Genomic DNA, 56831 nt, shown 5'->3' with positions numbered 1-56831 from the left:
CGTGATCACCACGTTCACCGTGCTCAACCTGTTCATCGCGGTCGCGGTCAGCGCGATGGAGGACCAGGTCACCAGGGAGCAGGCCCGGCACGAACGCCAGGAAGCCACCGCCAACGCCGCCATCCTGGACGAGCTGCGCGCCCTGCGCCTGGAGGTGCGCTCCCTGCGCGAACGACACCAGGAGCCGGTCCAGTGAGTCCGATCCGGTGAGTCCGGTCTGGGCAGTCCGGTCCGGGCAGTCCGGTCCGGTGAGTCCGGTCTGGGCAGTCCGGTCCGGGCGGTCCGGCCCCGGCTCGCGGGGAGGTGGCTCGGGTGGCCTACAGGTCGAGGACCAGGCGCGGCGAGCACGACCGCGACACGCAGATCATCATCACGTCCGCCGTGGCCTTCTCCTCGTCGGTGAGCACCGAGTCGCGGTGGTCGGGGCGGCCGGACAGCACGGTGGTCTCACAGGTGCCGCAGGTGCCTTCCCGGCAGGAGGACAGCACCGGGACCCCGGCCTGCTCGACGACCGCGAGGATGGAGTGCTCGGCCGGCACGGTCAGCACCCTGCCGGCCCGGGCGAGTTCGACCTCGAAGCTCTCCCGAGGGCCCTCGGCCGCCGTCGCCCGGGGTGAGAACCGTTCCACGTGCAGGGCGCCGGCGGGCCAGGCGGCGCAGTGCCGTTCCACGGCCAGCAGCAGGGATTCGGGGCCGCAGCAGTAGACCGCGGTGTCGGTGGCGTCCCGGCCCGGGTGGGCGAGCAGGCTGGACAGGTCGAGCGGGCCGTGTTCGTCCTGCGGGTGGATGCTGACGCGCTCGGGGTAGCTGGCCAGCAGCTCCTCGCGGAACGCCATGCTGGTCCTGGTCCGGCCACCGTAGGCCAGGTGCCACTCCCGGCCGGACGCGGCGACCGAGCGCACCATCGGCAGGATCGGGGTGATGCCGACGCCGCCCGCGAGGAACAGGTAGCGCTCGGCCCGGACCAGCGGGAAGTGGTTGCGGGGGCCGCGGATCCGGACCTGGTGCCCCTCGGTGAGCGTGTCGTGCACGTACCGCGAGCCGCCGCGCCCCGCTGCCTCGCGCAGCACCGCGACCCGCAAGGCGGACAGGTCGTGCGGGTCCCCGCACAGCGAGTACTGGCGGACAAGGCCGTTGGGGAGCACCAGATCCAGGTGCGCGCCCGGCTGCCAGGCGGGCAGCGGCCGCCCGTCCGGGTGGCGCAGGGTCAGCCGCACCACGCCCTCGGCGACAACCTCCTTGCGGGCCACCACGAGGTCGAGTTCGGGCTCGGTGTGGGACGCGGTCGTCATGCGGTCCGCACCCCCCGCTCCGGCGTTCCGGTTGCCCCGCTGTCCGATGTGGACTGTGGCGCGACGTGTCCGTCCGGATGGGACAGCAGCCACTCCCAGAGCTGGACCGGGTCCTCGAACTCGCGCTCGGCCGAGCAGTGGCAGACGGCGCGGAGCCGGTCGGTGCCCAACACCCAGTGGACCCGGTACACCCGGTCACCGGGATGCACCGACCGGTTGGCGGGAGCCGGGTTCACGACGCCACCCCGGGCGTCCGCGACGCGTCGAGCTGGCGCCGGAGCAGCCGGCGCGCGGCCAGTCCCCCGGTGTCGATGTTGATGGACAGCTCCTGGTAGCCCTCGGGCTCACCTGCGATGACCCGCTCCAGCACGTTGAGGGCGGCCACGTCCTGCAGCACGACCGTGCGGTTGTTCTCGGCGAGGAAGGCGGACACGTCCTGGTCGTCGAGGGCGAAGTCCCGGGCCACCGCCCAGAAGTCGTGCGTGGAGTGCTCGGTCTCCGGGGTGATCGCGTAGACCACTTCGACGTGGAACGCGTCCGGGTCGCTGCCGTCCGCGTTGGGCACCGACCCGACCGGCGCGATGCGACTGTGCAGTTTGTACAGACACGGTGGCGTGTACTCGATGTCCTGCCAGCGGGAGATGCGGCCGTGCAGGCCGGTGGATTTGGCGTAGAAGGGCGGGCACTCGGCGTCGGCCATGTGCCGCGAGACGTGGACGACGCCGGCCTCGTCGTCGACCTCGGTGGTGATCGGGGTGGCGGCGACCTCGGGCGTGCCGATGTAACCGCCGTGCAGGTAGGTCTCGTGGGACAGGTCGAGCAGGTTGTCGACGAGCAGCGAGAACCGCGCGGCCAGCGGCTCCATCCCGGCGACCGTGGTGTAGTCCGGCGAGTCCAGGTAGGGCGCTCGGGGTATGCGCGCGGCATCGGCCCGCGCGGGGTCGCCGATGAACACCCACACCAGCGAGTCCTGCTCCACCAGCGGGTACCGCCGCAGCCGGGCGGTGCGCGGGATCCGGGTCTGCCCCGGCACGGCCGTGCAGCCGCCGTCGGCGCCGTAGGTGAACCCGTGGTAGCCGCAGATCACCTGGTCGTCCACGAGCCGGGACGGCGCCTGCGACAGTGGGAACCGCCGATGCACGCACCGGTCGGACATGGCCGTGACCTGTCCGGACCGGGTGCGCCAGAACAGGATCGGCTCGGCGCAGATGGTGCGGGAGAACAACTCCGGACCGATCTCGGAGCTGTAGGCGGCGACGTACCACTGGTCGCGGGGGAAGCCGGTCATGGTGCTCGTCCCTCCGGTGTCGGTTCTGTCGTGCCGGTTCTGTGGGTGCCGGTTCTTGGTGCCGGTTCTTGGTGCCGGTTCTGCCGGTGTCAGTTCTGTGGGTGCCGGTTCTGTGGGTGCCGGACAGCAGCGGGTCGGACAGCCGCGGGTCGGAGGGGCGCGGACCACGCGCCGGCGCCGAGCGGCGGCCGTCGGTCTTGATCGCGCCGGGCGCGCGCCCGGACTCCGTTGTCGGCTGCGGTGTGCTGGTGGACTGCGACTCACAGCGTGCCGGGCGGCGGGCGGAGCGTGAACACGGCTTCCGAAAAATGGAAGGCGTTCCCGCCCCGCGTCACCCGTTTGCCACCCGGTTGTCCACAGCCGCGCGCGGTTGTCCACAGCCTGTCTTCGCGTGCTGTTCCGCGCTTGGGCGGGGGGATAGGCTGGACGCGGGGTCGCCCCCCTGGGAGGGCGGGGGCTGCCTTCCGAGCCGGCAAACCAACCAAAGCCCCAGGTCAGCGCGTGGTGGGTCGGTCAGGTGGGGCGCCAAGTGCCCGGGAGATCGCGCGGGCGCTGGTCCGCACCAGCGGGGCCAGGGCGTGCGGCGCGGCGCTGCCGTGGTGGACCACCAGCGACACCGCGGCGACCACCTGGCCGTGCCGGTCCCGCACCGGGGCGCCGACCGACAGCGCGTCCAGCGTCACCTGCCGGTCGCTGATGGAAAAGCCCGTGGAGCGCACGGCGGCGAGCAGGTGCCGCAACCGGGCGGGGTCGGTCACGGTCCGGCTGGTGTACCGGTCGATCGGCCCGCCCAGCACGTCCTCCTGCACCTCGGCCGGGGCGTGCGCGAGCAGCACCAGGCCAACGCCGGTCGCGGTGAGCGCGAACCGCCCGCCGACCCTGGTCAGCACGGGCACGGCCGAAGGGCCGGCGACCCGCTCGATGAAGACGAGTTCACTGCCCTCCCGCACGGCCAGCTGCGCGTTCTCGCCGGTGATCTGCGCCAGGTCCTCCAGGAACGGCAGTGCTCGTTCCCGCAGCCCCTGGCCGCGGGGCGCGAGCGCGCCCAACTCCCACAGCCGCAGCCCAACGCGGTAGCGCCCGTCCGCACCGCGCTCAACCGCACCCCACGCGCACAGCTCGGTCACCAGCCGGTGCGCGGTGGCCAGCGGCAGGCCGGTGTGGCGGGCGAGTTCACTGAGGGTCAGTTCCGGTCGCCGCGCGCTGAACGCGTCCAGCAGCCGCAGGGCACGGCGGACGACCGGCCCGGTCCGGCCGGTGTGTCGCCCTCGTCCGGTCACGCTCACTCGTTCCCCGATCGGCTGGCCGCGGTGGACGCGCTGGCACGTCCCCGTTCTATGGTGCCCGACAACGAGCCCGGGACGATGCCTCACGCGGAGGGAATGCGCATGCCATCACTGGCCGAGGACCTGCTGTTGCTGCTGCTGGACGACGAGTCCGGGCGGAGCGTGGTCAACGGCACCAGCCGCGACCAGGCGGTCGCCGGCGCGGTGCTTCTCGACCTGGTGCGCCTCGGCCGGATCTCGTCCACAGCGGACGATCCGGGCAAGGGCCGGCTGGTGGTCGAGGACGCCAGTCCGACCGGCGACCCGGTGTTCGACACCGCACTGTCCACACTGGCCGGTAAGCCGGTGCGCACCGACGCGGCCGTGCAGCGGCTCAGCCGCGGCTGCGTCCGGGTGGTGCTGGACCGGTTGGTGGCGCGGGGACTGGTGCGCCAGGAACGGACCAGGGTGCTCGGCCTGTTCCCGGTGACGAGCTGGCCGGCGGCGGACGCGACGCACGAAGCCGAGCTGCGGCAACGGCTCGACGCGGTCCTGCTGCGCGACGCCGAGCCGGACGAGCGCACCGGCTGCCTGATCGCCCTGCTGCACGCGGCCACCGCCGTCACCAAGGTCGTGCCCGGGGACAGGGCGCGGGTGCGGGCCCGCGCCAAGGAGATCGCCCAGGGCAACTGGGCCGCCGCCGCGGTGAAGAAGGCGATCGACAGCGTGACCGCGGTGGTGGTCACGGTGGTCACCACCGCGACCTGACCGAGCCGGCCCGCCGCTCCGCCTGGGCCGGCCAGTACCGCGGCCACGTCGGGACGAGGCGGGCGCGGTTCGACGGCACCACGCGGTGACCGCGCACCGGTGAGGACCAGCGGCGCGGTCACCGCCACGGGTGCGGCGGCGTGGAGTCGCGCGGTGCTCGGACCGATCAGACCAGCGGCCACAGCACGGCGGTGAGGGCGAAGCCCGCCACACCCATCACCGTGGTCAGCAGCGTCCAGGTGCGCAGTGCCGCGCCCACCTCAAGGCCGACCAGCTTGGTGAACATCCAGTAGCCGGCGTCGTTGATGTGCGACACGGCGAGCGCGCCCGCCCCCATGGCCAGCGAGATCAGCGCGAGGTGCGGCGCGGACAGCGACGCGTCGGCCAGCAGCGGCGTGATCAGGCCGGCGGCGGTCACCAGTGCCACGGTGGCCGAGCCCTGGGCGGCACGCAGCAGCAGGGTCATCAGGAACGCCAGCACCAGCACGGGCAGCCCGGTGGACCGCAGCAGTTCGGCCACTGCCGTACCGATCCCGGTCTTGACCAGCACGTTGCCGAACACCCCGCCGGCGCCGGCGACCAGGATCACCGCCGCGACCGGCGGCAGGGCCGAGCCGAGCACCTCGGCCACGTGCGACCGGGACCAGCCGCGCCGGAAACCCAGCAGCCAGGCGCACAGCGCCAACGCGATGAGCAGCGCCACCAGGGGCGCGCCCAGCACGGTCAGCACGGCCCTTGGCACCGATCCCGCCGGCAGCACCAGATCACCGACGGTGCCGGCCAGGATCAGCACGATCGGGGTGAGGATCAGCGCCACGACCATGCCGAACGACGGCGCGCGCGGCACGCTCCGCGCGGCGGTCACAGTGCCGCCCGACGGAGTGCCGTCCGCCCCAGTGCCGTCCGACCCAATGCCGTCCGACCCGGCGGAGTGGACCTCGGCGGGCGCCTCGGGCGTCGTCGGGTACTCGCGCCGCGTCATCCGCTTGGCCACCAGGTAGCCGAACAGCACCACCACCGCGGTGAGCGGGATGCCGAGCAACAGGATCCAGCCCAGGTTCGAGCCGATCTGCGCGGCGGCGGCCACCGCGCCGGGGTGCGGCGGCAGGAACGCGTGCACGGTGAGCATGGCCGCGCCCATGGGCAGCGCGTAGGCCAGCAGTGGTTTGCGCGCGGTCCGGGCCACCCCGTGCACCAGCGGCATCAGGATGATCAGGCCCACCTCGAAGAACACCGGGATGCCGAGGATGAACCCGGCCACGGTCAGCGCCAGCGCGGTGCGGCGCTCACCGAAGCGGTCCATCAGGGAGCGGGCCAGCGACTCCGCCCCACCGGACAGCTCGATGACCCGGCCGATCATGGCGCCCAGCGCGATGATGATCGAGATGTGGCCGAGGGTGTTGCCCATGCCGGTCTCGATGGTCTTGACCAGGTCCGCGGCTGGCACTCCGGCGGCCAGCGCCACACCGATGCTGACCACCAGCAGGGCCACGAACGCCTGCACCCTGAACCTGAGCACGAGCAGCAGGAGCAGTGCGACGCCGCCCCCGGCGATGCCGAGCAGCGCCCCGGTGCTCACTGCCCGCTCCCCTGGGGTGAGAGCAGGGTGACGATGCTGGAGTCGTCGGCCGCGCCCAGCCCGGCCCGCTCACCGAGCAGGTAGAGCTGGTGCGCTGCCGCGGCGAGCGGCACCGGGATGTGGGCGTCCTTGGCGATGCCGGACACGATGCCCATGTCCTTGACGAAGATGTCCAGCCGGGAGCGCACCTCGGCTCCCCCGTCGTAGGCCTGGAGCATGCGCGGTCCCCGGTCGGCGAGCATGAACGAGCCGGCCGCGCCCTTGGCCAGCGCGTCGATCACCACGGCCGGGTCGAGCCCGAGCCCCCTGGCCAGCGCGACCGCCTCGGCCGCCGCCGCGATGTGCACGCCGGCCAGCAGCTGGTTGATGGCCTTGAGGGCCTGGCCGTCGCCCGGGTTGGGGCCGACCACGGTGAGCGTGCTGGCCAGCTGGTCGAGCAGTGGCCGGCTCGCCGCGAGGTCGGTCTCGCCCGCACCCACCACGATCAGCAGGTCGCCGGTGCCGGCGCGGGCGGGGCCGCCGCTGACCGGGGCGTCGACCAGCCCGATGCCGCGCTCGGCCAGCCGGTTCGCGGTCGCCCTTGCCGCGTCCGGGCCGACCGTGCTGGTGAGCACCACGATCCCGCCCGGTCGCAGGGTTTCCGCCACACCGTCCACATCGAACAGTGCGGCGTCCACCTGGCGCTGGTCGCGCACGGCGAGCACCACGATGTCGGCGTCGGCCGCGGCCGCTGCCGGGGTGGCGGCCGGGACCGCCGCGGCGACCTCGGCCTGCCGCGCGGTGTCGATGTCGAACACGGTGACCGGGAACGCCTCGGCGAGGCGGCGGGCCATGGGCAGGCCCATGGCGCCGAGCCCGATCACGGCGACGCGGGTTTTCTGGGCAGCGTCAAGCGAATCAGTCATGGGTGTGCGTCCTCAGTGGAGGGTTGGTTGCGGTGGGGTCGGCGGGTCGCTCAGCCGGCGGGGGTGGTCCTGGGCGCGAGCAGTTCGATCAGCCGGGTCGCGGCGTCGGTCACGGCCGCGCGGGCCGCGGCCAGCACGGCCACCACGTCGGAGCCGGCCGAGGCGGCGGGCAGGGCGTCGGCGGTGGCCCGCAGGTAGGCCCGGCGCAGTTCGGCGTTGACGTTGACCTTGGCCACGCCCCGGTCGACGGCGCCGCGCAGTTGCGCCGCGGGCACACCGCTGGCGCCGTGCAGCACCAGCGGGACGTCAACGCGGTCGCGGATGGCCGCCAGCCGGTCGAGGTCCAGCCGGACCGGGTGGGCGGAGAAGCCGTGCACGTTGCCGACCGCGACCGCGAGCGCGTCAACCCCGGTCTCGGCGACGAACTCGGCGGCCTGCCCGGGGTCGGTCAGCAGGCCGGCGGTTGCGTCGGTGGACACGTCCTCGTCACCGGCGATCGCGCCGAGTTCGCCCTCGACCCACACCCCGCTGGCGTGGGCGGTCCGCACTGCCGCGCGGGTCAGCGCCACGTTGTCGGCGAAGTCCAGGTGGGAGCCGTCGACCATCACCGAGGTGTAGCCGGCCGCGACGCACGCGGCGATCTCGCCGAGGTCCCGGCTGTGGTCGAGGTGCACGCCGATGGGCGCGCTCGACCGGCGTGCCGCCGCCACCGCCAGCTCGGCCAGCGCGTCGCGGCCGGCGTGCCGGAACGCGCTGGCGCCGGCCTGCAGCAGCACCGGGCGGCCGGTCAGCTCGGCCGCCGCGACCACGGCCTGCACGGTCTCCAGGTTGTAGGCGACGAACCCGGGCAGCGCGCCGCCGTCGCGGACCGACGCGGCCAGGACTTCCGCTCCGTGCAGCAACATCACCGGCTCCGCAGGGTCGTCACGACGCGGGCCAGCGAGTCGTCGTCGCCGACGTTGCCGGCGAACACCACGTACGGGGTGCCGGTGAACGGGCCGGCCACCGGCTCCCACAGCGACACGATCCCCGGCAGCAGGGTGCCCCTGGCGATCGCGCGCCGGATGCCGAGGCTGTCGGTGGCGATGTCGCTGGAGGTGATGCCGCCCTTGGCGACCACCCAGGCCGGCCGGGTGTCGCGCACGGTCGCGGCCACGGCCGCCACCAGCGCCGAGGACACCGCGCGGGCGATGGACAGGCTGGCGTCCGGGTCGTCGCCGGTGACCAGGGTGCGGCTGGTGCGCAGCACCACGTCGGTGTCGGCCATGGCCGCGGCGGCGGCGCGGGCCAGCTCGGCGATGTGCCCGGCGCGCGCGGCCGGGTCGAGCAGGGTGGGCACGTCCAGTTCGAACTCGGCGATGCCGCCGAGTTCGCGCAGACCGGCCAGCTGCCTGGTGGTGAGGCCGACGTGGGAGCCGACCGCCACCAGGCCGTGCCGGCCGGCCCGCTCGGGGTCGCCGATGCCGCGCAGCCGCTCCGGGGTCAGCGGCGGCTGCTCGGCCTGGCCGCTGCGGGCCCGCACGAACGACGGCCCCACCCGGTAGACCAGGCGGGTGCCGGCGGCCTCGGCGCGCACCAGGGCGAGCGCGAGCACCCGCAGGTCGGTGTCGTCGACCGCGTCCACCACCGCGGGCCGGCCGCCGCGCAGCGTGCCGAGCAGCTCGGCCACGTGTTCGGGGCCGCCGGTGCGCAGGTCGGCGAGGGTGATGGCGAGCACCTGCGCGGCGGGCACCCGGCCGGCGGTCTTCTCCGCCACCCAGGCGCGCAGGTCGGAGTTGCGGTAGCCGAAGGTGGCGTCCTCGGCGAACTCGCTGCTGGCCACCGGGATCATGCCGGCGGGCGTGCGCATCCAGTGCACCGAGCCGACGGTGAGCCGGCCGGCCTGCAGGTAGGCGGGTGAGATCACCACGCCGTCGACGGGCCGGCCGTGCCTGGCCTCCTCCTCGGCCAGCACGTCGGTCTCCAGCGGGTAGTGCCCGCGCAGGGTGGAGTCGCTGCGGCTGGCCAGCACGTAGCTGACGCCCTCGGCCGCCGCCGCCTCGGCCAGCGCGCCGGCCACCTCCCGGTTGCGCGCCGCCGCGTCCACACTGGACAGACTGCGGGTGTTGGTGAGCACGAAGAAGGCGTTGGCCGGCTGGCGCAGGGCCCAGCGCAGGTCGTCGACGCGCCAGGTGGTCAGCACCGGGATGTCGGCGACCGTCTGGGTGCCGGTCGGGTCGTCGTCGAGGACGACCAGGCACGGGCCGCCCGCGGTGGCCGAGGCGACCTGGTCGGCGCTGACCTGGCGCGGCGCGGGCAGGCCGGCGAGCAGGTCGTCGACGGCCACCGGCCCGGGCGGCTCGTGGCGCGCGCCGGGCGCGGGGTGGGCGGGCGGGGTTGTCCGGGACATGCTTCGGATTTCCTTCTGGGGTCAGGACTCGCGGTGCCGGGGGTCGATCACGTGGGTGCGCAGGTCGTCGGCGGTCTGGCACATGTGCTCGTCCATGGCCTTGCGGGCCAGCACGGGATCGCCGGCCTCCAGGGCGCGCAGGATCTGGGCGTGGTGCTCGATGGCGTTGGCGCGGATCGCCGGCACGGCGGACGTCTCCCGCCTGCCCTCGTGCAGCAGCCGGCCGAACGGCTCGAACATCAGCGGGATGAAGGCGTTGCCGCTGGCCTGCATGACGATGTCGTGGAAGGCGATGTCCGCCTCGACGAACAGGTCGACGTCCCCGGTGGCCGCGCTGTCCCGCATGTCCTGCAACAGGCCGTGCAGCTGGGTGAGGTCGTCCTCGGTGCGCCGCAGGGCCGCCAGTTCGATCGCGCCGATCTCGATCAGCCGGCGTGCCTCGATCAGCCGCTCGGAGACCATGCCGGTGGAGCGGGGAGCCGCGGCTGCCGCGCGGATCAGCGGGTCGAGCGCGGTCCACTGCGACGGCGGGTTGACGAAGGTGCCCCGGCCGCGCTGGATCCGCACCACGTTCTGCGCCCGCAGCGCCTTGACCGCCTCGCGCACGGTCAGCCGGCTCACCGACGCCTGCTCGGCCAGTTCGCCCTCGGGGGGCAGCGCCGAGCCCGGCGGATAGGTGCCGTCGATGATGGCGGTGAGCAGGTGCTCGGCCAGTTGGTCGGACAGCGACATTGCTGCAAGCCTCTCTCGCGACATCTGACATCTGACGTCTGATGTGGCGAGCAGCCTAAATAGGCCGAACGGCCGCGTCAAGACCTCCCCGATCGGCCCATGACCAGCCCGCCCCGGACCGCGCGCGGCTGCTGTGCCACGGCGGTCGCGGGCGCGGGTTTCCGAGGGCGACGGGCGGGGCACGGCGGTGACCGGATCGCCCCGCCGCGTGGTGCGACCGGCGTCAGCGACCGAGGGAACGCAGGTAGGCGGCGAGCTTCTCGGCGGCGTCGATGTTGCGGGGCCCGCTCACGGCCTCGCCGTAGTCCAGCACGTGGAACCGGTCGTCGCGCACGGCCGGGGTCGCCGCCAGGGGCGGGAACGACTTCAGGAACGCGATCTTGTCCTGGACCGGTTGGTCGCCGTAGTCGACGACCACGATGACCTCGGGCTGGGCCTGGACCACCGACTCCCAGCCGACCGCGGTCCACCGGGCGTCGACGTTCTCCACGACGTTGCGGCCACCGGCGAGGGAGATGATGGCGTTCGGCGCGGCCTGCGCGCCGGAGGTGAACGGCTGGTCGGTGCCGGAGTCGTAGAGGAACACCCGTGCCGGTTGCCCACCCGGCCGGTTCCGCTCCAGTGTGGACACCCGCTCGCGCAGCCCGTTGACGAGTCGGTCGGCGCGGTCGGTCACGTGGAAGATCTCGCCGAGCTGGCGCAGGTCGGTGTAGAGCGCCTCCAGCGGTGGGACGCGCACCGGGTGGTCGCCGTAGTTGAAGCAGCTCTCGGTGTGCTGGTAGCTGCGGATGCCCACGCTGTCGAGCTTCTTCGGCGTGATGCCCCTGGCCTCGCTGAAGCCGGAGTTCCACCCGGCCAGCACCCAGTCGGCCTTGGCCGCCACCACGGTTTCGAAGCTGAGCACGTCGGTGGACAGGGTCTCCACCGAGCGGTAGTCCGCCAGGTACGGCGACCGCTCCACCGCGGGCGCGGCGGTGCGCGGCATGACGATGCCACGCATCCGGTCGGCCAGCCCGAGCGCGAACATCTTCTCGGTGCTGCTCATGTCGTAGGCGACCGCCTGTGTCGGTGGCGGGTAGGTGATCCGCTCGCCGCAGTTCTCGATGGTCACGGGTGCGGGTTCGCGCGCCGATCGCGGTGCCACCTCGGCACCGCAGCCGGCGAGCAGGCAGCCGGCGAGCAGGACGGGAATGACCGGGAAACGCCGGGTCACGGGTTGTTCTCTCCTGTCAGCGTGTAGAGCAGTTGCGGGACTCCGGTGTGCGGATGGGTCACCACGGTGGGGCGGACGCCGAACACCCGCTGGACGAGTTCGGGAGTGAGCACGTCGGCGGGCGGTCCGATGGCGACGAGGGTTCCGCCGCACAGCACGGCGAGCCGGTCGCAGGTGGCGGCGGCGAGGTTCAGGTCGTGCAGGGCGACCAGCGCGGTCAGTCCGCAGTGGCGCACGAAGGACAGCAGTTCCAGCTGGTGGCGCACGTCGAGGTGGTTGGTCGGCTCGTCGAGGACGAGCACCCGGGGCTGCTGCGCGAGCGCGCGGGCGATGAGCACGCGTTGCCGCTCGCCGCCGGACAGCGACAGGACGCCTCGGTCGGCCAGGTGCGTGATGTCGGTGCGCCGCATGGCCTCCTGGCACAGCAGCCGATCGTGCTCGCTGAGCGCACCACCGCCCTGGTGGTGCGGGAACCGCCCCAGCGCGACCACTTCGGCGACGGTGAAGTCCAACTCGGTGTGGTTGTCCTGGGCGACCGCGGCGACCGAGCGCGCACTGTCGCGAAGGGACAGTGCGGTCAGGTCGGTTCCGTCGAGCAGCACCGCCCCGGTGGTCGGCCGCAGCGCGCGGTAGACACAGCGCAACGCGGTGGACTTGCCGCTGCCGTTGGGGCCGACCAGGCCCAGCACCTCACCGCTTTCCACGGTCAGGCTGAGTTCGCGGACCAGGGTGGCGCCGGTGACCTCCACCGAGACGCCGTCGAGGGCGAGCGCCATTCAGCGGCCCCCGAACAGGTAGGCGCGGCGGCGCAGCAGCGTGACGAACACGGGCACGCCGATCAGCGCGGTGATCACGCCCAGCGGCAGCTCTCGCGGGGCGAACAGGCTGCGCGCGGCCAGGTCGACCCACACCAGGAAGATCGCGCCGGCCAGTGGGGCGATCGTGAGCACGCCGCGGTGGCCCGCGCCGGCCAGGATGCGCACCAGGTGGGGGATGACCAGGCCGACGAAGCCGACCGCGCCGCTGACCGCGACCAGTGCGCCGGTGACCACGGCGGTGAGCAGGAACAGCGTTCGGCGCAGTGCCTCGGCGTCCACACCGAGGCTCGCGGCGGTCTCGTCGCCCATGGCGAGCACGTCCAGCGACCAGCTCGACCGCACCAGCACCACCACGGCCACGACCACCGCGGCCCCCGCGATCGGCAGGGCACCCCACGTGGCGCTGCCGAGGCTGCCCAGCAGCCAGAACAGCACCGACCGCGCTGCCTCGCCGAACGGGGCGAAGAACACGATGACGCTCATCAGCGCCTGGAACCCGTGGGCCAGTGCGACACCGACGAGCACCAGCCGCAGCGGAGCGACCCCGGTGCGGTTGCGGGCGACCAGGTACACCAGTGCCGAGGCAGCGAGCGCGCCCAGGAACGCGGCGGCGGAGAGCGCGTACACGCCGAGCCCGGCGAACAGCCCGAAGGACACGACCGCGCTCGCCCCCACCGAGGCGCCGGAGGAGACCCCGAGGATGAACGGGTCGGCCAGTGCGTTGCGCACCATCGCCTGCACGGCCACCCCGATGGCGGACAGGCCCGCGCCGACCACCGCCGCCAGCAGCACCCGAGGGGCGCGGACCTGCCAGATGACCGAGTAGCTGCTGACCTCGTCCGCGCCGATGGTGCCGCCGGTGAGGGCGGCGCCGAGGTAGCGCAGGGTGTCTGGCAGTGGGACCACCGTCGGCCCGAGCGCGACCCCGGCCACCACTGACACCACCAGCGTGAGCGACAGGGCCAGCACGGGCAGGGCCAGCCCGGTGCGGGTGGGCCGGGCAGGCGGGTGGTCCGCCGTCGTCTTGGTCAGGGTCACGCGCATGCCTCCGCAGTGGACTTTCACCCCAGTGAGCGACGGAGGCACCCCGGTGGTCGCGCTCCATCAGCGACCACCAGCCTACAAATGACAATCATTATCGTCTAGCCCGAACGTGGTAACCCGAACGAACCACCCCGCCCAGATTAACGACAACGGTTTTCATTACAGTGACGAGCGTGCCCAGGACCCCGCTCCGAGGGAGCAGCCCTCCCGTGACCGCACCGGCAGAGCCCAGCGCCGCCGGGTCCGCCGCTCGCCACCCATCCCTCCTGCGCGACGCGTCCTTCCTGCGCCTGTGGTCAGGCACCACCGCGTCCGGACTGGCGACCTGGGCACTGCCCTTCGTCCTCGGGCTCGCGGCGCTCGACCACGCGTTGACCCCCGCCGGACTCGGACTGGTGCTGGCCGCGCGGACCGCGGGTTTCCTCGCCGCGGTCCCGGTCAGCGGCGTGCTGGCCGACCGGTACTCCCGCCGAGGGGTCGTCCTGTGGTCCGGTCTGGCCGCGGCGCTCGCCGCGCCGGTGATCGCCCTGGGGCTGGGCTGGTCCGTGCCGCTCATGGCGCTTGCCTCGGCCGTGGCCGGCGCCGGGCAGGGCGCGTGCCGGCCGGCGTTCCAGGCGCTCACCGCCGAGGTCGTCGACCAGGCCCGGCGTCAGCGCGCCAACGCCGCCACGACCCTGGCGGTGCGGGTCACCACACTGGTCGGCCCCGCGCTGACCGCACTGCTGGCCACCGTCCTGGACACGGCGGCGCTGCTGCTCGGCATCGGCCTGCTCTGGCTGGTCGCCGCGCTGCTGCCGCCCTCGGGGACAGCCGGTGTGCTGCCACCGGACACCCCGAGGCGGCGCACCGCCCTTCGCACCGACTTCGCCGAGGGCGTGCGCGAGGCGCGCCGGCACCCGTGGTTCCTCGCCGGCCTCGGCGCGCTGACCGCGGTGATCGCCACCGGCTACTCCGCGACCGGCGTGGCACTGCCCCTGGTCAGCCGGGACCGCTACGGCAGCGAGGCCGTCCTGGCGAGCGCGACCACCTGCTACGTCGCCGGCGCGCTCGCCGGGGCGCTGCTCGTCGCGCGGTGGCGCCCCCGCGCCCAGGGCTGGACAGCGCTTGCCGGGCTGGCCTGTTACGGCTTCGCCCCGCTCAGCCTCCTCCTGCCGGTGCACCCCGTGGCGGTGGCCGTCGCCTACGTGCTCGCCGGCATCGGGATCGAGTTGTTCAACGTGCCCTGGTTCACCGCCACCCAGCGCGAAATCGCCCCGGACAAGCTGGCCCGGGTGTCCTCATTGGACTTCCTGCTGTCCTACGGGCTGGCACCGGCGGGCCTGGCGCTCATCACGCCGGCCATGAACGCCTTCGGCGCACCGGCCGTGCTCGGCGGCTGCGCCCTGGTCTGCTTCCTCGCCCCCGCCGCCGCCGCGCTCGTCCCCGGCACCCGCTCCTTCTCGCGGACCTAACGCGGGCTGTAGGTCAGGCAGTCGGCCACGTCCTGGCGCGCGCCCACGCTGATCGCCGGCGCCCGGCACTCCAGGTCCACGTTGTGCTGGCAGTCGGCCATCTTGCAGGCACCGACGTGCCCCATGGCGTCGGCCACCCCGCCCTGGCGGGGCGCGGTGAAGTAGGTGTCGCAGTGCGCCTGCTCCGGAATCCCGACCGTGATGGCCAGGGCGTGGCAGGCGTGGTTCCGGTTGTAGGCGCAGGACTCCGCCGAACACTCACTCACGACCGGCATGTCCATCGGCTTCTCCTGACTCGACGAGCACGGGGAACCGTCCCTGGTTCCGCCACCACGGTCGCGCGCCCGCACCCAACCCGCAGGCCCAGCACCGGGAAGTTCACTCGCTGGCGGGAGCGGCACCCCCTGCTTGGGCCGACCGCGCCGCGCGCGCCACCAGCGCCGCGACACCGTCCCAGGTGGACTTCCGCCGGGAACTCCACCTGGCGGTGCCGGCCGGCCGCGGTCCCGACGTGCTCAGACCTCGGCGGGGCGCCGCGCGCGGTCCAGCCGACCGGTGCGCGCGGCCCAGCGTTCGAACACGACGGTGCCGAACGGCGGGATGCTCGCCACCAGCGCGAGGATCAGGGTGGGCACCCGCCAGCCGAGCGGACCGCGGGCCAGGAGCGTGACGAGCACGTAGCAGACGAACAGCACGCCGTGCACCGGCCCGAAGACCCGCACCCCGAGGTCGTTGCCGACCACGACGTACTTGAAGAACATGCCGACCAGCAGACCGGCCCAGGACACCGCCTCGGCCATCGCTAACAGCCGGAAACGTCCAGCGGGATCGGTGAGCAACGGTTCTCCCCTCGGTCGGGCGGTATGTCCACATTGTGCAGAGTGGGCGCGCTCACCAGGGCACCGGGTGGCCGTGCCCGCCGCCGCCGCTGATCCACGTCGTGGCCGCCAGCGGTCACGGCGGGCATTGACTCGCGGTCGACCTGTTCCTAGGTTGTCTCGGTACAGGGCATCCGTCTACATATGAAGACGGATGCGACAAGTCCGAACCGGAGACGCCGATGACGCTGTCGTCAGAGAGTCCCGCCTACCGCAGCGCCGTGCGGAAGTTCTTCCGCCGGATGCTGCCGCTCGTGGTGTTCATGCTGGTGATCAACCAGATGGACCGCACGAACGTCGGCTTCGTCCAGACGCACCTCAAGGCCGATCTCGGCATCGGCGCGGCAGCCTTCGGACTCGGTGCCGGGTTGTTCTTCGTCGGGTACGCGATCTTCGAGGTGCCCAGCAACATCCTGCTCGAACGGTTCGGCGCCCGGGTGTGGCTGACCCGCATCATGATCACCTGGGGTGTGGTGGTGGCGGCCACGGCGTTCACCACCGACACCACCACGTTCTACCTGCTGCGGTTCCTGCTGGGGGTCGCCGAGGCCGGGTTCTTCCCCGGCGTCATCTACTATTTCACCAAGTGGCTGCCCAACGCCGAACGCGGCCGGGCGACCGCGATCTTCCTCGGCGGCTCCGCGTCCGCCTACATCGTCACCGGACCGATCAGCGGCGCGCTGCTGGAGATGCACGGCCTCGCCGGCATCCCCGGCTGGAAGTGGATGTTCCTGCTGGAGGGCGGGTTCTCCGTGCTCGTCGGGATCGTCGCCGGGTTCTTCCTGGTCTCCCGGGTGCGCGACGCCAGGTGGCTCACCGACGAGGAGAAGGACGCGCTGACCGCCGCGGTCGAGCGCGACGAGGCCGTGCGCGCCAGCGCCAGGACCGAGCGGGTGTCCAAGTGGCGGCTGGTGGCCAACCCGCAGGTGCTGCTGCTGTGCTGGCTGTTCTTCGCCATGTCGCTGACCGGGTACTCGATCACGTTCTGGCTGCCCAGCATCGTCAAGAAGATCCCGGACATCTCGGACTTCACCGTCGGCCTGCTCACCGCGGTCCCGTGGATCTGCGCGATCGCCGCCATGTACACGCTGGCCTGGTACACCGACCGCACCGGGCGGCGGCGGCCGTGGGTCGCGGTCGGGCTGGTGGCCGGCGCGCTGGGCACGTTCCTGGCGACCCTGGGCTCACCGTGGTTCGCGCTCGCCGCGCTGTGCCTGGGCGCGGCCGGGTTCAAGTGCGCGGCCTCGGCGTTCTGGCCGATGGCCCAGCACAGCCTGGACCTCAAGATCGCCGCGGCCGGCATCGCGCTGATCAACTCACTGGGCAACCTCGGCGGGTTCGTCGGCCCCACCGTGGTCGGCTACGTGGAGGAGCAGACCGGCAGCACCGCCGGTGGACTGTACGCGCTGTCCATCGTGTCGGTGCTCGCCGCGTTCACCGTGCTGCTGGTCCGGGCACGGCACACGCCCGCCCGCTCGGCGGACCCGGCACCGGCCGTGCACTGAGCTGGCGGCGTTGAACTGGCGGCACTGAGCTGGCGGCACTGAGCTGGCCGGGCCGGCTACTGCCGGGCGAGCGCGGCGACCAGGTCGGCCGCGTCCAGCGGGGTGGCGCGACCGGTGTCCACTTGGGACGGATACAGGGCGAACACCGAGGCGCGCTCGGCGACCTCGGCGTCCCCGCGGACCAGTGCGGCGAGGTCGGGCCGGCCGCCAGCCGGCTCGGCCCCGGTCGGTCCCAGCGCGATGAGCCGGCTGGCGTAGGCGGCCACGGTCTCACCGGGTTCGCGCCGGTAGGCGACCAGTGACCCGTTGCCGTGCCGCACGGTCGTCGTCTCGGCGCGGGCCGCCGCGTGCCAGCACGCCAGTTCCCACACGCTGACGCGGGTGCCGGCGGCGAAGTACCGGTCGGCCGCGGCGGTGAGCAGGCCGAGCGTCGCCGAGTAGCGGGCCACGCTGTGCGTGCCGCCGGCCCCGGTGAGGTTGGCGTCCAGCCACCGCATCCGGCCGTGGGCCAGGTCCAGCAGCAGTGGCGTGGCCACCCTGACCCTGCCGGTGAGGTCGAACCGCTGCTCGACGGCACTGGGCTCGAACGCGGCCGAGCCGCGCGGAGGATCGGCCATCACCCCGGCGAACGCGTCGGTCATGGCCTCGAACGGCACGTCGTTGAAGCTGAACACCACCATCGTCACGTAGCGCACGCCCCGCGCGACCAGGTCGGGGATCTTCAGGTCGACGAACTCGCTGGCGCCAAGCGGCGCCGGCGCCGAGGTCAGATCGCCCGAGTGCACGGCGGCGTCCCCGCCGTAGCGCAGCCGGGTGTAGTCGCACCAGGCCAGGAACGAGCCGGCGCCGTCGAACAGGGCGACCGACAGGTCCAGGTCGACGCGGCGGTCCTCGGGCTGGGTCCAGTGCAGGAACAGGCGCACCACCCGGTTACCGGGCAGCGGCTGGGCACTGCCCCTGGGCAGCCGCACCAGCGCACCCGACGCGGTGCGCTCGGTGAACGGCGCCACCAGGTCGGCCAGGCCGGTGTCGAGCAGCGCGTTCTCCACAGTGGACAGCCGGCCGGCGCGGTCGAGCAGTTCCGCGGTGATCGCCTGGTCCAGCGCGTTGCCGACAGCGGCGGCCAGCCTCGGCCGGCGGTCGGGTTCGGTCCACAGCCGCGCGGACCCGCCGCGCGGGTGGTACAGCCGGTCCCCCGCCGGCCAACTGGCGGCGCGGACCGCGCCCAGCGCGGCGATCAGCACGCCGGGGCTCACCGCGGGCAGGGCGTCGCGCACCACGGCCAGCAGCGCGTCGGTGTCCTCGGCCCGACCGGCCACCGCCACCAGCCGCCTGGCCAGCTCTCCGGGCCGCTGCGCCAACAGCCGCAGCGCGTCGGCGTCCACACCGGAGCGCAGCGCCTGCTCCAGCCGGCCCGACCACCGCGTCACCCGCAGCTGGTCGCCCACCAACCGCACCAGCTCGCCCTGCTCGGCCGCGGTCGCCAGCAGCAGCCGCCCGAACTCGGTGTCGGCGTCCACTGTGGTCCCGCGCAGCACGGCGAACGCGAGCGCGGCCCTGGGGTGCCGGTCGGCCTGGTCGAACGGGTGCAGGTTCTCGGCTACGCGCAGCCAGGCCCGCCGGTGCCGGAACAGGTCGTCGACCAGCCCGGCGAACGGCAGCTTGTGCAGCCGCAGCAGGATGGTCCGGCGCAGCCGCCTCGGCAGCGACAGCCGCACCGCCGGCGCGGTGACCAGTCCGGCGTCGCCGCCGAACATCACGTGCAGCAGCCGCAACAGATCGGTCGCCGTGTCCACGTACCGCCCGAGCAGTTCGGCCCTGCGGTCGACCAGTTCCGGGTCCGCGAACAGCCGGCCAAGCACCAGTGCCCTGGTCTCCCGCACCGGGATCGCCCCGGGCAGCCAGCCGAGGTCCCCGTGCCCGACCCGGTCCAGCAGCACGGTGAGGTCGTCGCGGTCCTGCGGCGCCAGCGGGGTGGCGCGGGCCAGCAGCGCGGCCACCGTCCGGTGCACGGCGGCGTTGACGTCGTCGGCCAGTTCCAGCACGACCGCGCGCCTGGGCAGCGCCGGGACGCCCGCGCCGCCCGGGGCCGGCGTGGGCCGCAGGAACGGGTCGTGCTGGCTGATCCGGCGGTGGCAGATCGGGCACGCCGAGTAGTCCGCGCCGTCCCAACACCGGTGGCACACCAGGTGCGCGCACGGCGCCACCGGCTCCACGGTGTCCACCGCGCCGCACAGCACACACGGCTGCCTCGGTTCCTGCAGCAGGAGGGTGAACACCCGCCGCACGTACAGCTCGGCGGTGTTCTCGGGCACGCTGCGCGGAAACCGCCGGAACAGGGGCACGTGCGGCACGTGCGCCCCGACCAGCCGGTCCAGTGCCGCGAGCAGCCCGGCGCCGACACCGACCAGGCGCTCGACCGGCAGCCCGGTCAGGTGGCCGCGCAGCCGAGGCCCCACCAGGAATCCCCTGGCGAGCACGTCGGCCTCCAGCGCCACCACCCCGCCGGCGACGCCGGCCGCGCGGCGCCTGGGCACCTTGACCTTGCCCTGCCCACCGAGCAGCCCCGGGGCCACCAGCCCCGACCGGCGCAGCAGCACCAGCGCGACCGGATCGGTCGCCGCGACCTTCCCTCCGACCACCGCACCGCCGAGCGCCATGCCACCCCCCTTGTGTCGGGCAGGAAAAAGGGACGGAGAGCGGGCGCACTAGGTTTCATTCCAAGATGAGGTGAGAAGGAAGCACGCCCAGGAGCCGTCCCACCGCGGATACTACGCGGACCCGGCTCCCCGACGCACCCGGTTATTCCCCGACCACCACGCGGGTCAGCAGGTGTAGAGGCTGCTGGGGTGCACCAGCTCGCAGTAGCGCACGTGCAGGTGGTTGTCGTGGTTGGCGTAGCTGGTCGTCAGGCCCTCGCTGATCAGCGTGGGATCGTTGAAGAAGACCAGCTTCACGTGACCGGGCGCGGCGGCCCGGATCGCCTTGACCAGTTCCCGGGTCGCGGCCCGGTCGTAGGTCGCGGACTGCCAGGTGATCCGGCCGGCGGTGCACTGCGCGCTGTCGGTTCGGATCGGCCAGATGTCCACGTCCAGGCCGACGTCGTGGCTGGCGTGGCCGGGGATGTCACCGCCGTGTTCCCGGCCGACGTCGCCGAGCGGGACGTTGCCGTTGCCGGTGGCGGCGAACGCGGTCGCGGCCTGCTCCAGCTGCGCGATGGCCGCGGCGGTTCCCCAGTTCGCCGTGCCGTTGCCGTCCGGGTCCTGGTCGCACAGGCCCGACGGGAACGCCGGGTAGTCGTAGTGCCACACCAGGTTCTTCCAGGTGTCCGGGCCGGTGATGCCGTCGGAGCTGATGCCGGCGTGGGTCTGGAACGCCCGCACCGCCTCGGTCGTGGCCGCGTCGTAGGTTCCGGTGACGGCCAGGCTCAGCCGGCGCTTGGCGTTGAGTTCGACCTGGAGCGCCCTGACCGCGTCACCGCTGTCCCCCGGCCGGATGATGGGCGTGAGCGCGGCCCAGGTCTTGGGGCCAACGATGCCGTCGACGCCGAGTCCCCTGGCGGTCTGGAAGGCGCGCACGGCCGTGACCGTGGCCGCGTCGAACACCCCGGTGGTCGGCACGGCGTGACCGCCGTGGGTGAGCAGGTGCTGGATCGCCAGCACCTCAACGCCGCGGTTGCCGCTGCTCTGGGTGTGGAAGAACGCGCCGGCGTAGGCGTGGGCCGGCGTGCTGGCGATGACCGCCGACGCGAGTAGGACGGCGAGCACGACCGCGAGTCTGCGCATGGTGCCTCCGGTTGTCAGGAATGGGCGGGAAACCCGCCGAGGCGTCGACCGGCAGCTCGCCACCCGGCTGCTGGCGTGGGCGGGCTTCCTCCCGAACAGCTCGGCCAACCGTAGTGCCGTCACCGGGTGCGCGGGAAACCTTTCCACCACCGCGAAAACGCTTCCGGCGGTTGCGCCGGCGTCCATAGCCTGCCGCCGCAGAAAGACCACCCCCGACTCGCTTCGCACGCATCCAGGAGGCACGGTCATGCGAACAAGGGCAGTGCTCGTCCTCGCCGCCCTCCTCACCGTCCTGTGTGGACCGGCGATCGCCAGGGCCCCGGTCGCCGCCGCCGAACCGGACCTGGTGGCCGCCGGTCACCCGACCGCGGATCTCCGGCTGACCAGGGACGACATCCTCACCCGGGGCAGGAGCTGGCTCGACGAGCGGGTCCCGTACAGCCAGACCGCCTCGCACACCAACCAGTACGGCACCTACCGGCAGGACTGCTCGGGTTACGTGTCCATGGCCTGGGGCCTGAAGGTGGTGCGCTGGACGGGAAACATCATGGAGGTCGCCACCCGGATCGACAAGAAGGACCTGCTGCCCGGCGACGCGCTGTGGGTGCACACCAGTTCCCACCAGCACATGGGGTTGTTCGTCCGGTGGGCCGACGCCGCCAGGACCCAGCCGGTGGTGTGGGAGGAGCGGCACTCCGGCACGGTCGCCTCGCAGCAGACCTGGTCGGCGGCGCGGACCGCGGAGTTCACCGCGATCCGCTACCGCAACGTCATCGAGGGCGACGTGAAGACCTGCGCCGCGGTCAACCTGACCCACCCGCACTACCCCCAGCTTTCCACCGGGGCGACGGGCGATCTGGTCAGGACCGCGCAGTGCCTGCTCACCGGCGCCGGGTTCAGCACCGGGGCGGACGGCCCCACCGGCAGCTTCGACGACACCACCGCGAGCGCGGCCAGGCAGTTCCAGGCGAAGGTGGGGCTGGGCCAGACCGGCGTGGTGGACGCGCACACCTGGACCGCGCTGCTGGCCAGGGGCAGCACGCCACTGGTCCAGAACGGCTCGTCCGGGGACGCGGTGCTGCGCGTGCAGCGCGCGCTGAACGCGGCGCTCGACGCGGGCCTGGACGCCGACGGCGAGTTCGGGCCGAAGACCACCGCGGCGGTCAAGCAGTACCAGAGCACCCGCGGGCTGGACGCCGACGGCGTTGTCGGACCGAACACCTGGGCGGCCCTGCAGGCGGGCAAGTGACTGTCCACAGAGGTCAAACCGGCCGGGGCGGCCGGGGCGCGGCGCGAGAGGAGCGTGGCATGCGGAGGTTGCTGGCCGGCGTGGCGATCGCGGTGGCGGTCGTCGGCGCCACGGTCGCCGGTGGTGCGACGGCGCACGCGGCCGACCCGCCAACCGGCGGTGAGCTGAGCGCCGTGGTGGCGAGCTGCACCCAACAGGTCTCGGCGGGGCTGTACGCCGAGCGCAGCGGTGGTTCCCGGACGATTCCGGTGTGCGCCACCGGGAACGCGGTGCACTGGCGGTCCGGCATGACCATCGACTGCGACGGCCAGCGGACCGAGCACTGCAACGCCAGCACCGACCCGTACTGGCAGAACTCCACGGCGTGGGCGCAGTCCGACGGCAAACCGCTGAACGCGGAGAAGCTGCCCTACATCGTGGTTCCCGGCATCACCTCGACGTGGAGCTACGCCCGCTCCGGGATCACCGGCGGCACCGTGGCGGCCGTGGTGTACCAGGGGCGCGTCGCCTACGCGGTGGTGGGCGACGTCGGGCCGGGCGGTGCCATCGGCGAGGGCTCCTACGCGCTGGCCAAGGCGCTGGGCATCAACCCCAGCCCCAGTTCTGGCGGGGTGTCCGGCAAGGTGGTCGACTACATCCTCTTCCCTGGGGTCAAGGCCAGTCCGATCGAGAACGGCGCGGACGCGGTGGCCAAGGGGCAGCGGGCCGCCGCCGACCTGGTCGCGGGCCGCCGGGGCTGCACCGGTGTCCAACTGGACTTCACGTCCTACCCACCGCTCGGTTCCGGCGCCACCGGCGCCCTGGTGCAGGCGGCCCAGTGTCTGCTCCGCGCGGCCGGGCAGGACATCGGCGACGGCGACCCGAGCGGCACCCTGGACGAGGCGACGGCCGAGGCGGTGCGGCAGTTCCAGACCCGGGTGGGGCTGCCCGCGTCCGGTTCGGTGGACGCGCACACCTGGACCGCGCTGCTGTCCAGGGGCGCCACCCCGCAGATCCAGGACGGCGCGTCCGGGGAGGCGGTGTTCCGGGTGCAGCGCGCGCTGAACGCGGCCGTCGGCGCCGGCCTGGCGATGGACGGCCAGTTCGGGCCGAAGACCACCGCGGCGGTCACGCAGTACCAGAGCACCCGCGGGCTGGACGCCGACGGCATCGTCGGGCCGAACACGTGGAGTGCCCTGCAGACCGGCAAATGACCGGGGTGCCCTGGTCGCACCCACCCCCAACCGGGGCATCCCACCCCGGCCCGTGCTCAGGCCGGGCCGGGGTTCCGGCGTTCGTTCCTGCGGCGAGTTCTCAGCTTCCGCCGGTGTCGCGGTCTTCTCCGGTGCCGCGGCCTTCGCCGGTGTCGGCGAGGGTGGCCCACCGGTGTGCCAGGCGTTGGCACGCTCGGACGAGTTCGGGTGGGTGCAGGTCGGTGAGTTCGGTGTCGAACGTCGCGAGGATGCCGGCTATCCCGGCCCAGGACCAGGCGCCGAGGGTGAGCCGGCAGTGGTCGTCGTCGAGGTGTTCGACGACGGAGCCGCCCGGTGCCCAGCAGGCCACGACGTGGGCGGGCAGGGTGAGCCGTGCGCTTCCGGTGCACGGCCAGGACGCGGCGGTGTCACCGCGGTCGTGGGTGCTCATCACGAGGTGGGCGAGGTCTGCTGGCCGAAGCGGTCGGCGACGACCTGCACCTGGGATGCCGGGTGTCCGGCGTCGGACACGGCGGTGGTCGTCCTGACGAGGGTGCGCCCCAGGTGCTGTTCACCGACCGCGCGCCGGTCGCCGCGGACCTGGTGGTGGGCGCGGACGGCGCTCACTCCATCGTCGCCCGTCATCTGGCGGGCGGTCCGACCAATCGCCCGGCGGGCATCATCGGGTTCTCGGGACGCACGCTGCTCGCCGACCTGAGCGCCAGCGAGCGGCGGCGGCTGGGCCCGCGTTCGGGACTCGTGGTCGGTCCTCGTGGGACAGCGCTGTACATCGGCTTTCTCGACCCGCTCGGCGACGCCGTGCGCGCCACCCCGCCCACGGCCGGCATGGGTGCCGGCGCGGCCATCCGCGACGCCGCGAGCCTGGCCGAGCACCTCACCGCGTCGACCGCAGGAACCACCACCCTCTCCGAGGCGATCCACCGGTTCGAGACCGGCATGCGCGAGCGCGGTGGCGAAGTCCTCACCCTGGCCATGCGCACCGTCCGGTGGATCCTGGCCACCGACACCACGCTCGGCGCGGCGGCCACCGCCGTCGGTGCCCCGGTCCTGGCCGCGGCCGCCCGGCTGCTCCGGCACTGACCGCCTGAACGCCGCCACGCGACGCGGGTGTCCCATCCGGACAGGCGTGGCAACGGCCGGTGCGGCGGTCCGGTGTGCTGCCGTGCACCCCTGACCAGGATGTGAAACGACCTTGACCAGCGATCGTGCGCCAGTAGCGTCCCTGGTGGCCAGAAAGCCGTGGACCGCGTGCGGTGGCCGCGGTCACGACGTGCACTGTGGACGATCGGACGAGGGGAGCCCGCTGGTGGACGTGACCGCGCCGACACCGGTCTCCCGGACCGGTCCACCTCGGCCACCCTGACCAGGTGGTGGCGCGGGCGGCACACGCAGCACACCAACCGGCCCCACCAGACCCGGGTTGGCGGCCGGACACGTCCACCTCACCCGACGGAGCATCCCGATGAGCACCACCACCCAGCCCACCCAGGAGTCCACAGTGGATGTGATCGCCGCGCTGGCCGGCGTGCGCCCCGGCTCGGAACTGGCCGCGCTGCGCGCACAGCGCGCTGCCGCGACCGAACACGCGCAGCGCAGCTACCAGGCGCTGTTCGCCCCGGCTGACGCCGGTGACCTGACGTTGGTCGAACGGTACGCCGCGGCGGCCAGGGCCGCCGAGCTGCACGCCGACGACGCCCTCGCCGCGCACTACCGGTCGGGCGGCACCGACGTGCGCGACCAGGTGCGCGCGGCCGCGATCGGGGCGCACGTCGAACTGCTGACCACCCGACCGGCCAGCGCCCGCCCCGACCACCTCCGGGCACTGGCCGCGGCCGGTCTGTCCACATCGGCCATTGTCAGCCTGTCCCAACTGGTCGCCTTCGTCAGCTTCCAGACCAGGGTGATCACCGGCCTGCGGCTGCTCGGCGCGCACCCGGCCGGGACCGCACCACTGCCCGTCGACCGGCAGGCACCTGCCGCGAGCCCGGAACCGCTGGCCCGAGGCGGCGCCGAGGTGAGCTTCCCCGGTCCGGACCTGGTGCGCCCGCTCGGGTTCACCCGCGACGGACTGGAGTGGACGCCCTGGCTCACCCCGCTCGACCTGGCCGAGGCAACCGACGAGCAGCGCGACGCGCTGGCCGGCTGGCGGGCCAACTCCCCCTACTTCCGGCTGCTCGCGTGGGACTCCGCCGTGCTGGTCGAGCGCACCGCGACCGACAACGGCATCTTCTACACCCACGGTGGGCTGCCCCGGGCCGAGCGGGAACTGGCCGCGACCGCCACCTCCCGACACAACGGCTGCGTGTACTGCGCCTCGGTGCACGCCAGGCTCGCCGCCCAGCTCAGCGACCGCGCCGAGGACATCGACCGGCTGCTCGACCGCGGTGCCGAGCCCGGCAGCGGGCTGGGCCTGGACCCGCGCTGGCAGGCCGTCGTGGACTTCGCCGTCGCCCTGGCCAGCACGCCGGCCAGGGCCACCGACGACCACGTCCGGGCACTGCGCGAGGTCGGTCTGGCCGAGTTGGAGATCCTGGACGTCGCGCAGGCGAGCGCGTTCTTCTCCTGGGCCAACCGCCTGATGCTCAGCCTCGGTGAGCCGTACCGGCCCAACGGCACGGCCACCGGCTGACCGCTCTCCCCCAGCTCCCAAACGCCTGGCGCGCCGCGGTAGTTCGGTGTCCGACATGGATGATCGACACCCCGGACACGCCCGCCACCGACCACTCCTTGGGACGGTTGGTTCACGTCTTGACCCGGTTTTCGCCGTCGACCTACCGTCATCCCGCGGTCGATACCTCCAGCGCCGAGCCCGGCGTGCGAGGCGGTGGCCTCGCCTGATTCCTTTGCGACCGCGCAAGTCCAGGGACGGATCACTATGCGTGCTGTCAGGAGAACCCTTGTTGCCGCCGTGGTGGGCGCGGTCGCGCTCTCGGCCTGCGGTGCCGTCGGCGCCGGAGCCGGTGCCGGCGACACCGTCTACTTTGGTGTGTCCGGTCCGGTGACCGGTCCCAGCGCCGAGTACGGTCGGCTGTGGAAGCAGGGTTTCGACCTGGCCCTCGACAAGGTCAACGCCGAGGGTGGCGTCAACGGCAAGAAGGTCGAACTCAAGTGGGAGGACTCGCAGTCCGACCCCAAGCAGACCGTGCCGATCGCGCAGAAGTTCGTCAACGACCCGTCGATCATCGCCGAACTCGGCGACTTCTCGTCGCCGGCCTCGATGGCCGCGTCCCCGATCTACCAACAGCGGGGCCTGGTGCAGTACGGGTTCACCAACTCACACCCGGACTTCACCAAGGGCGGCGACCACGTGTGGAGCCCGTCGCTGACCCAGGAGTTCTTCCAGCGCGCCAACGCCAGGGCCGTCTCCGGGCACGCCCGCCGGGTCTCCGTGGTCTACCAGCAGACCGACTGGGGCAAGACCGCCTTCGACATCTTCTCGGCCACGGCCAGGGACCTCGGCCTGGACATCGTCTACTCCTCGGCCTTCCTGCCCGACTCGACCGACTTCCGGCCGATCCTGATCCAGGCGCGCGACGCCGCACCCGACGCGGTCGTGCACCTCGGGTACGGGCCGGACGGCGCGCTGATCGTCAAGCAGCTGCGCGACATCGGGTTCACCGGGCAGTTCTTCGGTGGGCAGAACACGCCGGAGTTCCTCCGGCTGGCCGGGGCCGCCGCCGAGGGCGACATCATCACCGGCTACTTCGTCAACAGCGACCCGCGCCCCGAGGTGCAGTCCTTCGTCACCGCGTTCCGCGACCGCTACCACGAGGATCCCGGCGAGTTCAACGTCTACGCCTACGACGCGCTGATCACCCTGGTCACCGCCGCCCGCAACGGCGGAGCCACCCGCGAGGGCGTGCTGAAGGGGCTGCGGGAGACCCCGCAGTTCCCGTCCGTGCAGTTCGGTTCCCTGTCGTTCAACGACGAGCGCCGGCCGCACGACGTGCAGGCCAAGGAGCTGGTCGTCCGCGACGGCGTCTTCGTGCTCAACCAGTCCTGACCGGCCGGCTGGAGACGACACCGACATGCTCGACACACTGGTCGCCGGACTGGTGCACGGCAACGCCTACGCACTGGTCGCGGTCGGCATCTCACTGATCTTTGGCGTCACCCACGTGGTCAACTTCGCCCACGGCTCGGTGTTCGCCCTCGGCTCGATGCTCGGCTGGTGGCTGATCGCCGAACAGGGCTGGCCACTGTGGACGGCCATCCTCGGGGTGCTGGTCGCCACCGGGCTGCTGGGGCTGCTCATCAACGTCACCGCGGTCCGCCCGCTGAGCAAGGCACCACCGATCGCCGCGCTGCTGGCCACCGTCGCGGTGTCCCTGGTGCTGGACAACCTGTCGCAGATCGTCTTCGGCACCCAGGTGCGCGCCTTCCCCCCGGCGCTGCCCACCAACAACCTGCGCCTGGGCGGAATCCGGTTCGGCACCTCGGACCTGGTGATGTTCGCGATCACCCTCGCGGTGATGGCCGGGCTGGCCGGCTACCTGCGCTGGGCGCGCTCGGGTCTGGCGATCAGGGCCACCGCCCAGGACCCGGACGCCGCGCGGCAGATGGGCATTCCGGTGCCGCGCGTGCAGAACCTGGCGTTCGTGCTCGCGTCGGCCCTCGGCGGGCTGGCCGGGGTGTTCGTCGGCATGTACACCTCCAACATCTCGGCCACCTCGGGCGCGTCCGCGGGGCTGACCGCGTTCGTGGCCGCCACCCTCGGCGGGCTGGGCTCCATGGTGGGCGCGGTGCTCGGCGGCTTCCTGCTCGGTGTGGTCGAGGCGTTCGGCATCTCACTGTTCGGTGACGGCGTGCGCGACCTGATCACCTTCGGGGTGCTGCTGGTGGTGCTGGTGCTGCGGCCGGGCGGGCTGCTGGGCAGGGTGCCGCTGCTCAGCAAGGAGCCGATGACCGGGACCTTCCTCGGGGCGGGCCGCCCCATCCGGCTGCGCCGCTGGCAGGCGGGTCTCGCGCTGGTGCTGGCCGCGGTCGCGGTGCCGCTGCTGGCCGACGGCTACACCCTGGTGATCGGCACCCAGGTGCTGATCTACGCGATCGTCGCGGTGCCGATGACCCTGCTGTGCGGGGCGGCCGGGCAGATCACCATCGGCCAGGCCGGCCCGATCGCGGTCGGCGCCTACGCCTCGGCCCTGCTCGTCGGGTTCGCGGGCTGGCCGTTCTGGGTGTCGCTGCCCACCGCGGGGCTGGTCACCGCGGTCGTCGCCACCGTGCTGACCGCACCGGTGTGGCGGCTGCGCGGGCACTACGTGGCGATCGCGACCCTCGGGGTCGGCGCGGTCGTGGTCGCGGTGATCCGCAACTGGGACTCGTTGACCCGAGGCGGCTACGGCCTCACCGGGATCGCCCCGCCGGAGCTGTTCGGGCTGGCGATCGTCACGCCGACCGGGTTCTACCTGCTCGACCTGGCCGTGCTGGCCATCACCCTGCTGGTGGTCGTCCGGGTGACCAGGTCCCCGCTGGGCACGGTGCTGGCCGCGGTCGGCTCCGACGAGGTGGCGGCCCGCTCGGCCGGGGTGCGGGTGCGCGACTACAAGGCGCTCGCCTTCGCCATCGCCGCGTTCTTCGCCGGTGTCGCCGGTGCCCTCATGGCCCACCAGTACAGCTACATCGACCCCAGCGTGTTCACCTCGACCATGTCGCTGCTGGTGCTGACGATCATCGTGCTCGGCGGGCTCGGCTCGCCGCTGGGCGCGGTGCTCGGGGCGGTCGTGCTGGTCGGGGCGCCGGAACTGCTGCGGCTGGCGCCCGATGTGCGGATCCTCGGCTACGGCCTGCTGTTGCTGGTGATCATCCGATTCCGCCCGCAGGGCGTGCTGGTGAGGCGTTGACATGACGATCGAGACCAACAACGAACCGGACAGCGGTCCGGTCAGCGGTCCGGTCGGCGGTCCGGACACCGGTGCACCGGCCGTGGTGTTGGCCGTGGCCGGTCTGCGCCGCTCGTTCAGCGGCCTCACCGCGGTCGACGGCATCGACTTCGAGGTCAGGGCCGGCGAGGTGGTGTCGGTGATCGGGCCGAACGGGTCGGGCAAGACCACCACGCTGAACCTGGTGTCCGGGGTGATCCGGGCCGACTCCGGGCGGGTCAGCCTCGGCGGGACGCGCATCGACAGGTCCACTGTGGAGGAGATCGCCGCCGCGGGGCTCGCCCGCACCTTCCAGAACGGCAGGGTGTTCGGCGGACTCACGGTCGCGGAGAACGTCGAGGTCGGCCTGTACCCCACCCGCCGTGCCGCGCGACCGCTGCGCCGCCTGGCCCGGCTGCCGGTGCTGCGCTGGCTCGCCCTGGTGGCCGAGGTGGCGGTGGCGTTGGTGCCCACCCGCGCGGTCCGCGCGGAACAGGCCGAGGTGGCCGCGCGCGTCACCGCGCAACTGGCCCGGTTCCACGAGCGGCTGGCGCCGAGGCGGGACAACCAGGCGCACACCCTGTCCTACGCCAACCGGCGGCGCACCGAGATCGCCCGAGCCCTGGCGTCCGGGCCCCGGCTGCTGCTGTTGGACGAGCCCACCGCGGGGATGAACCAGACCGAGACCGCCGAGGTCCTCGACCAGCTGCTCGCGCTCAAGGCAGCCGGGCAGACCATGCTGCTGGTGGAGCACAAACTCGATCTGGTGATGGCGCTGTCCGACCGGGTGCTGGTGATGGACAACGGGAGGATCATCGCCGCCGGTCCACCGCACCAGGTGCGCAACGACCCCGCCGTCATCGAGGCCTACCTGGGCCGGCGGCGAGCCGGCGGCAGTTCGGAGGAAACCGCATGAGCGCCCCGCTGCTGGAACTGTCCGGTGTGGACGTCCACTACGGACAGGCAAAGGCCCTGGACCAGGTGTCCATCCAGGTCCGTCCCGGTGAGATCGTCTCGCTGCTCGGCGGCAACGCCTCGGGCAAGTCCACCACCATGAAGACCATCCTCGGCCTGGTCCGGCCCAGGGCGGGTCGGGTGCTGGTGGACGGCACCGACGTCACCTCGGCGTCGACACCGGCCCGGGTCCGGCTGGGCCTGGCCTCGGTTCCGGAGGCCCGCCGCGTCTTCGGGCAGCTGACCGTGCACGAGAACCTGCTCGCCGGCGCGTACACCCGGCGCGGTCGGGCCGCCATCGCCGAGGACGCGGCGCGGATGTACGAGTACTTCCCCCGGTTGGCCGAGCGCCGGCGCCAGGAGGCCGGCACCCTGTCCGGCGGGGAACAGCAGATGCTGGCCGTCGCCCGCGCGCTGATGAGCCGGCCGCGGCTGATCTGCATGGACGAACCGACCATGGGCCTGTCCCCGCTGTTCGTCGACAAGGTCCTGGACGAGATCGCCCGGCTCAACGCCGAACTGGGCATCGCCGTGCTGATGGTCGAGCAGCAGGCGGAACTGGCGCTGTCCATCGCGCACCGCGGCTACGTGCTGGCCACCGGCCGGATCGTGCTGGCCGGCACCGCGGCGGAGCTGCTCGGCAACCCGGCCGTGCAGGAGGCCTACCTGGGGAAGGCGGCATGAGCAAGCGACTCGGCTTCTTCACGCGGTTGACCGACCACGGCGGCGATCCCGGGGGCCCGACCGCCTACCGGCTGGCGCTGGAACAGTTCGTCGTGGCCGAACAGCTCGGCTACCAGGTGGGCTGGGTCGCCCAGCACCACTTCGACGCGGTCGAGGGCGGCCTGCCGGCCCCCCTGGTCTTCCTGTCCACTGTGGCCGCTCGCACCAGCGCGATCCGGTTGGCCACCGGGATCATCACGCTCCCGCTGGAAGACCCGATCCGGGTGGCCGAGGACGCGGCCGTGCTGGACGCGCTCTCCGGTGGCCGGCTCGAACTGGGCTTCGGCACCGGCGGCTCGCCAGCCGCCTTCGCCGCGTTCGGGCGCGACTCCTCGGCCCGCTCGGAGTTGTTCACCGCGCACTTCGACCGGGTCGTCGCGGCACTGTCCGGTGCGGAGCTGGCCGGGCCGGGTCGGGTGTTGGTGCCGCGCGGCCAGCGGCTGCTCACCGACATCTGGCAGGCGACCTTCAGCGTCCACGGTGGACGCAGGGCGGGCCTGGCCGGCACCGGCCTGCTGCTCTCCCGCACCCAGCCGCGCCCCGAGAACCAGCCGCACGCCCCGCTGGCCGAGGTGCAGGAGCCGGTGGTGCGGGCCTACCGCGCCGCGCTGCCGGCCGGCGTCCCCGCCCGGATCGGCGCGTCCCGGTCGGTGTTCGTCGGACTGGACCGGGAGAAGGTGCGCGCCGCGGCCCGAGCGGGCGTCCGCGCGTTCGCCGACCACCTCGCCGCGACCGGCCAACCGGTTCCGGCCGGCGACGAGGACGACCTGCTCACCGCGCTCGACGTCCACTGTGGAACTCCCGACGAGGTGGTCGCCACACTGCTGGCCGATCCGGTCGTCACCCAGGCCACCGACCTCATCTTCCAGGTGCACCCGGCCGACCCGGGGCAGCGTGCCACCCTGGAGTCCCTGGAACTGATCGCCACCGCGGTCGCCCCGCACCTGGGCTGGCGACCCGGTCCGGCGGCAGCGGAGGCCACCACCGAGAGGACAGCACGATGAGCGGCACCGGTGACCTCGAACCCCGACTCGACCACCTGGTCTACGCGGTGACCGACCTGGAGGCGGCGGTGGCCGAGTTCGCCGAGCGCACCGGTGTCAGCCCGGTCGAGGGCGGCCGGCACCTCGGCCGAGGCACCCGCAACCACCTGGTCGGGCTCGGCCCCACCAGCTACCTGGAGATCATCGGCCCCGACCGGGACAACCCGCCCGAGCCCGCAACGGCGGTGCCGTTCGGTCTGGACCGGCTCACCGCGCCGAAGCTGGTCACCTGGGCGGTCCGCCCCGCCGACATCGAGGCGGCGGTCGTGGCGGCCCGCCAGGCCGGCGCCGACCACGGCCCGGTCCAGCCGATGTCCCGGCGCACCCCGGACGGCGCGCTGCTGGAGTGGCGGCTCGCCTCGACCCACCCGGCGCCGCTGGCCGGGATCACCCCGTTCCTCATCGACTGGGGCGACACCCCGCACCCGGCGTCCACCGGGCTGCCCCGGGTCGAGTTGGCCGCCCTGCACGCCACCCACCCCGATCCCGCCGCCGTGCGGCGGGTCAGCGACGCCCTCGGCATCACCCTCGACGTCACCGCCGGGCCCGTCGGGCTGCGCGCCGTGCTGGTCACCCCGCGCGGCACCGTCACGCTGGACTGACCACCGGGCGCGCCGCGGTCAGTCCGGTGTGGTGGGACGGAAGTTCCGCAGGCGCAGGCTGTTGCTGACCACCAGCACCGACGACAGCGACATCGCGGCGCCGGCGATGAGCGGGTTGAGCAGGCCCAGCGCCGCCAGCGGGATGGCCGCGGCGTTGTAGCCGAAGGCCCAGGCGAGGTTGCCCCGGATGATGCCGAGGGTGCGGTTGGCCAGGGCGATGGCGTCGGGCAGGGCGTGCAGGTCGTCGCGCACCAGCACGACGTCGGCGGCGTGCACGGCGACGTCGCTGCCCCTGGCCACGGCGATGCCGAGGTCGGCGGCGGCCAGCGCGGGTCCGTCGTTGACGCCGTCGCCCACCATCGCGACCCGGTGTCCCCGCGCGCGCAGCTCGGCCACGGCGGCGACCTTCTCGGTGGGGCGCACCTCGGCCAGGACGTCGGTGACCCCGATCTCCTCGGCGACGGCGCGGGCCGACGCGGCGTTGTCCCCGGTGAGCAGCACGGTGCGCAGCCCGAGCCGGTGCAGGCGCGCGATCGCGGCGGCAGCGGTGGGTTTGACCGTGTCGCGCACGGCGATGCCGCCGACGAGCCGGCCGTCGCGGGCCACCAGCACCCCGGTGGCCGGTGCGCTCTCGCGCAGCCAGCGGTGCGCGGCCGGCGGCACCGGGACACCCAGTCCGGTCAGCAGTTCGGCGGTGCCGACCACGACGTCCACCCCGTCGACCCGGCCGCGTGCTCCCGCGCCGACCAGTGCCTCGAAGGAGTCCACCGTGGGCAGTGCCCCGGTGCCGGTCGCGGCGTGCGCGGCGACGACGGCCGGGGCGACGGGGTGTTCGGAGGCGGCTTCCACGGCGGCGGCCCAGCGCAACACGTCCACATCGGACACCCCAGCAGCTCCGGACACTTCGGACAGTTCGCAAGCTCCGGGTACTTCGGGCGACTCGGCGGGCTCGGCGAAGACCGCGGTTCGGGTGACCGACATGCGGCCGGTGGTGACGGTTCCCGTCTTGTCCAGCACGACCGTGTCCACCGCGCGGCTGGCGTCCAGCGCGTGCGGGCCCTTGATGAGCACGCCCAGCCGGGCCGCGCGCGCCACACCGACCACCAGGGCGGTGGGTGTGGCCAGGCCGAGCGCGCACGGGCAGGCGATGATCAGCACGGCGACGGCGGCGGTGAACCCGGCCCGCAGCGGGTGCCCGAGGGCCAGCCAGCCGGCGAGGGTGGCGCCGGCCAGCACGAGCACGGCGGGCACGAACACCGCGCACACCCGGTCGACGAGCCGCTGCACCTCGGCCTTGCGCTGGGTCGCCTGCTCGACCAGCGCGCTCATCTGCGCCAGCTGGGTGTTGGCGCCGACCCCGGTGGCGCGCACCACCAGCCGTCCGGTGCGGTTCACCGTCGCGCCGATCACCCGGTCGCCCGGCCCGACCTCGACCGGCACCGACTCGCCGGTCACCGCCGCGGTGTCCAGCGCCGAGCACCCGGTCACGATCTCGCCGTCCGCGGGCAGCGCCTCGCCTGGCCGGACCACGAACAGCTCGCCCACCCGGAGTTCGGCGACCGGCACGAGGTGCTCCACCCCGTCGCGCACCACCCGCGCGTCCTTGGCGGCCAGCCTGGCCAGCGCGGTGAGCAGGTCCACCGCGCCGCGCCGCGACCGGCTCTCGAAGTAGCGGCCGGCGAGCAGGAACGTGGTGACCCCGGCGGCCACGTCGAGGTAGACCGCGTCCGCGCCGGCCGCCGTGGCGCCGAACCCGAGCCAGTAGCCGGGTCCGCCCGACCCGGTGGCCAGCGACCACAGCGCCCAGCCGAACGAGGCCAGCACCCCCAGTGACACCAGGGTGTCCATACTGGACGATCCGTGCCGCAGGTTGCGCAGGGCGGCCCGGTGGAACGGCCACGCCGAGTAGGCCACCACCGGCACGGCCAGCAGCACGCACAGCGCTTCCCAGCCGGGAAAGCGCAATCCGGGCACCAGGGCCAGGGTGATCGACAGGTTGCCCAGCGGGACCGCCAGCACCGCCGCCACCACCAGCCGGCGCCGCAGGTCGGTGACGGCCGCGGCGTGCTGGGCCCGGTCGTCCTCGGCGCGGTGCCGCACCCGGGCGCGGTACCCGGCCCTGTCGACCGCGGCGACGGCATCCCGCACCCCGGTTCCCGGCGGCAGGTGCACCAGCGCGCGTTCGGTGGCGTAGTTGACCGACGCGCGCACGCCGTCGAGCGCGTTGAGGGCACGTTCGACGCGGGACGCGCACGCCGCACAGGTCATGCCGGACACGGTCAACTCGACCGGCTCGGCACACTCCGCGCTCACCGCTGTCATCGGGGGTGTTCCTCTCTCGTCTGGGTGTTCACGCCTGGTGCCGTGGCCCGGCCAGGTCGGCGAGCATCGCGTTGTAGGCGGCCAGCCGGTCGTCGGCGCCGCTGTCCACGCGCCGGTCCACCCGGGTGGCCTCGCGGCGGTCGGCCGCCGCCCACTGCGCCAGCAGCGCGATGACGACCACCAGCATCGGGATCTCCCCGGCCGCCCACGCGATCCCGCCGGCCACCCGCTGGTCGGCGAGCGGGTCGGGCACCCACGGCAGGGCCAGGTACCGGTAGTAGGTCTCGGCCACGACCGTGGGGGAGTTCATCAGGATCACGCCGAAGAAGGCGTGGAAGGGCATGACCGCGAACAGCATCCCCAACCGCGCCAGGTGCGGCAGCGGCCTCGGCGGCCGGTCCACGCCGATCACCAGCCAGTAGAAGACGTACCCGGAGACCAGGAAGTGGACGTTCATCAGCTGGTGCGCCCAGTGGTAGAACATGGCCGCGCCGAACAGCCCGGAGAAGTACAGGACGTAGAACGAGGCGACGAACCCGACCGCGGCCACCGCCGGGTGCGCGACCAGGCGCGCGACCCCGGAGTGCAGCAGGGCCACCAGCCAGCCGCGCGGCGCCCTCGGCAGGGTCCGCAGGGCCAGGGTGACCGGGCCGCCGAGCGCCAGCAGCACCGGCGCGAACATGTTCAGCACCATGTGGGCGGCCATGTGCACGCTGAACATGCCCGGCGCGTACCGGCCGATCCCCGAGGAGGACGCGACCAGCACCAGCAGGCAGCCCGCCAGCCACGCCGCGGTCCGCCGCACCGGCCAGCCAACCCCGCGCCGGCGCAGCACGCGCACCCCGGCCAGGTAGGCGCCGGCGAGCAGCACCGAGCCCAGGCCGACCAGCAGGTCGGGTCGCCAGTCCAGCAGCAGCGCGGCCGGGTCCGGTGCCGCGGTCAGCTCGTAGCCCATCAGGGACTCCGCCACCGAGGGCGGGTCGGCGGTGAACGCGGGCGGCACCAGGTGGGTCAGGGCCACCGAGCCGCCCGTGGCCACGCCCAGCGCGACCACCTCGGTGCCCACCGGCCACCGCCCGGCCCACCCTCGGCGCAGCAGCAGCACCACCGCGCACACCGTGACCTTGAGCAGCAGCAGCGCGCCGAACCCGGTGGCCAGGCCCGCCGGCCGGGCCAGCGCCAGCCCGGTCACCGCGCCGCTGAGCACCAGCACGACCAGGCACACCGCGCTCATCCGGTGGTAGCGGCGCAGCACCAGCTGCCGGTGTGGCGCGCCCGGGCGGCGCAGGAACGACCGCAGCGCCAGCAGCGCGCCCACCCACACGCCGGCGGCCGGAACGTGCCACACCATCGCGTTGGTGGCCACGTCGTGCCACGCCCCGACCGAGACGTGTCCGGCGACCACGGGTGGCAGCAGTCCCAGCACGGCCACGGCGAAGCACAGCACAGCGGCCCGCCAGGTCAGCGTCTGTCGCGCGGCCACCGCGACCACGAGGGCGAGCGCGGCCACGCACAGCCACGCCTTGGGTTCCTCGGTGGCGTCCACCAGGGCCGGGAGGTTCGCCCACACCACCCCGGGCGGCTGCCCGGACGCGTCGCCGGCCGACAGCGGCACCGCCGCCAGCGCCGCGACCACCCACACCACCGCCGCGCCGGCCGCCAGGCACACCGAGGCGAACGCGTCAGCGGACAGCCGACCGTCCGGTGTGGACGGGACCGCGAACGCGGCGAACGCCAGCGCGCCGACCACGACCACGCCGGCGGCGTCCGAGGCGAACCGGATCAGCCCGAACAGCAGCGAGGCCAGCCGTCCCGGATCGCTGTCGCCCAGCGGCGCGTGCACGTCCCCGGCCACGACCACGACCAGCAGCACGCCAGCCACCCCGATGCCGCCGGCGAGCACGGCCGCCCTGTCGATCCTCACGTCCACAGAGGTCGTACCGAGTGGACGAACAGTTCCCGCGACCTTCCCCGGCTGGTCGCGGGAAGGCGGGCGACGACCGGCCGGTCAGCCCTGTGCGGCGAAGGCGCGGGGCGCGAGCAGCACGATGAGCAGCGCGAGGACGACGAGCCCGGCCGCCACCCAGGCCACCGCAGCCAGGCCCGCGGCGTCGAGCACCCCGCCGCCGACCGCGGCGCCCGCGGCGATGCCGAAGTTGCAGGTGGCGTTGATCCACGCGCCGGCCAGGTCGGGTGAGGTCGCCCGGGCGCGCACGGCGGACGCCTGGTAGAGCGAGGAGACCGGGCCGAAGCCCGCGTTCCACGCGATGCCGGCGACGACCACGGCGCCGAGCGCGGGATACCCCAGCCCCACGCCGATGATCCCGGCCGCGATCAGGCCGACGATGACCAGGCCGCTGGCGCGCGGCCGCACGTCGAGGTGTCTGGCGGCCACCGCCAGCGTGCCGAGGCCGACCGCGCCGAACACCAGCAGCAGCGGGCCGACGCCCGTCGGCGCCGCACCTGACCGCAGCAGCAGCACGCTCACGTAGGTGAACAGCGTGTAGTGGCCCATGTAGGCGAGCGTGTTGGAGGCGATCACGGTGACCAGCCGGCGGGTGCGGCCCGGGCGGGTCTCCGCTGCCCCCGAGGCTGTCGGCACGCCCGGCAGGACCACCGCGGCGAGCACGAACGCCAGTGCCGTGCAGGCCGTCATGGCGACGAACGCCGACCGCCAGCCCAACGACGTGCCGAGCGAGACCCCCACGGGCACCCCGAGCACGAACCCGGCGGACACGCCCGCCGACGCGATCGCCAGGGCGCGGCCGGTGTGCTCCGCTGCGACCAGGCGCGTGGCGTACCCGATGCACACCGAGAAGAACAGCGCGTGGGTGATGCCGCCCAGCGCCCTGCCGACCGCCACCACCGCGAACCCCGGCGCCACGGCCACCAGGAGGTTGCTCAGCGTGTAACTGGCCAGGCTGCCCAGGAGCAGGGCCTTGCGCGGCAACCGGCGCGTCGCGATCGTCAACGGCACGGCGAGCACCGCCACCATGACCGCGTACAGGCTCACCAGCAGGCCGGCGACGGATTCGGTGACGTCGAACGCGTCCCCGATGCGCGGCAGCAGGCCCACCGGGAGCATTTCCGTGGTCACGGCCGCGAAGGAGGACAGCGTGAGCGTGAGCAGGCCGAGCCACGCTCGGCCGAGCCCCGCGCCTGTTCCTCGGCTGCCCGCGGCGTGTGCGGGAGTCCGCTGTTCGAGGTCGCGCACCGAGTTCCCCGTTCACCTGCTCGACGGTGGGCCGGAGGTCCCGATCGGACGGTCCCTCCGGGACTGCTCGTCAATGATCGTCCAGCTGTCCCCCGCTGTCGACGTCGTCCCGAAGTGCTGGACAGCACACCGGGCGAGCGTCGACAGCGGCACCAACGAGCAGCCGACCCACGTGGCTGAGAGCGCTTCCACCACCAGCGGGAACAGCGCGGGCGGCCCTCGGCGGGGCCCGGTGTCAGAGCCCCACCCGGCGGAGGTAGTCGCGCACGCGCCCGATCTCGGTGGTGACCAGGCCGAGGTAGCCGTCGGGCCGGACGAGCACGCAGGTCCCCTCGGGCACGGCGTAGGCGCGGGCCGCGTGGCCGTCGGTGTCGACCAGGTCGCCCCCTCGGGCGGCCACCGAGAACGCGGTGACGTCCGGACCGAGGTCGGGCGCTGGCGCGGCGCCGAAGCTCAGTGCGGTCCAGCGCGGCCCCGCGAAGACCTCGAACAGGCGCGTCCGGCCGCCGGACGCGGTGTGCAGCGGGGCGTCGGGAGCGCGGTCACCCGCGCGCGGGCTCCCCGGTTCGGCGCGGTCGTTGACGGCCAGCGCGCTGCCTCGGTAGGTGATGTCCAACTGGTGGATGGCGGGTGCTGATCCCGGCGGCGCGGTGGTCGCCCGGAAGCCGCGGCGGTGCAGGTCCGTGCTGACGTCGAGCACCTCGGCCGCCACCGGGAACCGCTCGTCGTGGTAGCTGTCCAGCAGTGCCTCAGGTGCGCCGCGGAGCACGGCGGCCAGCTTCCAGCCCAGGTTGTACGCGTCCTGCACGCTGGTGTTCAGGCCCTGGCCGCCGGCGGACGAGTGCACGTGCGCGGCGTCGCCGGCCAGGAACACCCGGCCGATCCGGAACCGCTCGGCCAGCCGGACGTTGATCCGGTACAGCGAGATCCACCGCAGGTCGTGCAGGCGGATGTCGGTGCGCCCGGACCGCTCGTCCAGCATCCGCTGCACCGTCGCCAGGCTCAGCTCGGGCTCGTCACCCTGGTCGACCGCGGCCACGAACTGGTAGTGGTCGCTGGCGGGCAGGTTCCACAACGAGAACCGCTTGGCCAAGTCGCCGCCGGTGAACATGTGGCAGTAGACGCCCTCGACCCCGTCGGCGCGGACATCACCGATCAGCGTCCGCTCGCTCTCCTGGGTGGTGCCCGCGAACCCGACGCCCGCGTGCTTGCGCACGAAGCTGCGGCCACCGTCGGTGCCGACCAGGAAGTCGGCCCGCACCCGCTCGGTCTCACCGTGGTGGTGGCGCAGGGTCGCGACGACACCGTCGTCGTCCTGGCTGAACTCGACCAGTTCGGTCGGCCGCTCCACCCGCCCGCCGAGCTGTTCGAGCCGGTCGCGCAGGATCGCGTCGGTCCGCCACTGCGGGATGAGCCACGGCAGCGGGTGGGGCACGTCCGGGGCCCGCCTGGGCAGCTCGGTGCCCAGCATCTCGGCCAGGCCGCGCTCCCACAGCACCGTGGTGCCCGAGTACATCCGGAACGCCGGGAACGGCGCCCCGCCCGCGAGCACGGCATCGAGCACGCCGAGGTCCTCGAACACCTCCAGGGTGCGCGGTTGCAGGCCCTTGCCGCGCGAGCCGGGGAACGGCGCCGCGGCCCTGTCGACGATCCGACAGTCGACGCCGCGGCGCGCGAGTTCGATGGCGAGCGTCAGGCCGCTGGGGCCCGCGCCGGCGATCAGCACGGAAACACGACTGGGCTTCACAGGTTCCCCCACACTGCTCAGGACCGGATCAGGGGCAGCAGCACGCGGTCGACGACCCGGTTGATGAACGCGTCGTCGAACGGCAGGTCGACGGTGAGCTGCCGCATGATCAGCGCCTCGGCCACGTCGTGCACCAGGGTGGTGTCCACCTCGGCCGGCGCCTCGCCGCGGGCGACCGCGCGCTGCAGGCACGCGGTGAACGGGGACAGCTCGTCGTCCGCCTGGTGCTCGTGCAGCGCGGCGGCCAGCACCGGGTCGTACTTGGCGGCGCTGATGAGCGCGTTCAGCAGGGCGAGGTAGCGGTCGGTCGCCTTGTCCCGCAAGGCTTCCAGCACCGCGACGAGATCGCCGCGCAGCTCACCGGTGTCCGGGATGACCAGGTTGAACTCGGCGTCGTAGGCATCCAGCGCGGCCTTCACCAACTCCGCCTTGTTGCGCCAGCGCCGGTAGATGGTGGCCTTGCTGGCGTGTGCCCGCGCCGCCACCGCGTCCACGGTCAACGCCTGGTAGCCGACCTCCCCCACCAACTCCGTGGTGGCGTCGAGGATGGCCCGTTCACGCGCCTCGCCCCGCATCGTCAACCTCGCTTCGTAGTGTACGAAACCGTACCGTACACCACGAGGGCCGCACTGGTCCCCCGAGTCGAGCAGTGGGGGTGCGGTGGGTGGAGCAGGTCCACCCACCGGTTCAGCACCGCGCGGAAACGCGCGTCACTTGGCCTGGGCGTCGAGTTCGACCAGGGCGGCGGCGAGCCGGAAGTACTTGTTGCTGCCCAGGTCGCGCACGGTCCTGATGCCGAACGCGGCGGCCAGCTTCTCGGCGTCGCCCTCGCTGACCCCGGCTAAGGCACCCACGGGCGCGTCGAGAACCTCTGTCACGCTGAGGTCCTCGTAGGCCTTGTCGAGCTGCTTGGCGAGATCCGCGGACACGGCCATGCGTCTTGCTCCTTTGCGAATCGGACTTACCGGTCAAGATCCACAATAGCCAGCCGGCACCACCCCGGGGAGCCGCGGAACGCGTTGCGGGACCGCGCGCGGAGCCCGGCCACGCCCCGCACCAGCCCCAACCGGCCCCACATGAGCTACCTCACAGCGCGCGATCACCGGAACACCGCGCGTTCACCGTCCACAGTGGAGGGACTAACCCGGTCGGTCGATCCTCCGCGTGCCTGGTCCGCCCCGGCACGCTGCTGCTTCAGCACCGGCTCGCGCCCGCCAGCTGTTAGCGTTGCCCTGCTGACGAGATTCGGAGTGTGCGTGGACGGCTACGTTTTCAACCTGGTTCTGGTGGGTGTGCTGGTCCTGGTGAACGCGCTGTTCTCCGGCAGCGAGATGGCCCTGATCTCGCTGCGCGAGGGCCAACTGCGGGCGCTGGAGCGCGATGGCCGGGCCGGCGCCGGCACGCTGGTGCGGCTGGCCCGCGACCCGAACCGGTTCCTCGCCACCATCCAGATCGGCATCACCCTCGCCGGGTTCCTGGCGTCGGCGACCGCCGCGGTGTCCCTGGCCGAGCCGCTCGTGCCCGCACTGGGCTTTCTCGGCGACGCCGCGAACGCGGTGGCCGTGGCGCTGGTGACGATCGTGCTGACGTTCGTCACCCTGGTGTTCGGCGAACTCGCGCCCAAGCGGCTGGCCATGCAGTACGCCCTGCGGTGGGCGCTGCTCGTGGCCCGTCCGCTCGACCTGCTCTCGACGATCTCCCGGCCCGTGGTGTGGGCGCTGAGCGCGTCGACCAACCTGGTGGTGCGGCTGCTCGGCGGCAACCCGCAGGCCGAGTCGGAGCAGCTGTCACCGGAGGAGTTGCGCGAGTTCGTCTCCGCCCAGCGCGGCCTGAACGCCGAGCAGCGCACGATCATCAACGGCGCGCTGGAGATCCACGAGCGCCGGCTGCGCGAGGTGCTGGTCCCCAGGCGGATGGTGTTCGCGCTGACCGCCGACACCGAGGTGAGCACAGCCCGGGCCGAACTCGCGGCGTCCGGCCACTCCCGCGCACCGGTCGCCCGGTCGGGCCACCTGGACGACGTGGTCGGCGTGGTGCACCTGCGCGACCTGCTGGCCGAACACGGTTCCCTGGTCGACGTGGTGCGGCCGGCGACCGTGTTCCCGGACTCGCTGCGGGTGTCCGACGCGCTGCGCGCCTTCAAGGCCGAGCACGAGCAGTTCGCGCTGGTGGTGGACGAGCACGGCGCGGTCGACGGCATCGTCACCCTGGAGGACCTGCTGGAGGAGATCGTCGGGGAGATCTACGACGAGACCGACCGCGATGTCATGGCGGTGCGCAGGGAGGAGGACGGGTCGCTCGTGCTGCCCGGCACCTTCCCCGTGCACGACCTGGTCGACGTGGGCGTTGAGCTGCGGGACGCGCCCGAGGGCGACTACACCACCATCGCCGGGCTGCTGCTGGTGCGGCTGAGCCGCATTCCGGATCGACCCGGCGACGTCGTGGCGCTGTCCGGCTGGACCGCGGAGGTGCTGGCGGTGGGCCACAACGCCATCACCTCGGTGCGGCTGCGCCCCACCGGGCCCCGGTAGCGGTCACAGCATGGGCAGGTCGGGCGGGATCTGCAGGGCGACGGTGATCAGCGAGTGGACCCGGGTCGCGATCGCCGCCAACAGGCCGTGGACCTCGGCCGGCGCGGTCTCGACGACCGCGTGCAGCGCCTGAAGGTCGTTGTCGATCCGGTCCAGGATGTCGGCGACCTCACCGGTGGGCGCGGTGAACGCGCTGGCGATCTCCTCCAGCGGCACGCCCTGCCCCTCCAGCCGCTGGATCAGGTGGATCCGCTCCACGTCGGCCTGCTGGTAGAGCCGGTAGTTGCCGGCGGTGCGCCGCGCGGGGGCGAGCAGGCCGAGGTTGGTGTAGTAGTCGACGGTGCGGCTGCTGACCCCGGCGCGGGCGGCCAGCTCACCGATCCTGAGCAGCGCGTCGCTCACCTGACACCACCTCCGTCCCGCCGACCGGTTCCCCGGACAAGGCCGGGCAAACCATACAGTGCTACGTGCTACTGTGAATTATGCGCGTGGACGCGGCCCCGGACGGCTGCAGTAGGTGGCCGGGTGAGACCCGGCCGTTCATCTCTTCCACCACCGCGGGTGCCCCGTGGTGATCCGCACCGGCCCGCGCGCCGCCCAGGAGTTCACCCGCGTGGGGCTCGACCGCACGGGGTCCGGTCGCACGGGGTCCGGTCGCACGGGGTTCGCCAGCAGGGGGTTCGGCCACACCGGGTTCGGCCGCGGCCGGTCGCGGCCCCGCGGTGAGCGCGGCGCGTTGACCGCCACCTCCGCCCGTTCGGCCCTCGCGCGCACGGTGTTCGGCGCGTTCGCCACCTCGCCGACGCCGGCGCTGGCAGACCTGGCGCTGGCAGACCTGACGCCGCACGCACGCCCGGCCACCACGGCCAGTCGGCACTGAGCCAACACACCCATCCCTTTTCCCGCAGAGGAGATCGCCCATGTTCAAACGCATGCTCAGCGCGTTCGGGGTCGGCGGACCGTCGGTCGACACCGTGCTGGACTCCCCGCACGCCACCCCGGGCCAGGTGGTCACCGGCCAGGTGCACATCCAGGGTGGCAGCGCCGACGCGGAGATCGGCCAGATCGTGCTGTCCCTGGTCACCCGGGTGGAAGCCGAACACGGCGACCACGAGTACGGCGGCACGGCCGAGTTCCACCGCGTGGTGGTCGGCCACTCCCTGCGGGTCGCACCAGGACAGTTGGTGTCCGTGCCGTTCTCCCTGCCGCTGCCGTGGGAAACGCCGATCACCGCGGTGGGCTCGGCCCACCTGCACGGCATGACCGTGGGCGTGCACACCGAACTGGTCGTCGCCGGCGCCCCGGACAAGGGCGACCTCGACCCCATCGCGGTGCACCCGCTGCCGGCGCAGGAACGCGTGCTGGACGCGTTCGGGGAGCTGGGTTTCCGCTTCCGCCGCGCGGACGTGGAAATGGGCCGCCTGCACGGTGTGCCCCAGGACATCGGCTTCTACCAGGAGATCGAGTTCGTCCCGCCCGCCCAGTTCGCCGGGCGGATCAACGAGGTCGAGCTGACCTTCGTCGCCAACCCGCACGAGCTGTACGTGGTGTTGGAGGCGGACAAGCGCGGCGGGATGTTCAGCTCGGGCGGTGACTCGTTCGGCCACTTCCGACTGTCCCACCAGGACGCGGTGCACGCGGACTGGACCGGGCTGATCGGCCAGTGGCTCAGCCAGGTCGCCGAGCGCGGCGGGCACTCCGCGTTCGGCGGCGGGTACGCCGAGCACGGCCACAACCCGGCGTTCGGCGGGCACTCCCCCGAGTACGGCCACGCCGGTTACCCCCAGCACGGTTACCCCCAGCACGGCTACGAGCACCACGGCTACGAGCACCACGAGCGCCGGGGGCCGGGCGTGGGTGGCATCGTCGCCGGCGCCGCGGCCGGTTTCGTCGGCGGCATGGTCGTCGGTGAGGTGCTGGACGAGGTGTTCGACGGCGACGAGGGCGGCGAGGACTTCGCCTTCGGTGAGTTCGAGGAGTGAGGGAACAGCGATGGCGATATCCGGAGTGATCAGCGCCCTGATCGTGGGCTTGGTCATCGGGGCACTGGGTCGTCTTGTGGTGCCTGGCAAACAGCGGATCCCGATCTGGCTGACCATCGCCATCGGCGTGGTGGCCGCGATCATCGGCACGCTCGTCGCCAACGCGCTCGGCGTGGGTGACACCAGGGGCGTCGACTGGATCGAGATCATCGTGCAGGTGGCGCTGGCCGCCGCGGGCGTGAGCATCGCCGCGGGTGTCTACCGCAGGTCCACCCGCTGACCGGTCGGGCTGGGCCGGAGCCGCCACCTCCGGCCCAGCCCGGTCACGCTGACCGGCCCGCTCGGCTCGCCCGCCGCCAGGCGGCACCGCGCAGCAGGCGCAGGCCGTTCAGTCCAACCAGGACGGTGGAGCCCTCGTGCCCGGCCACGCCCAGCGGCAGCGGCAGGTTCCCGACCAGGTCCCAGACCACCAGGCCGGTGATGACGGTGGCGGCGATGACGAGGTTGGCGGTCACCACGCGGCGGGCCCGGCGGGACAGCGCGATCACCGTGGGAATGGCGCTCAGGTCGTCGCGGACCACCACGGCGTCGGCGGTGCGCAGGGTGAGGTCCGAGCCCACCCCGCCCATGGCGATGCCGGTGTCGGCGGTGGCCAGGGCGGGCGCGTCGTTGATGCCGTCACCGACCACCGCCACCCGCTGTCCGTCGGCCTGGAACGCGGCCACGGCCGCGACCTTGTCGTCGGGCAGCAGCCCCGCCCGCACCTCGGTGATGCCGACCTCGCGGGCGCGCTGGGCGGCGGTGGTGTGGTTGTCCCCGGTGAGCAGCACCGGCGGGGCCGAGGTGAGCCGGGCCAGCGCCGCCACGGCGCCGGCGGCTTCCGGCCGCAGCTGGTCGAGGATGCCGAGCACGCCCACCGGACGCTGGTCGCGCAGCACCACCACCGCGGTTCGGCCCCGCTGCTCCAGCGCCCGCACGGCGGTGCGGGCGTCCGTGTCCGCTCCGGCCGCTGCCTCCTCGTCCGGCTGGGCCGTGGCCAGCAGCGCGGCGGGCGAGCCCACCTGGACCAGGTGGCCCTCGACCCGGGCGGTGACGCCCCGGCCGGGCAGCGCCGCGAACCCGTGGGCCTCGGGCAGTGCCAGGCCGCGCTGGCGGGCGGCGGCCACGACCGCCGCGGCCAGCGGGTGTTCACTGGCGTGTTCGGCCGCCGCGGCCAGCCGCAGCACGTCGTCCTCGGTGAGCTGACCACCGGGCAGCACGCGGATGTCGGCGAGTTCGGGGACGCCCCGGGTCAGCGTGCCGGTCTTGTCGACGGCGACCAGGGTGGTGGCGCCGAGTTGTTCCATCACCACCGCGGACTTGACCAGCACGCCGTGCCGGCCGGCGTTGGCGATCGCGGCGAGCAGCGGCGGCATCGTGGCCAGCACGACCGCGCACGGTGAGGCCACGATCATGAACGTCATCGCGCGCAGCAGGGAGTCCCGCAGCGGCTCGCCCCACAGCAGGGGGAGCGCGAACAGCGCCACGGTGGCCGCGACCATGCCGACCGAGTAGCGCTGCTCGACCCGTTCGATGAACAGCTGGGTCCTGGCCTTGGTCTGGCTGGCCTGCTCGACCATGCCGGCGATCCGGGCCAGCACGGTGTGCTCGGCGCCGCGGTCCACCCGCACCCGCAGCGTGCCGGTGCCGTTGAGGGTGCCGGCCAGGACCTCGTCGCCCACGTGCTTGTCCACCGGGAGGGGTTCGCCGGTGAGGGTGGCCTGGTCGACCTCGCTGGCGCCGCCCACCACGACCCCGTCCGCGCCGATGCGCTCACCGGGGCGGACCAGCACCACGTCGCCGACCCGCAGCTCGGCCGAGGGCACGGTCCGCTCCTGGCCGTCGGGGCCCAGCAGGGTGGCGGTGTCCGGGGCGAGGTGCAGCAGGCCGCGCACCGCGTCCTCGGTGCGGGCGGTGGCCAGCGCCTCCAGCGCCCCGGAGGTGGCGAAGATGACGATCAGCAGGGCGCCGTCCACGACCTGGCCGATCGCGGCCGCGCCGAGCGCCGCCGCCACCATCAGCAGGTCCACGTCCAGCGTCTTCTCCCGCAGCGCCCGCAGTCCGGCCAGCGCCGGCTCCCAGCCGCCGGCCGCGTAGCAGGCCAGGTACAGCGCCCACCACAGCCAGCTCGGCCCGCCGAGCAGGTGGGTGGCCAGCCCGGCAAGGAACAGGGCCAGCGCGGCGGCGGCCCAGCGCGGCTCCGGCAGCGCGAACAGCCGGGTGCGCCACGCCGCGGCCGGGCCAGGGCGGGCCAGGCGCGGGAGATCACGGGTGTCGGTGGCGGGAGCGCTCACGGGGAAACCTCCGGACGCGACGGGAGCCAGGGCAGCACACCGCCGACGATAGCAGAACAGATGAACATGTCTTCATCTATTCCACATCACTGGAGTATCCTGTGCGCTGTGGGACACGGGGTCGAAGGACGCGATCGCCCGGTGGCGAACCTGGACGCCGACGCGGCGGCCACGGTGGCGGCCACCCTCCAGGCACTGGCCACCCCGAGCCGGCTGCTGATCCTCACCCAGCTCCGCCAGGGCCCGCGCGCGGTGACCGAGCTGGCCGAGGCCGTGGGCATGGAGCAGTCCGCCGTGTCCCACCAGTTGCGGCTGCTGCGCAACCTCGGCCTGGTCACCGGCACCCGGCAGGGCCGCAGCATCGTCTACAGCCTCTACGACACCCACGTCGCCCAACTGCTCGACGAAGCCGTCTACCACGTCGAGCACCTGCGACTCGGACTCGTCGACCGCCCCGACCGCGCCGGCTGACCCGCCGGGCCGCTACCCCGCCGCGTCGAGCGCGCGGTTGAGCGCGGTGACGTTGACGCCGGGCTCGCCGAGGAACCCGAGGCCGCGTCCGTCGGTGTTGGCGGCGACCAGTTCCCGCACCCGCTCGACGGTCAGCCCGTTGGCCCGGGCCACCCTGGGCACCTGGAGTTCGGCGTAGGCGGTGCTGATGTGCGGGTCCAGACCCGAGGCCGACGCGGTGACCGCGTCCTCGGGCACCCGGTCCTCGGACACGCCCTCCCGCTGGGCGACGGCGGTGCGGCGCTCGGCGATCACCGCGTCGTAGTCGGCGTTGTGCTCGCCCTTGTTGGAGCCGCCGGACGCGGGCAGGGTGGCGGCGGAGGGCCGCGGCTGGAACCACCGCTCGCCGTCGCGGGCCACGGCCACCCGGGTGGTGTCGGCGGCCTCGGCGTTGGCGCGCAGCCCGGGCAGCCGGCTCACGCCCCAGACGGCGACCGGGTAGAGGACTCCGGTGATCACGGTGAGCACCAGCAGGACGCGCAGTCCGGCCAGGGCCTGGTTGATGACGTTCTTCACGGCGTGGGTCACCCGATTCCGGGGATGAGACGGACGAGCAGGTCGATGAGCCAGATCCCGGCGAACGGCGTGACGATGCCGCCCAGCCCGTAGATCAGCAGGTTGCGCCGCAGCAGGGCGGACGCGCTGGCCGGCCGGTAGCGCACCCCGCGCAGGGCCAGCGGGATCAACGCGATGATGATCAGCGCGTTGAAGATCACCGCGGACAGGATCGCCGACTGCGGCGAGCCGAGGCGCATGATGTTGAGCCTGTCCAGCTGCGGGTAGATCGCGGCGAACATGGCCGGCAGGATGGCGAAGTACTTCGCCAGGTCGTTGGCCACGCTGAAGGTGGTCAACGCGCCCCGGGTGATCAGCAGCTGCTTGCCGATCTCCACGATCTCGATCAGCTTGGTGGGATCGGAGTCCAGGTCCACCATGTTGCCGGCCTCCTTGGCGGCCGACGTGCCGGTGTTCATGGCCACGCCCACGTCCGACTGGGCCAGTGCCGGGGCGTCGTTGGTGCCGTCGCCGGTCATCGCGACCAGCTTGCCGCCCTCCTGCTCGCGGCGGATCAGCGCCATCTTGTCCTCGGGCTTGGCCTCGGCCAGGTAGTCGTCCACCCCGGCCTGCGCGGCGATGGCCTTGGCGGTCAACGGGTTGTCGCCGGTGACCATGACCGTGCGGATGCCCATCGCGCGCAGTTCGGCGAACCGCTCCCGCATCCCTGGTTTGACCACATCGGACAGTCGGATCACGCCGAGCACCACGTCGTCCTCGGCCACCACCAGCGGGGTGCCGCCCTGCGCGCTGATCTCGTCGACGACCCGCCGAGTCTGCTCGGACAGCGCGAAGGCGCTCGCGGCGCCCTTGCGGACGCGTCGGCCGTCCAGGTCGATGCCGCTCATCCGGGTCTGCGCGGTGAACGGCACGAACTCACCGGTGCGCTCGTGCGCGCTGGGCTCGGGCGAGCGGCCGTGCGCGGTGGCGCACAGCTCGACCACGCTGCGGCCCTCGGGCGTCTCGTCGGCCAGACTGGACAGCCGGGCCGCGTCCACCAGGCGGTCCAGGTCGGTGCCGCCGGTGGGGATGAGTTCGGTGGCGCGGCGGTTGCCCCAGGTGATCGTGCCGGTCTTGTCCAGCAGCAGCGTGTCCACATCGCCGGCGGCCTCCACCGCCTTGCCTGAGGTGGCCAGCACGTTGCGCTGCACCAGCCGGTCCATCCCGGCGATGCCGATCGCCGACAGCAGCGCGCCGATGGTGGTGGGGATCAGGCAGACCAGCAGCGCGGTCAGCACGATCACCGACTGCTGTCCACCGGAGTAGACCGCGAACGGCTGCAACGCCACCACCGCGAGCAGGAAGATGATGGTCAGCGTGGACAGCAGGATGGTCAGCGCGATCTCGTTGGGCGTCTTCTGCCGCTGGGCGCCCTCCACCAACGCGATCATCCGGTCCACGAAGGACTCGCCGGGCCTGCTGGTGATCCGGACGACGATCCGGTCGGAGAGCACGGTGGTGCCGCCGGTCACCGCGGACCGGTCGCCACCGGACTCGCGGATCACCGGCGCGGACTCACCGGTGATGGCCGACTCGTCCACCGTGGCGATGCCCTCCACCACGTCACCGTCGCCGGGGATGACCTCACCGGCCTCGACCACCACCAGGTCGCCGACGGTCAGCTCGGTGCCGGGGATGGTGCGCCCGTCGGTGAGCCGGGCCATCGCGTCCTTCTTGGTGCGGCGCAACGAGTCCGCCTGCGCCTTGCCCCGCCCCTCGGCCACGGCCTCGGCCAGGTTGGCGAACAGCACGGTGAACCACAGCCACACCGCCACGCTGATGGTGAACACGCTCGGCTCGCCGATCGCGAACACCGTGACCAGCAGCGAACCGACCCAGACCACGAACATGACCGGGTTGCGCAGCTGGTGGCGCGGGTTGAGCTTGCGCAGCGCGTCCGGCAGCGAGGTGAGCAGCTGACGCGGGTTGAACACCCCGCCGGCGACCTGGTGGCCCAGGTTCTGGGCGTGCCGCTCCCGGGTCTGCTCGGGGGTGCGCCGGGGGCGTTGGTCGGTGGTGGTCACAGCAGGGCCTCCGCGATGGGACCGAGAGCGAGAGCGGGAACGAAGGTGAGTGCGGCGACCAGCACGACGCTGCCGGCGAGCAGGCTGGCGAACAGCGGACCGGTGGTGGGCAGGGTTCCCGCGGTGGCGGGCACCTTCTTCTGCGCGGCCAGCGCACCGGCCAGGCACAGCACCGCGACGATGGGCACGAACCGGCCCAGGGCCATGCACACGCCCAGGGACGCCTGGAACCAGTCGCTGGTGACGGTGATGCCGGCGAAGGCACTGCCGTTGTTGTTCGACGCCGAGGCGTAGGCGTAGAGGATCTCCGACAGCCCGTGCGCACCGGGGTTGTTCAGCGCGCCCTGGGTACCGGGCAGCACCGCGGCGATGCCCGCGCCGAGCAGCAGCACCGTGGGCATGGCCAGAATGGACACCGCGGCCGCGGTCACCTCCCGCCGCCCCAGCTTCTTGCCCAGGTACTCCGGCGTGCGGCCGACCATCAGGCCGGCCAGGAACATGGCGATGACCGCCATCACCAGGATGCTGTACAGGCCGGTGCCCACCCCGCCCGGGGTCATCTCCCCGAACAGCATGTTCAGCAGCGCGGCACCGCCGCCCAGGCCGGTGAAGCTGTCGTGCATCGCGTTCACCGCGCCGGTGGACGTGCCCGTGGTGGCGTTGGCGAACAGCGCCGAGGAGGGGATGCCGAAGCGGAGTTCCTTGCCCTCCAACGGCCGCAGCCCGTTCGCCTCGGCGACCCAGATCACCGCCAGCATGGCCGTCCACAGCGCACCCATCACCGACAGCAGCACGTAGCCCTGCCTGCGGTCGCCCACCAGGGTGCCGAACGTGCGGGTCATCGACACCGGGATCAGCAGGATCAGGAAGATCTCGATCAGGTTGGTCCAGCCGTTGGGGTTCTCGAACGGGTGTGCCGAGTTCGCGTTCAGCACGCCACCGCCGTTGGTGCCCAGTTCCTTGATGACCTCCTGGCTGGCCACCGGGGCGATCGCCACGGTCTGGCCGTCAACGTCCACTCCGGACCGAAAGCTCATCGCCACACCGAGGGCGACCAGCACGACGGCGAACACGAACGCCACGGGCAGCAGCACGCGGATGGTGCCGCGCACCAGGTCCACCCAGAAGTTGCCCAGCCGGTCGGTGGCCTGGCGGGTGAATCCGCGCACCACCGCGATCGCCACGGCCATGCCCACGGCCGCGGACACGAAGTTCTGCACGGTGAGCCCGATCAGCTGGACGGTGTGGCCCATGACCGTCTCGGGCACGTAGGACTGCCAGTTGGTGTTGGTCACGAAGCTGACCGCGGTGTTGAACGCCATGCCCGGTGGCACGTTGCCCCGGTCGTAGGCGAACGGCAGCACCGACTGGACGCGTTGCAGCACGTACAGCAGTGCGATGCCGACGAACGAGAAACCCAGCACGCCCAGCGCGTAGGTGCCCCACCGCTGTTCGGAGTCGGGGTTGACGCGAGCGAGGCGGTAGATCACCCGCTCCACCCGGGAGTGCGTGGTGCGCGTGTACACCCGGGCCAGGTAGTCACCGAACGGCCGGTAGGCCGCGGCGAGCGCGGCGACGAGCAGGCCGACCTGGAGCAGGCCGGCCACAGTGGACGACATCAGAACTTCTCCGGCCTGATCAGCGCGACGAACAGGTACCCGATCAACAGCAGGGCGAGCACGCCACCCACGGCGTTCGCCAGCACACCCGTGCCACTCACAGCTTCTCCAGACCGCGCACGCCCAGCGCCAGCAGCACGAAGACACCGATCAGCAGCACCGCGTAGGCCAGATCGGCCATGAGCGTGCTCCCTTCCGAACTACCGGGCCGCCATCCGGCGACGGCCCGTGACGCGGAAAGGTTGCATCAGCAAGAAGAGGTCGGAGTCGAGCCTGACGTGGCCTTGACTCCCCCGCTCGGGTCCCTTACGCGACCTTGACGGTCGGGTGATCTGCCTCTCGTCCCCCTCGGGTCGCGCCAGCCGTGTCCACTGTGGCCGGCGCCACCCGGTCAGCTCCGGCCGGGCACCCCGGACACCGCGATCGGCGCGGCCGTCCTGTCCTGGACCTCGCTCGGCGACACGCCGGGCGCGGTGTCGACCAGGCGCAGCCCGTCCGGTGTGACGTCGAGGACGGCGAGGTCGGTGATGATCCGGTGCACCACGCGCGCCCCGGTCAGCGGCAGGGTGCACCGCCGCACGATCTTGGGGCTGCCGTCCTTGGTGAGGTGGTCGGTGAGGACCACGACGCGCCTGGTGCCCGCCACTAGGTCCATCGCCCCGCCCATGCCCTTGACGAGCGCACCGGGCACCGTCCAGTTGGCCAGGTCCCCGTTGGCGCCGACCTGGAGCGCGCCCAGGATCGCGATGTCGATGTGCCCGCCGCGGATCATGGCGAAGGAGGTGGCCGAGTCGAAGAAGCTCCCGCCCGGGTTGACGGTGACGGTCTGCTTGCCCGCGTTGATCAGGTCCGCGTCCTCCTCGCCCGCGAGCGGGAACGGACCCAGCCCGAGGATGCCGTTCTCGCTCTGCAGGGTGACCTCGACCCCGGCCGGCACGTGGTTGGCGACCAGGGTGGGAATGCCGATGCCCAGGTTGACGTAGTCACCGTCGCGCAGCTCGCGCGCGGCGATGGCGGCCATCTCGTCCCGTGTCCACGCCATGATCACACCTCCACTGTGGATCGCACGGTGCGCTGCTCGATCTCCTTGACCCGCTCCCGCGCCGCGGTCAGCCGGTTGACGAACACGCCGGGGGTGACGACGTGGTCCGGATCGATGAACCCGTCGAGCACGACCTCCGCCTCGGCGACGCTGACCCGGCCGCACATCGCCACCAGCGGGTTGAAGTTGCGCGCGGCGTAGCGGTAGGTCAGGTTGCCGGCGCGGTCGGCGGTGTGCGCGTGCACCAGCGACAGGTCGGCGACGATGCCGCGCTCCAGCACGTGGGTCACCCCGTCGAACTCGGCGTGCGGCTTGCCCTCGGCCACCGGCGTGCCCACCCCGGTCCGGGTGTAGAAGGCGGGAATCCCGGATCCGCCGGCGCGCATCCGCTCGGCGAGGGTGCCCTGCGGCACGAACTCCACGTCCAGTTCGCCGTCCAGGTACTGCTGGGCGAACAGCTTGTTCTCCCCCACGTAGGAGGCCACCACCCTGCGCACCTGGCGGTTCTCCAGGAGCAGCCCCAGGCCCTTGCCGTCGACGCCCATGTTGTTCGACACGATCGTCAGATCACGCACCCCGGAGTCCCGCACGGCCTCGATGAGGTCGTTCGGGTTGCCGCTGAGGCCGAAACCGCCCACCGCGATGGTGATCCCGTCGGTGAGCACGTCCCGGAGCGCGTCAGCGGCACTGCTGAACATCCTGACCACAGGCTCTTCTCCTGCCGTTCAACCAATGAGCACTGCGGGAATTCAACGGTCGGGCCTGGTACCGGTCAAGCCGCGAACCTCCCTGGAGCGCAAAGCTCTCGCGTGGTGAACAACCCGGGGCGAGGCGTTCACTGAGTGGACATATGCTCGTTGGGTGACCTCTCCTCCCGAGCACGTGGCCGGCCGGATCGCCGCGCTGCTGCGGGCCCTGTCCCGCTTCCCCGACACCGGCGCGTCCACCTCGCAGCTCGCGCGGTCCACCGGGCTGGCCCGACCGACCGCGCACCGGCTGCTCACCGCGCTCGCGGCCGAGGGCTACGTGGACCGCGACCAGCGCGGCGGCGCGTGGTACCTCGGCCCGGAGCTGTACCTGCTGGGCGAGGTCGCCGCCCAGCGCTACGACGTCACCCAGCACGCGCGCGCCAGCGTGCGCAGGCTGGCGGCGGCGACCGGGGAGAGCGCGTTCTTCTCCGCCCGCCGCGGCGAGGAGACCGTGTGCCTGCTGCGCGAGGACGGCGACTTCCCGATCCGGTCGTTCGTGCTGCACGAGGGGGCCCGGTTCCCGCTCGGTGTGGTCTCGGCCGGCCTGGTCGTGCTCGCCCTGCTGCCCGACCCGGAGATCGACGACTACCTGCGCCGGGTCGATCTCACCGCGCGCTACGGCCCGGCGCACCGGCCGGACGCCGTGCGGGAGCGGATCGCCCGCACCCGCGAACTCGGCTACGCCGTGAACCCCGGCCTGGTCGTCGAGGGCAGCTGGGGCATGGCCGCGGCGGTCTTCGACCGGGCCGGCGCGCCCGCCTGGGCACTGACCCTCACCGGGGTGGAGTCGCGCTTCCGCGACCACCGCCGCCCGGAGCTGGGCGCCCTGCTGCTCAAGGAGGCCCACCAGCTGACCCGCGCCCTGGCGGCCCACGCCTAGGGCGGCGGCCTACCTCCGGGCGCTGGCGGTGTGGGTCCGCTCGGGTGCGCCGCGCCGGGCGAGGAACGCGAGCGCCGCCACCACCAGTGCGCCGCCGAGGTAGCCGGCCACCAGCTGGCCGACCTTGCCGCTGAAGTTCCCGCCCAGCGGGGGCAGCAGCACGGCGAACAGTGCGACGAGCGCGGCCAGGGTGGTGCGGGCGCGGCCGGCCGGCAGGCAGGTGGCCAGGGGAACCGCGGCCCACAGCAGGTACCACGGCTGCACGGCCGGGCCGAACGCCACGACAACGGCGAGCAGCAGGCCGAGTGCCGGCAGCTCACCGAGTGAGCCGCGGAGCTGGCGGTGGACCACCACGACGGCGCCGCACGCGATCAGCGCGTAGCCGACGAGTTGGCCGACGCCGATCATCGTCTGGGTGATCCGCAGGCCGAACAGCGACCCGATCCCGCCGGTGAGGAAGCCGAACCAGTTGGTCGGGGCCATCCAGCTGTTCACCTGGCCGGACGTGCCCAGCGTGGTGAGCCAGCCGAACCCGAGGCCGGTGGCCAGCGAGACCACCGCGGAGACGACCGCGACCGAGGCGAGCATCGCCGTGCCGGTGAGCGCGAGGTGCCACAGCGTGCCGCCCAGCCGCCGGGCGAGCGCGGTGCCGACGACCGCCAGGGCCACCACGGCCGGCAGCTTGACGTCCGCGGCGAGCGCGATGAGCAGCACACCTGCCGACAGCCGCCACCACTGGACCCGTTCGTCCACTGCGGACAGTGCGAGCACGGTGCCGGCGAGCATGAGCCCGAGCATCAGCGCGTCGTTGTGCACACCGGCCACGAAGTGCCACAGCAGCAACGGGTTCGCGACACCGAGCCACAGCGCCGCGTTCGCCGGGACGCCCGCCCTGGCCGCCAGCCGGGGCACCGCCCACAGCACCAGTGCCACCCCGACGAGGGCGACCAGCCGGTACAGCAGCAGACCGGTGAGCTGCTGCTCGCCGGTGACCTGTGCGATCAGCCGCTGGACCGCGGTGAACAGCGGCCCGTAGGGCGAGGGCGTGTCCAGCCAGTACCCGCTCATGTTCCGGGTGAGTTCGTCCGCCGGGCCGAGGCCCTGGCGCGGCCCGAGAACGTAGGGATCAAGGCCCCGGGCGGCGATCGCGCCCTGCGCCAGGTAGCTCTCGACGTCACGGCTGAACAACGGTGGCGCGGCGAGCAGTGGACCGGCCCACAACAGGACCGTCCACTTGAGAGCGCGGGGCCCTGGGGCCGCGTCGCCGCCCGTGACGACCAGCCTGCCGAGCAGGACCCAGGCCAGCACCACCGTGCCCATCCCGGCGACGGCCGCGGCGAGCACGACCGCGGGGACGGTGGTCAGCCAGCGCGGCGTGGCCGCCGCGTTCAGCAGGGTCGCCACCGTGAGCAGGAGTGCCCCGGAGAAACCGAGCCAGCGCAAGAAATCTCCCCGACGCATGGGCGGAGACTAACAGTCCGTCCCTGGTCGACCGCGTGGCGTTGGGCGGGACACGGGCCCTCGCGCGGAGTCGGCCGTGCCCGGCGGGCCCCGGGTACGGCAGGCCGGTCAGCTCCCGCCCGGAGCGCTGTCGAGCGCGGGTGCCGGGGTGCTGGAGGCGGCCGTGGAGTCGCGGATGACCAGCCGGCACGGGTGGGTGTGCCGGCCCGGCGACGCCTCGCCGTTGATCGCGGCCAGCAGCAGGTCGGCGGCGGTGCGGCCGAGCTTCTCCAGTTCCATGTCCACGCTGGTGAGCGGGGGCTGGCAGCCCAGGGCCATCACGTCCCAGTTGTCGAAGCCGACCAGGGCCACGTCGTCGGGGACGCGCCGGCCGGCGGCGCGCAGCGCGTCGGCCACACCGCGGGCGATCTGGTCGCTGCCGCAGAACACCGCGTCGACCTCGGCGTTGGCGCCCAGCAGGAGCTGCGCCGCCTGCCGGCCCCAGGCCTCGCTCCACTCGCCGAACAGCGGGGCGCCGGCCAGCCGCAGGCCGGCCTCGGCGAGCCGGTCGGTGGCCGCGGTGGCGCGCACGGTCGCCGAGTGGTGGTGCTCCGGGCCGGTGATGTGGGCGATCCGGCGGCGGCCAACGGCCAGCAGGTGGTCAACGGCCTTGTGCGCGCCGCCCGCCTCGTCCGGCACCACCGAGCAGTCCCGGGGGTCGGTGGAGCTGATGAACGCGTACACCACCGGGATGGGCAGGCCGGTGCCGATCGGTGGGCGGGCCTGGGTGCGGCGGCCGGTGACGATGATGCCGTCGACCCGGCGGCTGAGCAGCGTGCGCAGGTAGTACTGCTCGCGGATGGGGTCGTCGCGCGCGTCGCACAGGAACACCGACATCTCACCCGCGCCCAGCGCGTCCTCGGCGCCCATCATCAGCGGGATGCTGAACCGGCCGATGGTGTCGGTGGTGATCATGCCGACGGTGTAGGTCCGGCCGGAGTTCAGCGCCACCGCGGCCCGGTTCGGCTGGAAGCCGAGCTGCTCGGCGGCGGACAGCACCCGGTGCCTGGTTTCCGCGCGCAGCGAGCCCCGGCCGTTGAGCGCTTTGGACACGGTGCCGACCGAGACACCGGCGAGCTGGGCAACGTCGTTGATCGTCACCGGCCGGCCGGTGTTTCCGGGTCTTTCCGCGGCTTTCCTTCCAGGCATGTGCCCACAGTACTCGGGCGCACTGCCCCGATCGCCGGAATGAGCAGGTCGTACCAGGCACTTGACAGTACCGTGACCCGCACCTAGCGTGTTCGGAAAACGGTTTCCTGACTTTCTCCGCTCCCAAGATCACCCGA

53 protein-coding genes (1 of these 53 cut by a window edge) are annotated in these 56831 nt (G+C 73.0%); 20 read left to right on the top strand and 33 right to left on the bottom strand.

Annotation, left to right across the window (positions count from 1 at the left end; all coding sequences use genetic code 11):
- Nucleotides 1-196, top strand: the end of a protein-coding gene (locus LX83_RS21490; protein WP_253774172.1) for an ion transporter. The gene continues 608 nt to the left of window position 1, outside the view; 196 of the gene's 804 nt are visible here — the last part of the coding sequence; the start codon falls outside the window, past its left edge; it ends in the stop codon at nt 194-196.
- A 121-nt stretch (nt 197-317) separates the two neighbouring features.
- On the opposite strand, the gene LX83_RS21485 is transcribed toward LX83_RS21490, so the two are convergent.
- The 4 genes from LX83_RS21485 to LX83_RS21470 form a co-directional block, all read right to left on the bottom strand.
- Nucleotides 318-1292, bottom strand: a complete 975-nt coding sequence (locus LX83_RS21485; protein WP_253774168.1) for a PDR/VanB family oxidoreductase — start codon at nt 1290-1292, stop codon at nt 318-320.
- Nucleotides 1289-1528, bottom strand: coding sequence for a hypothetical protein (locus tag LX83_RS21480; protein WP_253774166.1), 240 nt, complete (start codon nt 1526-1528; stop codon nt 1289-1291). Before LX83_RS21480 ends, LX83_RS21485 begins: the two co-directional genes overlap by 4 nt.
- Nucleotides 1525-2580, bottom strand: a complete 1056-nt coding sequence (locus tag LX83_RS21475) for an aromatic ring-hydroxylating dioxygenase subunit alpha (protein WP_253774164.1) — start codon at nt 2578-2580, stop codon at nt 1525-1527. Before LX83_RS21475 ends, LX83_RS21480 begins: the two co-directional genes overlap by 4 nt.
- A 494-nt stretch (nt 2581-3074) precedes the next feature.
- Nucleotides 3075-3860 (bottom strand): IclR family transcriptional regulator, encoded by a 786-nt coding sequence (locus tag LX83_RS21470; RefSeq protein ID WP_253774162.1) that lies wholly within the window; start codon nt 3858-3860, stop codon nt 3075-3077.
- Nucleotides 3861-3968: 108 nt separating this feature from the next.
- Here LX83_RS21470 and LX83_RS21465 point away from each other — a divergent pair, with 108 nt between their 5' ends.
- Nucleotides 3969-4613: a GOLPH3/VPS74 family protein gene (locus LX83_RS21465; RefSeq protein ID WP_253774160.1), complete on the top strand. Its 645-nt coding sequence runs from the start codon at nt 3969-3971 to the stop codon at nt 4611-4613.
- A 166-nt stretch (nt 4614-4779) separates the two neighbouring features.
- Here LX83_RS21465 and LX83_RS21460 read toward each other — a convergent pair whose 3' ends face one another.
- The 8 genes from LX83_RS21460 to LX83_RS21425 all read right to left on the bottom strand — a co-directional run bounded on the left by LX83_RS21460 (nt 4780) and on the right by LX83_RS21425 (nt 13293).
- Nucleotides 4780-6192, bottom strand: a complete 1413-nt coding sequence (locus tag LX83_RS21460; protein WP_253774158.1) for a GntT/GntP/DsdX family permease — start codon at nt 6190-6192, stop codon at nt 4780-4782.
- The gene (locus LX83_RS21455) at nt 6189-7097 is read right to left on the bottom strand and encodes an NAD(P)-dependent oxidoreductase (protein ID WP_253774156.1); all 909 of its coding nucleotides are present in this window, start codon (nt 7095-7097) and stop codon (nt 6189-6191) included. The genes LX83_RS21460 and LX83_RS21455 overlap by 4 nt, the downstream gene beginning before the upstream one ends.
- Nucleotides 7098-7147: 50 nt before the next feature.
- Nucleotides 7148-8002 carry a class II fructose-bisphosphate aldolase gene (locus LX83_RS21450; protein WP_253774154.1) on the bottom strand — a complete coding sequence of 285 codons (855 nt, stop codon included), beginning with the start codon at nt 8000-8002 and terminating at the stop codon, nt 7148-7150.
- Nucleotides 8002-9486 (bottom strand): four-carbon acid sugar kinase family protein, encoded by a 1485-nt coding sequence (locus tag LX83_RS21445; protein ID WP_253774152.1) that lies wholly within the window; start codon nt 9484-9486, stop codon nt 8002-8004. The genes LX83_RS21450 and LX83_RS21445 overlap by 1 nt, the downstream gene beginning before the upstream one ends.
- 21 nt (nt 9487-9507) lie before the next feature.
- Entirely contained in the window at nt 9508-10218 is a 711-nt protein-coding gene (locus LX83_RS21440; protein ID WP_253774150.1) for a FadR/GntR family transcriptional regulator, read from the bottom strand.
- Between the two features lie 223 nt (nt 10219-10441).
- The gene (locus LX83_RS21435) at nt 10442-11431 is read right to left on the bottom strand and encodes an ABC transporter substrate-binding protein (RefSeq protein ID WP_253774148.1); all 990 of its coding nucleotides are present in this window, start codon (nt 11429-11431) and stop codon (nt 10442-10444) included.
- Nucleotides 11428-12207 (bottom strand): ABC transporter ATP-binding protein, encoded by a 780-nt coding sequence (locus LX83_RS21430; RefSeq protein WP_253774146.1) that lies wholly within the window; start codon nt 12205-12207, stop codon nt 11428-11430. Before LX83_RS21430 ends, LX83_RS21435 begins: the two co-directional genes overlap by 4 nt.
- On the bottom strand, nt 12208-13293 hold the full coding sequence (locus LX83_RS21425; protein WP_253774144.1) for a FecCD family ABC transporter permease: 1086 nt from the start codon (nt 13291-13293) through the stop codon (nt 12208-12210).
- Nucleotides 13294-13502: 209 nt separating this feature from the next.
- Between LX83_RS21425 and LX83_RS21420 the strand changes: the two genes are divergently transcribed.
- The gene (locus LX83_RS21420; RefSeq protein ID WP_253774142.1) at nt 13503-14744 is read left to right on the top strand and encodes an MFS transporter; all 1242 of its coding nucleotides are present in this window, start codon (nt 13503-13505) and stop codon (nt 14742-14744) included.
- Here the strand turns inward: LX83_RS21420 and LX83_RS21415 are convergent.
- Together LX83_RS21415 and LX83_RS21410 are read right to left on the bottom strand one after the other, a co-directional pair.
- Complete coding sequence (locus tag LX83_RS21415) at nt 14741-15025, bottom strand: DUF1540 domain-containing protein (RefSeq protein WP_253774140.1); 285 nt, start codon at nt 15023-15025, stop codon at nt 14741-14743. The genes LX83_RS21420 and LX83_RS21415 overlap by 4 nt on opposite strands.
- Nucleotides 15026-15259: 234 nt before the next feature.
- Nucleotides 15260-15583 (bottom strand): DUF3817 domain-containing protein, encoded by a 324-nt coding sequence (locus LX83_RS21410; protein ID WP_253774138.1) that lies wholly within the window; start codon nt 15581-15583, stop codon nt 15260-15262.
- Between the two features lie 221 nt (nt 15584-15804).
- Here LX83_RS21410 and LX83_RS21405 point away from each other — a divergent pair, with 221 nt between their 5' ends.
- Nucleotides 15805-17127 (top strand): MFS transporter, encoded by a 1323-nt coding sequence (locus tag LX83_RS21405; protein ID WP_253774136.1) that lies wholly within the window; start codon nt 15805-15807, stop codon nt 17125-17127.
- Nucleotides 17128-17183: 56 nt separating this feature from the next.
- Here LX83_RS21405 and LX83_RS21400 read toward each other — a convergent pair whose 3' ends face one another.
- Nucleotides 17184-19787 carry an MXAN_6230/SCO0854 family RING domain-containing protein gene (locus tag LX83_RS21400; protein ID WP_253774134.1) on the bottom strand — a complete coding sequence of 868 codons (2604 nt, stop codon included), beginning with the start codon at nt 19785-19787 and terminating at the stop codon, nt 17184-17186.
- 165 nt (nt 19788-19952) lie between these two features.
- Nucleotides 19953-20912, bottom strand: a complete 960-nt coding sequence (locus LX83_RS21395) for a penicillin-insensitive murein endopeptidase (protein ID WP_253774132.1) — start codon at nt 20910-20912, stop codon at nt 19953-19955.
- A gap of 247 nt (nt 20913-21159) precedes the next feature.
- Between LX83_RS21395 and LX83_RS21390 the strand changes: the two genes are divergently transcribed.
- Nucleotides 21160-22161, top strand: coding sequence for a C40 family peptidase (locus LX83_RS21390; RefSeq protein ID WP_253774130.1), 1002 nt, complete (start codon nt 21160-21162; stop codon nt 22159-22161).
- Nucleotides 22162-22220: 59 nt separating this feature from the next.
- The gene (locus LX83_RS21385) at nt 22221-23354 is read left to right on the top strand and encodes a peptidoglycan-binding protein (protein ID WP_253774128.1); all 1134 of its coding nucleotides are present in this window, start codon (nt 22221-22223) and stop codon (nt 23352-23354) included.
- 100 nt (nt 23355-23454) lie between these two features.
- On the opposite strand, the gene LX83_RS21380 is transcribed toward LX83_RS21385, so the two are convergent.
- Entirely contained in the window at nt 23455-23784 is a 330-nt protein-coding gene (locus LX83_RS21380) for a WYL domain-containing protein (RefSeq protein WP_253774126.1), read from the bottom strand.
- Nucleotides 23785-23846: 62 nt separating this feature from the next.
- On the opposite strand from LX83_RS21380, the gene LX83_RS38465 reads away from it, so the two are divergent.
- From LX83_RS38465 to LX83_RS21340, 8 genes are all read left to right on the top strand, one after another.
- Nucleotides 23847-24434, top strand: a complete 588-nt coding sequence (locus tag LX83_RS38465; RefSeq protein ID WP_253774124.1) for an FAD-dependent oxidoreductase — start codon at nt 23847-23849, stop codon at nt 24432-24434.
- A 382-nt stretch (nt 24435-24816) separates the two neighbouring features.
- A complete protein-coding gene (locus LX83_RS21370) occupies nt 24817-25983 on the top strand; it encodes an alkylhydroperoxidase domain protein (RefSeq protein WP_253774122.1) in 1167 nt (388 codons plus the stop codon).
- Between the two features lie 246 nt (nt 25984-26229).
- Nucleotides 26230-27357: an ABC transporter substrate-binding protein gene (locus LX83_RS21365; RefSeq protein ID WP_301328600.1), complete on the top strand. Its 1128-nt coding sequence runs from the start codon at nt 26230-26232 to the stop codon at nt 27355-27357.
- A 25-nt stretch (nt 27358-27382) separates the two neighbouring features.
- The gene (locus tag LX83_RS21360; protein ID WP_253774117.1) at nt 27383-29197 is read left to right on the top strand and encodes an ABC transporter permease; all 1815 of its coding nucleotides are present in this window, start codon (nt 27383-27385) and stop codon (nt 29195-29197) included.
- 1 nt (nt 29198) lies between these two features.
- Nucleotides 29199-30131 (top strand): ABC transporter ATP-binding protein, encoded by a 933-nt coding sequence (locus LX83_RS21355; RefSeq protein WP_253774115.1) that lies wholly within the window; start codon nt 29199-29201, stop codon nt 30129-30131.
- On the top strand, nt 30128-30853 hold the full coding sequence (locus LX83_RS21350; protein ID WP_253774113.1) for an ABC transporter ATP-binding protein: 726 nt from the start codon (nt 30128-30130) through the stop codon (nt 30851-30853). Before LX83_RS21355 ends, LX83_RS21350 begins: the two co-directional genes overlap by 4 nt.
- Nucleotides 30850-31896, top strand: coding sequence for a putative FMN-dependent luciferase-like monooxygenase (locus tag LX83_RS21345; RefSeq protein ID WP_253774111.1), 1047 nt, complete (start codon nt 30850-30852; stop codon nt 31894-31896). Before LX83_RS21350 ends, LX83_RS21345 begins: the two co-directional genes overlap by 4 nt.
- Entirely contained in the window at nt 31893-32537 is a 645-nt protein-coding gene (locus LX83_RS21340; protein WP_253774109.1) for a VOC family protein, read from the top strand. Before LX83_RS21345 ends, LX83_RS21340 begins: the two co-directional genes overlap by 4 nt.
- A gap of 18 nt (nt 32538-32555) precedes the next feature.
- On the opposite strand, the gene LX83_RS21335 is transcribed toward LX83_RS21340, so the two are convergent.
- The 6 genes from LX83_RS21335 to LX83_RS21310 form a co-directional block, all read right to left on the bottom strand.
- The gene (locus LX83_RS21335; protein ID WP_253774107.1) at nt 32556-34859 is read right to left on the bottom strand and encodes a heavy metal translocating P-type ATPase; all 2304 of its coding nucleotides are present in this window, start codon (nt 34857-34859) and stop codon (nt 32556-32558) included.
- A gap of 28 nt (nt 34860-34887) precedes the next feature.
- Entirely contained in the window at nt 34888-36783 is a 1896-nt protein-coding gene (locus LX83_RS21330; protein WP_253774105.1) for a cytochrome c oxidase assembly protein, read from the bottom strand.
- Between the two features lie 84 nt (nt 36784-36867).
- Nucleotides 36868-38073 carry an MFS transporter gene (locus LX83_RS21325; RefSeq protein WP_253774103.1) on the bottom strand — a complete coding sequence of 402 codons (1206 nt, stop codon included), beginning with the start codon at nt 38071-38073 and terminating at the stop codon, nt 36868-36870.
- 235 nt (nt 38074-38308) lie between these two features.
- Complete coding sequence (locus LX83_RS21320; RefSeq protein WP_253774101.1) at nt 38309-39820, bottom strand: FAD-dependent monooxygenase; 1512 nt, start codon at nt 39818-39820, stop codon at nt 38309-38311.
- A 17-nt stretch (nt 39821-39837) separates the two neighbouring features.
- Nucleotides 39838-40395 (bottom strand): TetR/AcrR family transcriptional regulator, encoded by a 558-nt coding sequence (locus LX83_RS21315; RefSeq protein ID WP_253774222.1) that lies wholly within the window; start codon nt 40393-40395, stop codon nt 39838-39840.
- 135 nt (nt 40396-40530) lie between these two features.
- Entirely contained in the window at nt 40531-40755 is a 225-nt protein-coding gene (locus LX83_RS21310) for a hypothetical protein (RefSeq protein ID WP_253774099.1), read from the bottom strand.
- Between the two features lie 321 nt (nt 40756-41076).
- Here LX83_RS21310 and LX83_RS21305 point away from each other — a divergent pair, with 321 nt between their 5' ends.
- Complete coding sequence (locus LX83_RS21305; protein WP_253774097.1) at nt 41077-42351, top strand: hemolysin family protein; 1275 nt, start codon at nt 41077-41079, stop codon at nt 42349-42351.
- 3 nt (nt 42352-42354) lie between these two features.
- Here the strand turns inward: LX83_RS21305 and LX83_RS37935 are convergent, their stop codons facing one another.
- On the bottom strand, nt 42355-42753 hold the full coding sequence (locus LX83_RS37935) for a MerR family transcriptional regulator (protein ID WP_308204016.1): 399 nt from the start codon (nt 42751-42753) through the stop codon (nt 42355-42357).
- Between the two features lie 334 nt (nt 42754-43087).
- Here LX83_RS37935 and LX83_RS21295 point away from each other — a divergent pair, with 334 nt between their 5' ends.
- The 3 genes from LX83_RS21295 to LX83_RS21285 are packed head-to-tail and all read left to right on the top strand — an operon-like array spanning nt 43088 to nt 44613.
- Nucleotides 43088-43231, top strand: a complete 144-nt coding sequence (locus LX83_RS21295) for a hypothetical protein (RefSeq protein ID WP_253774095.1) — start codon at nt 43088-43090, stop codon at nt 43229-43231.
- A gap of 40 nt (nt 43232-43271) precedes the next feature.
- Nucleotides 43272-44333, top strand: coding sequence for a sporulation protein (locus LX83_RS21290; RefSeq protein ID WP_253774093.1), 1062 nt, complete (start codon nt 43272-43274; stop codon nt 44331-44333).
- Nucleotides 44334-44343: 10 nt separating this feature from the next.
- The gene (locus tag LX83_RS21285) at nt 44344-44613 is read left to right on the top strand and encodes a GlsB/YeaQ/YmgE family stress response membrane protein (protein WP_253774092.1); all 270 of its coding nucleotides are present in this window, start codon (nt 44344-44346) and stop codon (nt 44611-44613) included.
- Nucleotides 44614-44656: 43 nt separating this feature from the next.
- Here the strand turns inward: LX83_RS21285 and LX83_RS21280 are convergent, their stop codons facing one another.
- Complete coding sequence (locus LX83_RS21280) at nt 44657-46666, bottom strand: heavy metal translocating P-type ATPase (RefSeq protein ID WP_407649635.1); 2010 nt, start codon at nt 46664-46666, stop codon at nt 44657-44659.
- Between the two features lie 108 nt (nt 46667-46774).
- Here LX83_RS21280 and LX83_RS21275 point away from each other — a divergent pair, with 108 nt between their 5' ends.
- Complete coding sequence (locus LX83_RS21275; protein WP_253774090.1) at nt 46775-47137, top strand: ArsR/SmtB family transcription factor; 363 nt, start codon at nt 46775-46777, stop codon at nt 47135-47137.
- Between the two features lie 12 nt (nt 47138-47149).
- On the opposite strand, the gene LX83_RS21270 is transcribed toward LX83_RS21275, so the two are convergent.
- From LX83_RS21270 to LX83_RS21245, 6 genes are all read right to left on the bottom strand, one after another.
- Nucleotides 47150-47704, bottom strand: a complete 555-nt coding sequence (locus LX83_RS21270) for a potassium-transporting ATPase subunit C (RefSeq protein ID WP_407649634.1) — start codon at nt 47702-47704, stop codon at nt 47150-47152.
- Nucleotides 47701-49755, bottom strand: coding sequence for a potassium-transporting ATPase subunit KdpB (kdpB, locus tag LX83_RS21265; RefSeq protein WP_308204015.1), 2055 nt, complete (start codon nt 49753-49755; stop codon nt 47701-47703). The genes LX83_RS21270 and kdpB overlap by 4 nt, the downstream gene beginning before the upstream one ends.
- Entirely contained in the window at nt 49752-51374 is a 1623-nt protein-coding gene (gene kdpA / locus LX83_RS21260) for a potassium-transporting ATPase subunit KdpA (RefSeq protein ID WP_253774088.1), read from the bottom strand. Before kdpA ends, kdpB begins: the two co-directional genes overlap by 4 nt.
- Nucleotides 51374-51475, bottom strand: coding sequence for a K(+)-transporting ATPase subunit F (gene kdpF, locus LX83_RS21255; protein WP_253774085.1), 102 nt, complete (start codon nt 51473-51475; stop codon nt 51374-51376). The genes kdpA and kdpF overlap by 1 nt, the downstream gene beginning before the upstream one ends.
- A 290-nt stretch (nt 51476-51765) precedes the next feature.
- Entirely contained in the window at nt 51766-52416 is a 651-nt protein-coding gene (locus tag LX83_RS21250; RefSeq protein ID WP_253774083.1) for a CoA transferase subunit B, read from the bottom strand.
- Nucleotides 52417-52418: 2 nt separating this feature from the next.
- Nucleotides 52419-53114 (bottom strand): CoA transferase subunit A, encoded by a 696-nt coding sequence (locus tag LX83_RS21245; protein WP_253774214.1) that lies wholly within the window; start codon nt 53112-53114, stop codon nt 52419-52421.
- Nucleotides 53115-53277: 163 nt separating this feature from the next.
- On the opposite strand from LX83_RS21245, the gene LX83_RS21240 reads away from it, so the two are divergent.
- On the top strand, nt 53278-54045 hold the full coding sequence (locus tag LX83_RS21240) for an IclR family transcriptional regulator (protein ID WP_253774081.1): 768 nt from the start codon (nt 53278-53280) through the stop codon (nt 54043-54045).
- A 9-nt stretch (nt 54046-54054) separates the two neighbouring features.
- Here LX83_RS21240 and mptB read toward each other — a convergent pair whose 3' ends face one another.
- Nucleotides 54055-55506 (bottom strand): polyprenol phosphomannose-dependent alpha 1,6 mannosyltransferase MptB, encoded by a 1452-nt coding sequence (gene mptB / locus LX83_RS21235; RefSeq protein WP_253774079.1) that lies wholly within the window; start codon nt 55504-55506, stop codon nt 54055-54057.
- 108 nt (nt 55507-55614) lie between these two features.
- Complete coding sequence (locus tag LX83_RS21230) at nt 55615-56646, bottom strand: LacI family DNA-binding transcriptional regulator (protein WP_253774077.1); 1032 nt, start codon at nt 56644-56646, stop codon at nt 55615-55617.
- Nucleotides 56647-56831 lie beyond the last annotated feature (185 nt).

Source organism: Goodfellowiella coeruleoviolacea, from assembly GCF_024171785.1.
In the GTDB taxonomy this organism is placed as follows: Bacteria; Actinomycetota; Actinomycetes; order Mycobacteriales; family Pseudonocardiaceae; genus Goodfellowiella; species Goodfellowiella coeruleoviolacea.
The sequence above is the reverse complement of the archived record's forward strand: the minus strand, read 5'-3'. Positions and strand labels throughout refer to the sequence as shown.

What these genes read in the sequence shown, in the direction of transcription:
- LX83_RS21465 (WP_253774160.1), top strand. Translation starts at nt 3,969, where the DNA reads ATGCCATCACTGGCCGAGGACCTGCTGTTGCTGCTGCTGGACGACGAG.
- LX83_RS21445 (WP_253774152.1), bottom strand. Translation starts at nt 9,486, where the DNA reads ATGTCCCGGACAACCCCGCCCGCCCACCCCGCGCCCGGCGCGCGCCAC.
- LX83_RS21440 (WP_253774150.1), bottom strand. Translation starts at nt 10,218, where the DNA reads ATGTCGCTGTCCGACCAACTGGCCGAGCACCTGCTCACCGCCATCATC.
- LX83_RS21245 (WP_253774214.1), bottom strand. Translation starts at nt 53,114, where the DNA reads ATGTTCAGCAGTGCCGCTGACGCGCTCCGGGACGTGCTCACCGACGGG.
- LX83_RS21355 (WP_253774115.1), top strand. Translation starts at nt 29,199, where the DNA reads ATGACGATCGAGACCAACAACGAACCGGACAGCGGTCCGGTCAGCGGT.
- LX83_RS21285 (WP_253774092.1), top strand. Translation starts at nt 44,344, where the DNA reads ATGGCGATATCCGGAGTGATCAGCGCCCTGATCGTGGGCTTGGTCATC.
- LX83_RS21475 (WP_253774164.1), bottom strand. Translation starts at nt 2,580, where the DNA reads ATGACCGGCTTCCCCCGCGACCAGTGGTACGTCGCCGCCTACAGCTCC.
- LX83_RS21335 (WP_253774107.1), bottom strand. Translation starts at nt 34,859, where the DNA reads ATGACAGCGGTGAGCGCGGAGTGTGCCGAGCCGGTCGAGTTGACCGTG.
- LX83_RS21415 (WP_253774140.1), bottom strand. Translation starts at nt 15,025, where the DNA reads ATGGACATGCCGGTCGTGAGTGAGTGTTCGGCGGAGTCCTGCGCCTAC.
- LX83_RS21370 (WP_253774122.1), top strand. Translation starts at nt 24,817, where the DNA reads ATGAGCACCACCACCCAGCCCACCCAGGAGTCCACAGTGGATGTGATC.
- kdpA (WP_253774088.1), bottom strand. Translation starts at nt 51,374, where the DNA reads ATGTCGTCCACTGTGGCCGGCCTGCTCCAGGTCGGCCTGCTCGTCGCC.
- LX83_RS21425 (WP_253774144.1), bottom strand. Translation starts at nt 13,293, where the DNA reads ATGCGCGTGACCCTGACCAAGACGACGGCGGACCACCCGCCTGCCCGG.
- LX83_RS21250 (WP_253774083.1), bottom strand. Translation starts at nt 52,416, where the DNA reads ATGGCGTGGACACGGGACGAGATGGCCGCCATCGCCGCGCGCGAGCTG.
- LX83_RS21315 (WP_253774222.1), bottom strand. Translation starts at nt 40,395, where the DNA reads ATGCGGGGCGAGGCGCGTGAACGGGCCATCCTCGACGCCACCACGGAG.
- LX83_RS21450 (WP_253774154.1), bottom strand. Translation starts at nt 8,002, where the DNA reads ATGTTGCTGCACGGAGCGGAAGTCCTGGCCGCGTCGGTCCGCGACGGC.
- mptB (WP_253774079.1), bottom strand. Translation starts at nt 55,506, where the DNA reads ATGCGTCGGGGAGATTTCTTGCGCTGGCTCGGTTTCTCCGGGGCACTC.
- LX83_RS21390 (WP_253774130.1), top strand. Translation starts at nt 21,160, where the DNA reads ATGCGAACAAGGGCAGTGCTCGTCCTCGCCGCCCTCCTCACCGTCCTG.
- LX83_RS21290 (WP_253774093.1), top strand. Translation starts at nt 43,272, where the DNA reads ATGTTCAAACGCATGCTCAGCGCGTTCGGGGTCGGCGGACCGTCGGTC.
- LX83_RS21380 (WP_253774126.1), bottom strand. Translation starts at nt 23,784, where the DNA reads ATGAGCACCCACGACCGCGGTGACACCGCCGCGTCCTGGCCGTGCACC.
- LX83_RS21395 (WP_253774132.1), bottom strand. Translation starts at nt 20,912, where the DNA reads ATGCGCAGACTCGCGGTCGTGCTCGCCGTCCTACTCGCGTCGGCGGTC.
- LX83_RS21310 (WP_253774099.1), bottom strand. Translation starts at nt 40,755, where the DNA reads ATGGCCGTGTCCGCGGATCTCGCCAAGCAGCTCGACAAGGCCTACGAG.
- LX83_RS21350 (WP_253774113.1), top strand. Translation starts at nt 30,128, where the DNA reads ATGAGCGCCCCGCTGCTGGAACTGTCCGGTGTGGACGTCCACTACGGA.
- LX83_RS21455 (WP_253774156.1), bottom strand. Translation starts at nt 7,097, where the DNA reads ATGACTGATTCGCTTGACGCTGCCCAGAAAACCCGCGTCGCCGTGATC.
- LX83_RS21365 (WP_301328600.1), top strand. Translation starts at nt 26,230, where the DNA reads ATGCGTGCTGTCAGGAGAACCCTTGTTGCCGCCGTGGTGGGCGCGGTC.
- LX83_RS21400 (WP_253774134.1), bottom strand. Translation starts at nt 19,787, where the DNA reads ATGGCGCTCGGCGGTGCGGTGGTCGGAGGGAAGGTCGCGGCGACCGAT.
- LX83_RS21385 (WP_253774128.1), top strand. Translation starts at nt 22,221, where the DNA reads ATGCGGAGGTTGCTGGCCGGCGTGGCGATCGCGGTGGCGGTCGTCGGC.
- LX83_RS21430 (WP_253774146.1), bottom strand. Translation starts at nt 12,207, where the DNA reads ATGGCGCTCGCCCTCGACGGCGTCTCGGTGGAGGTCACCGGCGCCACC.
- LX83_RS21345 (WP_253774111.1), top strand. Translation starts at nt 30,850, where the DNA reads ATGAGCAAGCGACTCGGCTTCTTCACGCGGTTGACCGACCACGGCGGC.
- LX83_RS21360 (WP_253774117.1), top strand. Translation starts at nt 27,383, where the DNA reads ATGCTCGACACACTGGTCGCCGGACTGGTGCACGGCAACGCCTACGCA.
- LX83_RS21405 (WP_253774136.1), top strand. Translation starts at nt 15,805, where the DNA reads ATGACGCTGTCGTCAGAGAGTCCCGCCTACCGCAGCGCCGTGCGGAAG.
- LX83_RS21340 (WP_253774109.1), top strand. Translation starts at nt 31,893, where the DNA reads ATGAGCGGCACCGGTGACCTCGAACCCCGACTCGACCACCTGGTCTAC.
- LX83_RS21485 (WP_253774168.1), bottom strand. Translation starts at nt 1,292, where the DNA reads ATGACGACCGCGTCCCACACCGAGCCCGAACTCGACCTCGTGGTGGCC.